Genomic DNA, 57,671 nt, shown 5'->3' with positions numbered 1-57,671 from the left:
CGATTGCCTTCTGGAACCAACGCCGCGCAATTAACACGGATATTTACCGATGGCGTGCCCGGGCGAGTCCGGCAGGATAAGCTTCTGAACCTAGAGACAAGACTGTGGATGCACACCGCTCCCGCGCTCATAGATGCTAGCAGTTTTTGCAGGTCTTTTGGCAAAAAAACTAAATTTATTCAAGACTTTTTGACAGATAATAATTAAAGTATATTGTTGATTCCAGCTAACTACCTCACTAATATGTTACGCAAAATTTCTTTAGCAAACCTAGCCTTAGTTGTTGGCGGTATTATAGCAGCAGTCGGGTTTGGAGCCTACTTCACAGACAGACCTACCCTGAACCTAGCCGGTTTTTTTTATGGAATTCCGCTGTTGCTGGGAGGTTTGGCCCTGAAAGCGGCTGAACTCGAACCGGTGGAGTTCACCGAACCGACTTCTCCCGAAGTTCTTCTCCTGCGAGAAAGTCAAGCCACAGATACTCAAAACCAAGTCCGCAAAGATGTCACCCGATTTCGCTACGGCCAACCGGCGCACTTAGATGATGCTTTGGAGCGCTTGGGCCTGGCCCCGACAGACGAGGAACGGCCCCTCCTGCAAGGGTTGCGGGAAGTTGATGTTGATGGTGCTTATGGGTTAATTCTAGAGTTTTATTCGCCGCTAATGCCGATCGACTTATGGGAAGAAAAGCAAGACAAAATAGCTACTTTTTTTGGGCCAGGTTTGCGCGCACAAGTGAGTGAAAAGGCTGGTGACAAAATTGAATTGGCTCTCATTAAAAATACTCAAGCTTAAAGTAGTCTTGAGTTTTGAGTGCGTGAATTTTGAACTCATCAATTAAACATTAATCCTGCATCAGCTTAGATACTGATTTTAGCGGCAGCTTGAAACCTGTCGCTATCAAAAAAAACTCAATCTGCAATTGGGCGATCGCGCCAATTAGATTTTCCTTAATTACAATAATAGTTGAGAACCGATCGGCAATCTTAAATCAGGAGAAGCACAAATGGTTTCGTCCCAGAGTAGGATAGGTATTATCGGCGCAGGAACATCAGGAGCTTATCTAGCAATTCTGCTGATTCAACAAGGGTTTCAAGTGGACTTGTTTGAAAAAGCACCCCATCCGCGCACCGATGGCTGTGGTATCCTGATCGTACAAGCAGGTATGCAAGCACTTCATCAAGGCAACCCTGAAATCACCGAAAAAATTATCAACTCAGGCGATCCGGTTAAATTATTCGAGTTTCGCAATCTCCGCGGCGGTGTCATCAATTCCGAACCCGTCACCTACGAAGAAAATGAACTCCCAGGAATGCTGGTACACCGCAAAGCTATTCTAGAAGCACTCTTCGACAAGTTACCCCCTGAGTGTATTCATTTTAATGCAGAATTAGCATCGATCGCCCAAACCGAGCACAGTGCGATCGCCCACTTTAAAGATGGCCGTAAATGGGAAGGCGATCTTTTAATTGGTGCTGATGGAATCGTCTCAAAAGTTCGTCAATATATAGTTCCAGGCGTTGAACTATTCTATTTAGGCGATATCGTCTGGCGAGGAATTTTCGAAGATCGCAGCTTCTGTCCCGAAGGAAACTTTTTTGTTTATGTACGCGGTAGGGGAATTTATGCCAACTTCTTTCACATTGGTGGAGGTCGCACTCATTGGGGTTTCTTTATTGAAAAAGAGCGCACTGAATCCGAAATAGGGAAACTACAACCTAATAATATTACCATTCCTCCCCAAGAACTCGCCAAACTTCCAGATGATGCGCGAAATGTGATTGAGTCAACCCCTGTGGAAAATATTGTCTGTCGTTTTTCCTATGACATTGACCCTCTACCAAAAATCTATGATGGTCGTGTTATCTTAATTGGAGATGCGGCCCACGCGAAAAGTTCCACACGCGCTAGAGGTATGACTTCCGGTTGGGAAGATGGTCTGTGTTTAGCACAACATCTCAGAGATAGTGCTAACATTGCCGAAGCACTGGAAAATTTTCAATCCGAAAGATTACCTATTGTCCATGAATATCAACGCACTAGCCGCGAAATGAGTCTAAAAATAGGTCGTCGTTAGCCCAATTAAAAATCATCAATATACCCAGATACCCGACTTTTTGAAGAAATCGGGTATTTCAGAAAAAAGCATTTTACTCGATCGCATTTTGTAAAGAAACTGGAGGCAAATCAATGAGTAACGATCTGGTGATTCATCAAGATAATCTCACCCCTCTAAACCCTCCTGATTTAGAGAAAGTTCCTTAAATTTTCACGCGTCATCTTGGCACTTGGCAAGGTGAGTATATTAAGACCGATACTCGCGGACATTTTTCTCGCAGCTTCTTCGGTAATTTTACCATCTCGATTGAGGGCAAGTCCCTACAGACAAGTTAACAATTATGAATATTCAGATGGTTCTAGCCTCCAGTTAAATTTTGAAGGTGAATTTGAAAATCGGATTCTGAAATTGTATTCTACCAGTTACTCCGATTTTTCGGCGCTCGTGTGGGATGCAGGACAGGAAGTTATTTGCTTTCGGGCCAATAAAACTCAAGATAACGCACTGATTACTTTTGTAGAAACAATGACATTACTAAGCGAAAATCAGCGAGTTCGTAGCACTCAAGTCTTTAACAATGGGATTTTTGATGGTATCTCCTTTATTGAGGAAATACGTTTGTAGTCGAAGCAACAACTGCATCTTCTTCTTTCTTTTCCTTCGCGGTTCATTTAATCTTACTCGATAAGCGATTGGAATAAAAAAAACAGGTTAATTAATATTGACAAACAAACGGGAACGAGTAATAAAACGCTCTCCCTCCGGCCCTTCCAGGGAAAAATCGCTGCCTCCGGGCCCGGATGCTACGTCTATAATTAACTGCGTGTGCTGCCAATATTTGTATTGCTGCGCTGCAATATAAAAGGGACAACCCCCTATTTCGCCCAGCAATACATCACCCTCACCGATTATCAATTCGCCGTTGGGAAAGCACATCGGGGAACTACCGTCGCAGCAGCCGCCGGATTGGTGAAACATCAATTCTCCGTGTTGAGTTTTGAGATAGTTGATTAATTTTAAAGCGGATTCTGTTGCGGTAACTTTTGCAGTTTCCATTGCAGTCTGTTTGTGTAGCAATTTTATTGGGTTTATGAATGAGGTTTTTTTTATGAACCGCAGAGGGCGCAGAGGACGCAGAGAAAGAGAGGAAAGAGAGAAAGAATAAGTTGACGAATCCTTGAAGTTTGTCTTTCTTCTTTCTTCCTTCCCAATGACTAAAACCTTAGAAAAAACCTAAAGCTTTGGGGCTGTAGCTGATTAACAAATTCTTAGTTTGCTGGTAGTGATCTAACATCATTTTGTGATTTTCACGGCCGATACCGGATGATTTGTAGCCGCCGAATGCTGCGTGAGCCGGATAGAGGTGATAGCAGTTTGTCCACACGCGGCCGGCTTGAACGGCGCGACCCATGCGGTAGGCGGTGTTGATGTCGCGAGTCCAAACTCCTGCACCTAAACCGTAGAGAGTATCGTTGGCAATTTCTAATGCTTCGGCTTCGTCTTTGAAGGTGGTGACTGCTAATACTGGGCCGAAGATTTCTTCTTGGAAAATTCGCATTTTGTTGTTTCCTTTGAAGACTGTCGGCTGGAAGTAATAGCCGTCTTGCAAGTCGCCGGATAAGATGTTTCTTTCGCCACCAATTAGACATTCTGCGCCTTCGGCGTGACCGATTTTGACGTATTCGGCGATTTTTTCCATCTGGTTGACGGAGACTTGGGCGCCGAGGGCGGTTGTCGGATCTAAGGGGTTGTCTTGTTTGATTTGACGGATGCGCTCGATCGCCCTTTCCATAAATCGATCGTAGATTGACTCCTGAATTAAGGCGCGGGAGGGACAGGTGCACACTTCGCCTTGATTGAATGCAAACATGACTAATCCTTCGACTGCTTTGTCGAGGAATTCATCATCTTGGGCGCAGATATCTTCAAAGAAAATGTTGGGGGATTTACCGCCTAATTCTAAGGTGACGGGGATGACATTTTGGGAGGCGTATTGCATGATTAGCCTGCCCGTGGTGGTTTCGCCGGTGAAGGCGACTTTGGCAATCCGAGGACTGGTGGCTAGGGTTTTGCCGATTTCGGCGCCGGGCCCGTTAATGACGTTGATAACGCCGTCTGGTACTAAGTCGGCGATGATTTCCATCAGTACCAAGATTGAGGCGGGGGTGGGGCCTGCTGGTTTGAGGACGACGCAGTTTCCGGCGGCGAGGGCTGGGGCGAGTTTCCAGGCCGCCATTAATATCGGGAAGTTCCAGGGTATGATTTGTCCGATGACGCCTAGGGGTTCGTGGAAGTGGTAGGCGACTGTTGTTCCGTCGAGTTCGCCGATCGACCCTTCTTGAGCTCGGATGCAGCTTGCGAAGTAGCGGAAATGGTCGATCGCCAGCGGTATGTCTGCGAATGTGGTTTCGCGAATTGGTTTGCCATTGTCCCAGGTTTCGGCGATGGCGAGGCGATCGAGGTTTTCTTCTATGCGATCGGCTATTTTGTGTAAAACCCGCGCCCTATCGGCTGGGGAAGTCTTACCCCACTTGTCTTTCGCGGCGTGGGCGGCATCCAGTGCCAATTCTACATCCTCCGCGCTCGATCGGGGAACTTGACAAATTGATTTTCCTGTAATTGGAGAAAGGTTTTCCGAGTATTTCCCTTTCACCGGTGGCACCCACTGGCCGCCGATAAAGTTGTCGTAGCGAGTTTGAAAAATCGACTGACTGCCGGATTGAACAGGTGCTGCTACTACCATTTTATTACCTGATTAAAATTTGTTTTTACGGACTATCGAAAGCAATCTGTTGAATATTAATTCTCGTCTATTATCTGGCACTTTTGTCCTTTAATATACAAAATTTTACATTTTTCAAATATTTGAAATCAAAGTTGTTTCTAGGTTTCGGAGTCTGCCGGGTAGTTAATAAGATTTTTTTATAAACCGCCGAGTACGCCGAGTACGCAGAGGAAGAGAATAACGAGAGGATAAAAAGATAGTTTTACAAATTATTTAAATCTGCTAACATATAGATATAAACTTAGCAATTTATCAAAAGTACCAATCAAATGCCTGCCTTAAATACCGTTGTTTTTTCTTCCGATATTGAGCCTGGGTCAAAGCATTTAGACTCTGCTAAAATCCGGTGGTTTCAACGCCGCCTGAAAGCTTGGGGCCGGCAGAATTTCCGTGATTTTCCTTGGCGGCGCACCTGCGACCCCTACGCGATTTTGGTGGCGGAGTTGTTGCTGCAAAAGACTACTGCCGCTACAGTGGCTCCGATTTATCAAGAATTTGTCGATCGATATCCGACTCTCTCGGATTTAGCGGCCGCGCCTGCTGCGGAAGTTGCTAGTTTGTTGCAGCCTTTGGGTCTTTTTTTTCGGGCGCAAAAGCTGCGGGAATCGGTGCTGGTTATCTTAGAAAATTATCAGGGAAATGTTCCCCGCACGGAAGCTCAGTTGCTGGAACTTCCCGGAGTTGGCAAGTACATTGCGCGATCGGTTTGCGCTAATGCTTTCGGACAGCCAAAAGCGGTGCTCGATACGAATGTTGCTCGGATTTTGCAGCGTTTTTTTGGGATTGACGGCGGTAAGGTAAAATCGCGATCGCCCGAACTTTGGGAAGCAGCAGAACGAGTCGCTCCCAAACAGCAAGTCGGGCCCTGGAATTTAGGACTGCTGGACTTTGGGGCGGCAGTTTGCACTGCAAAAAAACCCCGCTGCGGCGAGTGTCCGCTGCAACAGCAGTGCGAGTACAAAATTAGCAGCGAACTCAATTCTAGGCTCATTGCCGAACTAAATTGACAAATTTTGTGCAGTCATTATAGGGGCGGTTCCAAATAATTTATGACTCAAACCAACAATCTAACCCCCCCCCCCACCACTGTAAATACTATTAATTAACTGTGCCACAGCGGAAGTTATATCCGAAATTTAGTACCTTTACCAGGTTGCTACAAACACTTTAATTCTCCTTTTGGTGGTTCTACAATTATCTGATATTTGAGAGTAATTCTTGACGAGATGGCTGGTTCTGCTAACCAACAAGGAAGCAGAAAGTGGCGCTGTGACATATTTGCTAATTGCCATGTCGTTATCACCCACCTCAATATAAATCCCCTGAGCATCGACCACCTCAGTGCCAATCCAAATCACCAGCTTAACTTTGATTGATTGCAACTTTTACAACTGTTGACCAGACTTTTCTAAAACATCGATCGCGTGAGTGATGATATTCAGAAAAGCTTGATTTATCCGATCGGCATACCGCTTAATCTGTGGCAAATTGCCGAATTGTTTCATCAGCTTGATGCCTAGCCGTCCCTCGCAAATGGTCACCTTTTTTAAATTTGCACCCAGAAAGTCAAACCTTCGCAGCGTTTTATTGCTAAAATTGAAAAAATAGTAAATAAGTGCATTCATCATTATCAAGGTGACGATTTTGCATAATATTTATTAGCACCATAAGCAATCAGGGTTAAAACACTCAATGTCTGCTCAAGGGTTTTATCGTCGTTCACTCCCCGATTCTGCTATTGCCTTTTCCTCCGTAGAGGGAAGGCAAATTTTTCGAGAAGCCTTGGCATTGGGAGGTATGGAAGGATATTTTGCTCTAGCGGAACAGTTTCATACTCAAGCAGAACCCGCTTTTTGTGGATTGGGTAGTTTAGTTGTTGTTCTTAATGCCTTATCCATCGATCCGGGTCGCATTTGGAAAGGGGTGTGGAGATGGTATGAAGAGGAATTTTTAGACTGTTGCTTACCTCTTTCAGTCATTAAAGAAAACGGTATCACCTTTGATGAGTTTGTCTGTATCGCACGTTGCAACGGTGGTGTTGTAAAACCTAACCGTTACCACCAAAGCAGCTTGGAAAACTTTCGGCAAGCAGTTGAGGAGGTGACTGCGGCGTCAGGTGATATTCATCTAGTTGTTTCCTACAGCCGAAAGGTATTGGGACAAACGGGTGATGGTCACTTCTCACCAATTGGTGGCTATCATCCACAGCGGGATCTAGTTCTTCTGCTGGATGTTGCCCGTTTCAAATATCCACCTCACTGGGTTTCTCTGCCTTTGTTATGGCAAGCATTTGAACCTGTCGATCCTGTCACTAATCAATGTCGAGGTTATATTTCATTGCAGAAGAGTGAAAGGTTGCCAGAAACCTTCTTTCATGTTGCTTGTGATTTACATCAGTGGCGTAGTGTTGCTACTTACTTTACAGAAATACTCCCAGACATTCTGAGAAAAGAGCAACCTGATTCAATTGCTTCATTTGTCAGTATCATTCTGCACTATTTGCCTGTTGAGTTCACAACTATGGTGAATACCTCCTCAGAGACGGCAGAGACACTTGAGAAATTACGGGCAGCTATTCAGTTAAATTCACTGTTTGATATTGTTCACCAATGCTTGTCAAGCGATGACTCGGATGCAATGTCTGTTGTACGCAAGTGGCGATCGCACCAGCCATTCGTAGCAGAGATAATAACAGCAATATTACTCTCCTGTCCCGAAACGCTCTATGCAACTCTCAAATCCGAGTTACGACTCTGGTTTAGTGAGGTTCGCAACCTTGAGAAACTACTCCCTCCCTTGGATGTAGAGATATCTAGATTGAGAGAACAAATGTCAGCACTCCAGGAGTTTTACACTTTATATTCAAAGGGACATCAGTGCAATATCCCTCTGAGTTAGCACCTACCTCCTTTTGAACTCCCCAAACCTCGCCTAACTACAAAAGTGAAAATTAAATAGCAAGATTTAATAATCTGATGCTGGTGGCGGTTGTGGATGAAGATTCGCCGCAGCGAAATATTAGGGTTGTGACTGATGCGAGTGAGGAATGGACGACGGAAAAGGTGGAAGTAGTGGTAAAAAAAATGTAGGGCGAACATCTGGTTGGCTGCCGGTTTTTGCCTAAATTCTATTTGATTGACTGTTGACTGAGGTAATCAGCACACATCTGTTTATCCTCTTCTGTCACTTTCGGGTTTGTTCTGAGATAATCGTCGATCCAATTGCAACCTAATGCCATTAGTTTATCGAAATCCCAAACCCACAGTTTGATGGTGTTGTCACTGCTTGCAGAAGCCAAAGTTTTGCCATCGGGACTAAAGGCGACGCTCCAGACCAAACCTTGATGCCCGGTGAGGGTAGCGAGGGGTTTTTGGCTTTGCAGGTGCCACAGTTTGATGGTGTTGTCACTGCTTGCAGAAGCCAATGTCTTACCATCTGGACTAAAGGCGACGCTCAAGACCTCATTGCTATGCCCGGTGAGGGTAGCGATGGGTTTTTGGCTTTCCAGATTCCACAGTTTGATCGTCTTGTCGTCACTTGTAGAAGCCAAATTCAAGCCATCTGGACTAAAGGCGATGCTATAGACCGGATTGCTATGCCCGGTGAGGGTAGCGATGGGTTTTTGGCTTTCCAGATTCCACAGTTTGATGGTGTTGTCGTCACTTGTAGAAGCCAATGTCTTGCCATCTGGACTAAAGGCGACGCTATAGACCGGATTGCTATGCCCGGTGAGGGTAGCGATGGGTTTTTGGCTTTCCAGATGCCACAGTTTGATGGTTTTGTCAAAGCTTGCAGAAGCCAATGTCTTGCCATCTGGACTCAAAGCGACGCTATAGACCGAATTGCTATGCCCGGTGAGGGTAGCGATGGGTTTTTGGGTTTGCAGGTGCCACAGTTTGATGGTTTTGTCACTACTTGCAGAAGCCAATGTCTTGCCATCTCGACTAAAGGCGACGCTATAGACCGGATTGCTATGCCCGGTGAGGGTAGCGGTGGGTTTTTGGCTTTCCAGATGCCACAGTTTGATGGTGTTGTCACGGCTTGCAGAAGCCAATGTCTTGCCATCTGGACTCAAGGCGACGCTATTTACCTCATTGATATGCCCGGTGAGGGTAGCGATGGGTTTTTGGGTTTGCAGGTGCCACAGTTTGATGGTGTTGTCACTGCTTGCAGAAGCCAATGTCTTGCCATCTCGACTAAAGGCGACGCTCAAGACCTCATTGCTATGCCCGGTGAGGGTAGCGATGGATTTTTGGCTTTCCAGGTGCCACAGTTTGATGGTGTTGTCACGGCTTGCAGAAGCCAATGTCTTGCCATCTAGACTAAAGGCGACGCTCCACACCGGATTGCTATGCCCGGTGTGGGTAGCGATGGGTTTTTGGCTTTCCAGGTGCCACAGTTTAATCGTCTTATCGCTGCTTGCAGAAGCCAATGTCTTGCCATCTGGACTAAAGGCGACGCTATTAACAGAATTGCTATGCCCGGCGAGGGTAGCGATGGGTTTTTGGCTTTCCAGGTGCCACAGTTTGATGGTGTTGTCACTGCTTGCAGAAGCCAATGTCTTGCCATCTGGACTCAAGGCGATACTCCAGACAGAATTGCTATGCCCGGTGAGGGTAGCGATGGGTTTTTGGCTTTCTAGGTGCCACAGTTTGATGGTGTTGTCACTGCTTGCAGAAGCCAATGTCTTGCCATCTGGACTAAAGGCGACGCTATTAACAGAATTGCTATGCCCGGTGAGGGTAGCGATGGGTTTTTGGCTTTCCAGGTGCCACAGTTTGATGGTGTTATCACTGCTTGCAGAAGCCAATGTCTTGCCATCTGGACTCAAGGCGACGCTATTTACAGAATTGCTATGCCCTTCCAAATGATTGCGCTCTTTTACTGCGGACACTGCTTGTTGCAGCACAGCTATCACTCGTCCTCTAATATGTTTTGTCGTCTCGGATGAAGAATCTAGCTGTTTGAATGCTTGCCCTGCCTTTAATGCTTCCAACAGTGCTTGGAATGTCTGTCCTGAACGAAATGATTCATTAGAAAAAGCAGTTTCCTGGATGACATTTGCTAAATTCTGAGCTTGAGTGACTTTATAGGTGGCCAATTGCTCTGCTTTAATTAGCGTCTGATTCGCTTGAGTCAAAATTTTATTCGCTTGTCTCTGTGCTTCTAACTCTCGTTCAACTTCCCGTTGTTGGACTTCCCGACTGGCATTTAAAAACTGATAATCCAAATCGCTCAAACTTTTATCTGCTGCCCAAGTTTGAGCATCGTGCAAGGCTTGACCCCGCAACAGTCGCGATTCATCTTGGCAATCAGACTCTATCCAAGCTTTAAAACTTTCGCTGTAAGGGCGGAGTTCGGCTAATTGTTTTTCCACCCAATCCAGGTTAAAAACCGATTGATAAATTGGGTTATAAACTTTAAGTTTGCCAGACTGCTTAACCACCAACCCAGTTAATCGCAGTTCCATTTGTTCTGGAGTATCATCAGTCGCTATTTCATTGTGCTGCAAAATTTGCTGATAGAGTCCCAATAACCTACTGGCACGCTGTTCGCTGCGTAAAATGCGTCCTCTAATCGTTTTTAAATGTTCTGGTTCATCCTGTGCTTCCCAATTATCAATCACCTTTTCTTGGACTAAACTTTCTACCCACTCAGTGGGATTTGGAATGGGTGTATAATTTGCACTACCGAGCATTAGTTTACAAACCTTTTGTGTTAAAAATGGCTGTCCGCCCGTCCAATATAATACTGCTTCTAACACAGATTGAGAATTTTCGGCTTGAGTTTCTAACCCCACTGCCAAAGGTTTGGCTTCTGCTAATTGAAACCCCGTTAACTCTATCCCTCGACCAATATTAAACGGAGTGCGTCGCTTGTCTTGAATTAAATCTGAGGGAGTAGCTACCCCTAACATCGTAAATGTTAATCGACGATAGTCTGGTTTATCAGCTCGATTATTATAGCAATCACGAATTACAGCAAAAAAGTCTTCTATTTTAAAATTTAAGCTGAGTAAACTGTCCGATTCATCGACAAAAATTACTATATTTTTTGAAATTATTTTGAGTAATACTTCTTCAAAAAATTTACTGAATCGTTTAACATTCGATAGTAAGCTGTTCTGCTCCCACCATTCATCTAAATCAAAAACGTCATACAAATCTAATCGGCTGACGATGCTATCAATCACGCCTGCATACCACTCTTCTGGCGTAATGTCTGAGGTGCCAATTTCTGTGATATCAATGCTACTACAGGCAATTCCCTCTGCTTGTAACCGCTGCATTGTCCGCACTCGCAGGGATGATTTTCCCATTTGTCGGGAATTAAGAACATAGCAAAATTCTCCAGCTTTTAAAGCTTGATAAAGTTCTTCATCCGCCTTTCTAGTGACATAAGTTGGGGCGTTTGCAGGCAGGCTACCCCCAACTTGATATTGATAATCCTTCATAGGTCATTGTTAATTTATAGGTGGAAAATCAGAGAATCAAGGAATCAATTTGTACAGCCGTACAGGTTCAGTAATTCCCTTTAACTGTTGCATACCTAAGTCAATCACATTTAAAGGAGAGTGGGTTTTAACGACTTGATAAACTGTTTCAGAAATACAGATTCCTCCTGGCTCTGCTTTCCCTTCTAAACGAGCCGCTAAATTTACACCAGCCCCCCTGATATCATTATTAAGAAAGAAGATTTCCCCCAAGTGAATACCAATCCGGTGTTGCAGGACATGACTCGCAGGTAAGGTTGTAGCAGCTTCGGCGAGACTTCGCTGTATTTCTAGCGCACAGGCTACTGCTTTTACGGCACTTTCTGGAAAGAAAATTAATAAACCATCGCCCATTTCTTTAAGGACTTTGCCTTGATGTTTAGCGCAGATATCTCGGATGATGTTGAAATCTCGATTCACTAATTCTAGTGTCAGCTTTTGGTTGGCAACTGATAAAGCGGTGGAATTAACTACATCGGAAAAAATAATAGCTGCTAAATTACTCTCTACGTGCAAGCTTGATTGGTTATTAGTTTGTTGGACAGCATTCATATTGGGTTGCGGAGAGGCTAGGCGATGGCTAAAATATTCACGATACAAACCGCACAATGGCAGGACAGCGTTTCCCTGAAATTTGATCAACCCCATGCTTCGCAATTTAAAAGCCTCTCCGGTATTAATTTCTACAGGTTGTTCGCTGTTAATTACTTGTCTAATTGTTGCTGCTAGTTCTGCATCTTGTTCCAAGTTAACTAAATGCCGTCGTAAATGATCGTAGTAAGGGCCTTCTTCAGTAGGAGCGACTTTTAGCAAGCTATCTAAGCTAATTCTCCCTCTGGCAATTTGGTAGAGAGCAACTCGAACTAAATAAGGATGACCGCCCACCATTTCCATCAGGTCACAAATCTCTTGATTTGACCAATTTAATCGGTGTCGATTCACTAAATCTGTTACCTGTCTCTGATTGAGTTCAGGTAATTCTATGGGCAATCCCACGTTAAATGGCGACTGATTAATATTGAGAGGAATATAAACTTCTTGAGAGTGAGAAATGACCAACCTCAGCTTTTTCCAAATTTCCTCATTTTTTCCCCGTTCGTGCCAAGCTCGTAATAATCCAAAGAAGTCGGTGGCTATTTCGGAATGCTCAAAAATGCGATCGACTTCATCTAACCCTAAAACAACAGGCCGATCGCTGTTAGATAGTAGATAGCGTTGGAAATACTTCGTGCTTTTATTTTTACTGCCGAGAACGCCTTTCCAATATTCTCCTAACCTATCTTCTAAATTTAATTCATTGGTAATCTCACCACAAAACCACTGCAACAACTCATCAAGATTGGTGAGAAAACTGCCATCAGCCCATTGAAAGTTTAAATAAGCCGTTTGATAACCCTGTTCCTTGGCGTTGTATAAAATTCGCTGCAATAAGGAAGTTTTTCCCATTTGTCGGGGGGCTTTGATTCGGATTAAAGCTCCGGCCTTAACAATAGTTTGGTAGCAGTCAGATTCAATGGGATGCCGATCGATATATAGGGGTGAATCTAAACTAACAGAACCTTCTGGGTTGTCTAAGTTGGAACTCGAAACGGGAGATACGGCGCTAGATCGCGGATTTTCCACCACAGGCGACGACTCCTCAACGATATCGCTAACAGAAGCATCGCCCGATCGCCCTGCTGCATCCAACTCAGAAAAATCCGACTTTTTCTTTAATACCGGAGTCAGCTCTTCTGGAATACCAGCCATGCTGATGCTAACGCAACCCAATTTATAGGCAAATTCGATCGACTCCCCCGCCGCCAACGTATCGTAAAAACCTACTGCAAATTCTCGTGCGGCGCTATCTCCCACCGCTTGCTTCATCCCGATCACATAGGGAATGTGACGTGCGATCGCAGCCGCTTGCACTTCTGAATAGCAAGCGTTGAGTATTACGCACTCCACGTACTCATTAAACGCCTCAAATAAAGCTGCCAAAGCTTTGGTATTTACCAGCTTAATTTGTCCCGCCTCATCTTCCAAGGCTAAACCGCCTTCTCCTGCACCATGCCCAGAGAAATGCACAATCTCTGGTTTATAATCTAATATGGCTCGCTGCATTTCTCTGGGTGTCACCGCCCACTGTTGCTCAAGTTGGAACTTGTCGGCTTTTTTAGAGCGTTGCAACCCCTCTGCAACTTCCTTCGCCTCTTTCTGTAAGTCCACAGGGGTGGTATTTTTGGGGTTGGCTGCCAAAAACAGGATAATTTTTTTATTTCTAGGCGAAATACTCATTAATGGAACCTTTAGGAGAGGAGATACAGGAGCTTAACGACACTACCTCAGTCAGGGCGAGATATTTCTTGCCTTTATACGATATTTAACCACAAACATCTTTATTTTTGTTGAGCAGTAAACTGGCAGAAACGATCGCCCTGAGTCAAGCATAACCAATCGAAAAGGCGATCGCTACCTGACGGGGTGACAACCCCGCCGAAAGCATTATCTGTAGAGCTTTTGGAGCTTTTTTGGTAAAAAAAGATGGGGTCGTAATTGTGAAAAATCCCCATCTATTAAATATGCTTCCTTCATTTTACCAAATCTACCTACAACAACAGCTAAAAGTCACCGAATATCTGACTTTAAAGATTTTGGTATATCTACTTGCTTGCCATAAACAAGTAAGCCTGGAATTGCTAGCTTCTTTGATGCCTTATCCGATTCAATTTGAAAGCCGCAGGCGCAGCCTACAACGATTTCTCAAATTGGATTGCCTCCAAATAGAACGCCTGTGGTTCCCTATCGTTCAAGAAATATTGAAGCAGAAATTTAAAAATCATAAATGGTTAAAACTCGCTATCGATCGCACACAATGGCGCGACAAAAACCTTTTTGTAATTAGTCTGATTTGGGACAAGCGAGCTATCCCCTTATACTGGCAACTCTTGGATAAGAGAGGAAGCAGTAATATTGCCGAGCAGCAAACTCTAATCACACCGATTTTAGAGCTTTTAAAGGATTACAAAATTATCATTTTAGGATACCGAGAATTTGGCAGCGTCAAACTAGGGAGCTGGCTGTGTGAGCAAGACGTGAAGTTCGTTTTTAGGGTGAAACAGGAACGGTATATTCAGCAAGAATTTGCCGAATATACTCATTTGTCCGAGCTGGGATTGTTACCCGGAAGTCGCTTTTTTTTCACGGGTGTTAAAGTCACTAAACAAACAGGATTTGGCTTGTTTAATGTAGCTGGTTATTGGCGTCGTAAATATCAGGGCAAGGTGGAGGATGAAGGTTGGTATCTTCTCACTAACTTAGAAACCCATAATACAGCAATTTCTGCTTTCAAAAGTCGTATGGGTATAGAAGCCATGTTCAAAGATTGTAAGAGAGGTGGTTACAACGAGCGAGAAGAGTTATGCTAATAATGAACGGTTACAAAAATTAATTCTCCTCATTGCTCTCGCTTACAGTTCTGCTATCCTGCAAGGTCAAAAAATCAAGCACCAGGAAATTCAAAAGTATGTTAGTCGCCTCACAGAACCTCAACGTTCCCAGCGCCGACACAGTAGCTTTTGGATTGGGCTATATGGTCAATCTTGGGTAGTTGGAATGGAGTTTTGTCAAGATATTATTGCAGAATTAATGAGGATGAGGCGAAATAAGCTACCCTTTTTTCAGAGGGGTCTGAGGGCTAGGTCCTTGATTTTATCAAGCTTTTGACTCTTGTTGTCACCCCGTCAGGATCGCTACTCTCAACTAATCTTTTTAGCTACGTATTCAACAAGTGCGATCGCCTTCCCCTTTTGCAGTCCTATTTCATAAATATCGAGATTCTTTATAGTTTTATTCTCATTCCAGATCCAGGATGTTTTGATGATTATTATTGCCTAAATTAGTACATAAAATCTTCTATACTTCCGCATTTATCTAATCCACGCACTCCGAAAAAAAAGGTTTTTTTATCAACTCTGTGGATAACAACAATGATTTATTTTAGTTTACTTAAACAATTATTCAATTCTCCTACCAACCATTCTTTCTCAGCTTGCGGCAAAAATAAGCCAAAACAATAGTTACGCGACTTGGCGCGAATCCGGCAAAAAGTAATCGATTTTTTGAGCAATGGCAGATGAATTCCGCTCAACTTTACCCGCTGGATATCTTGAGGAGTGATTTGAATTGGTCTAGTGAATCGACGAAAATCAGTCCTCCACAAGCACCTACACAACCACATCAAAGCATAAAATAGGGTAAATGTTGTTATAGCCAGGAATGATATAACTAAAAATCGCCCATATAATGTAAGTAGCCAATCGGTTGTAGTGTATTCACAAGACAAGCTAGATAGAACAAATCCCAGAATCAAAGAGAATGGAAGTAAAAATTTATAACTCAGATGAATGAACGGGAAAAACCATTTGAGCTTGCTAGGTGAACGCTCGGGGTGTATCTTGATTAATAACCACCGTTTAGTGTCAATTAAAGTAATTCGGGATTGGGGCGATCGCTTAAACATTTTGTCGGGATTATTCCCGCTTGGCTGTTCCCCTCGCAGCGCTGACAAAGCATCTTTTGCTGAGTTAAATCGATCTTCAATTGCAGGTTCAATTACCTTCTCTAACCAGTCGGCAAACTCTGAAGAAATAGAGACGATCTCGCGGAATTTTACCTTCAGCTTTTCTCTGGGCAAATCCGATGGAAATTTCTGGGTTAACAAGAAAAGCAGCGTGGTTCCCAATCCATACAAATCTGTTGACAATACAGCTTTTCCTCTGAATTGTTCTGGTGCCATGTAACCGTAGGTTCCGACAACGGTACTGCCTCCAGTAACGGTATGATGGTAAGTATTTTGAACTGCGCCAAAATCCACTAGGAAGACTCGCCCATTTTTTTGCAGAATAATATTTTGAGGTTTAATATCTCGGTGGATAGTAGCAGGTAACAGCGATTGCAGGTAAGTTAGAATTTCTAGCAATTGATAGGCGATATGACGCACTTGCGCTTCATTTGGTTTCCAGCCATTTTCTATCCACTGTGCGAGAGACTTTCCCGGTGCGAATTGTTGGGCGATATAAAAACAACGATCTTGAGAAGTATCAACTTGAAAGTAGTCAATGTAGTGAGGAATTCCCGGATGATTCAATCCCGATAAAGTTTTTGCTTCTCGTTCAAATAACTCGATTTTCTTCCATTCAGTTGTCAGACGCAGGGATAAAGCTTTGAGTGCAACTTTTTGATTGCTGTTTAAATCTACAGCAGCATAGGTGATTCCAACTCCACCCTGTCCTAATTTGCCGATAATGCGATATCTTTCAGCAATGATTTTTTCCGATTGTTGTAGTGTTTTCATATTTTTGTGCGTGAGTTGATTGTGGATGATTAGTAGGTTGCACCGCGAGATATGAGTATTTTGGCTGCTGCTTCTCCGTCGGGGTTCCAGTTGGTTTCTGCTATCTTTAGGGGCGTGTCGCCATAGCAGTTTGTAGCGTTGATTGTTGCACCTTTAACAATCATTAATTTTAAGATTTCTACAGTGCCATAATGTGCGGCTTTGTGCAGGGGAGTTGTGTCACACTTATCTCTATTATTAACATCTGCACCGTTTTTAATTAGCAGTGCAGCAATATCATTGTGTCCGATCGCGATCGCTTGATACAACGGAGTTTGACCGTTCTCATTTCTAACGTTAACCCTTGCGCCATTAGCAATTAGCAGTTCAGCGATATCTTGAGAGCCTTGAGCAACAGCAAGATGCAGGGGAGTTTGAAGCAAGTTATTTTTGGTATTAACGAATGCACCTTTGGCAATGAGTTGTTTGGCTACATCCTCAAGTTTGAAATCGACAGCGATATGCAGTAAAGTTCTGCCTTCTTTGTCTTCACTATTAACATCTGGGTTTTTACTAATTAGCAGCGCCACTGCATCCTGAAGTTTCAGGTCTACGGCGATATCCAGTGGAGTTTTTCTTTGATTATCCTGGATATTAATTTCTGCACCTTTAGCAATCAGCAATTTTAAGATTTCTACAGTGCCATAATGTGCGGTTTTGTGCAGTGGAGTTGTGCCAGATCCATCTATATTATTGACATCTGTACCGTTGTTAATTAGCAGTGCAGCAATCTCATTGTGTCCGATCGCGATCGCTCGATACAATGGAGTTTGACCGTTCGCATTTCTAGCGTTAACCCTTGCGCCATTAGCAATTAGCAGTTCAGCGATATCTTGATAGCCTCGATCGACAGCAAGATGCAGGGGAGTTCTTTTTTCACTATCCAGAATCGCCACATTTGCACCGTCTTTAATTAGCTGTTGTACCAACTCCTTAAAACCTATTTTGGCTGCATTATGTAATAAAGCTGTACTCTTGCCATTTCGGGCATTGTCTTCTTTAATGTTAATTTTTGCGCCTGCGGCGAGTAGTATCTTTGCTATTGCCTTCGATCGCGCCGTATGTAGAGGAGTCAAGCCATTTTTGTTTTTGGCATTGACATCCGCACCTTTAGCAATCAGCAACTTGGCCATTTCAGGCGATCGGGCAAAGAACAGAGGAGTTCTATTAAAATATTGACTTCCTGTCCGGGCGTTAATATCTGCACCTTTAGCAATTAGCGTCTGTGCCACTTTTATGCGATCGAAGATAGCAGCGATGTGTAATGGGGTACCGCCATGTGTACCCTTAGCGTTGACATCTGCACCTTTGGCAATTAACAATTCTGCCACCTCTTTTGAGCCAGCAAAGTGTAGTAAATTCTCACTGCCTATCCTGCTATTGGCACTAATACCAAGATCCAGATAATGCCTAATAGTGTTAGTATCTCCCTGGCTGGCAGCCTCGACAACTGCATCGGGGGTAAATCCAATCCGGTTGAGGAGCGGATATTTAAAGTGATTTAAAACAGCAACAGTAGCAATAGCAGCAATTCCTATTTTGAGGCGTTTTTCCCATTGCATCGAGCGATCGGATTTAACGCTACATATTCGAGGATTGCGAAGCAATTCAAGCGCTTCTTTTGCAGAGTTAAAGCGGTTTTCTAAATCGGACGCGAGCGTTTTTCCTAACCAATCGGCAAATGCTGAAGAAATCTGAATTTGAGAGCGAAAATCTTTCTCTAGTATATTTGTTGGTAATTCGGCGGGGGAACGGTGGGTTAGTAAATACAACAAGGTCGCTCCTAAACCATATAAATCTGTTGCAGGTACGGCTTGTCCGAGAAATTGTTCTGGAGCCATATAACCATAGGTTCCAACTACGGTACTTCCTCGCATTAAAGTATTGTAATAAGTGTTTTGCACTGCTCCAAAATCTACTAAGCAGACTGCCCAGTCTTTTTCTTTGTGGGAATCGCTCGGCGATTTGAAAACAATATTTTCTGGTTTAATATCCCGGTGGGTCACAGGTGGTGTCTGTGAATGGAGATAAACTAAAATCTCCAAAATTTGTGTGGCAATGCGTTGAATTTCTGGTTCACTAGCGTGCCAGCCATTTTCGACTAAACTGGCTAGAGATTGCCCTTGGGCCAGTTCTTGTACTATATAAAAACAACGGTTATCGGGAGTATCGACATAAAAATAATCCAAATAACGCGGAATTCCCGGATGATTCAATTTTGATAAAACATTGGCTTCTCGTTCAAATAGTTCCAGGACTTTCCAGTCATTCATCTTCTGTAAAGACAAAGCTTTGAGTGCGACTCGCTGGTGTGTTTGGAGGTCAACGGCTTCATAAGTTGTGCTACTACCGCCTTCTCCGAGTAGCTTTTTAATTTGATAGTGTTTGACTAAGTTATGGGGAATTTGTTCAAGAATATCCATAGCATTATCCTGGGTTGATGAGTATCAACAAACATTTTGTATTTTGGTTTTTAAAACCCAAACTTTGAAAAATTTATGCAATGTAAATTGAGTGTTTGAGTATATTTCAAACAAGTCAATAGAAAAGTCAATGACGGACTCTGTATATTTGCTTAAATTTCAATTACCGTATTTCTATGGAGAGCTTACCCAGAATTTTGGAGTGTCATATCACCTTTGGCGAAAATTTACGTACGGGATATTGATCGTAATCGAGCCGATAATCATAGCCGACGCGATCGTAAATGCCTGCAAGCAATTCCGGCAAATTAACAATAGGTTCTACATCTTCTTCGCGCAAAGGAAGTTGTCGGTCTTTTTGAGATGCTAGCCAACGTTCGTAGGCTTCTCTATCGCCACTTTCTCTCTCAGCGCCCTCTGCGTCCTCTGCGGTTAATCAAAAAAAGTAGTGATTTTGGATACAATTCCCGACTCAACAGTCGATCGAACTCCTCAATTTTCGATGCGGATCTAAAATTCACCTAAAGTTCGACGCCCTTTGGCAAAACCCTTCCTAAGATAGAAGTTGGGGGACGATCGGTCTCGTAGCCGGTTCAGGAGCAAGTGTCAAGGACTCCATCTAACCCAAATCTAGAGCCGCAAGACAGGGAGGACATCAAAATCATGGTAAACGCGCCGACAGGGGAAACCCGACTGGGCCCGATGGATCAGGTGCAAGCCTTAGACCGCGATTGCACAACCCTATCTCGTCACGTACTCCAGCAACTTCACAGCTTTTCAGCAGATGCTCAAGATCTCAGCGCCCTGATGAATCGCATCGGACTAGCTGCCAAGCTGATCGCGAGGCGGCTCAGCAGAGCCGGATTAATGGCAGATGCCTTGGGGTTTACAGGGGCTACGAACGTGCAGGGAGAATCCGTCAAAAAGATGGATATCTATGCCAATGAAGTGTTTATCTCGGTATTCCAGCAAAGCGGACTTGTCTGCCGCTTGGCTTCGGAGGAAATGGAAAAACCCTACTACATTCCCGAAAATTGTCCGATCGGGCGTTACAGTCTGCTCTACGACCCCATAGACGGTTCTTCCAATCTTGACATCAATCTCAATGTCGGCTCAATATTCAGCATCCGCAAGCAAGAAGGGGACGATGAAGACGGTTCTGCTTCCGACTTGCTGCAACACGGACACAAACAAATCGCGGCCGGCTACGTGCTCTACGGCCCGAGTACCATGCTGGTTTATTCGATCGGTCAGGGTGTTCATTCCTTTACCCTCGATCCCAGTTTGGGCGAGTTCATTCTAGCTAACGAAAACATTAAGGTTCCCGATCGCGGCCCGATTTACAGCGTTAATGAAGGCAACTTCTGGCAGTGGGAGGAATCTTTGAGAGATTACATTCGCTACGTACACCGCAGCGAAGGCTACAGCGCCCGGTACGGCGGGGCTTTGGTGGGAGATTTCCACCGCATTTTATTCCAGGGAGGCGTGTTTTTGTACCCCGGAACGGTGAAAAAGCCGGAAGGCAAATTGCGTTTGCTCTACGAATCGGCTCCCTTGGCGTTTTTGATGGAGCAAGCCGGCGGGCGCGCCAGTACCGGTATTCAAGACATCATGGATGTAGTGCCGACCAAGCTGCACGAGCGATCGCCCTTGATTATCGGCAGTAAAGAGAATGTAGCGATGGTCGAGTCTTTTATTCAAGATCGATCGCGCAATCCTAGAACAGTCCAAGGGTGAAGGAAAAGGGAAGTTCGGCAACTAGCAATGTACGGGATGTAACGGATGTAACGGATGTTAGGAAGAAGGAAGAGGGAAGAAGGAAGAGGGTTTTAACTTATAGCTTTCGACTCCCAATTACCAATTCCCCATTGCCAATTTTCAATTACCAATTTTCAATTTTCCATTTCCAATTTCCAAGTCCCAATTAACAGCTATCAAATTGTAGGAGTTACAGTAATGACAGCAACGTCAACGAATCACCTGTTAGAAATCAAAGAAATTGGCCAAAGTATCTGGATGGACAATTTGACTCGCGATCTGATCGAGTCCGGCGAACTCAAACAGATGATTGAAAGTAGGGGACTGCGAGGGATTACATCTAATCCGGCTATTTTTGAGAAAGCGATCGCGGGTAATGTGATTTACGACGCGGATATCGAAGCGGGCATCCGGGCGGGTAAATCTGTCATGGAGATTTACGAATCTCTGGTATTTGAAGATATCCGCAACGCTTGCGACATCTTCGCCCCAGTTTACGCCGAGTCAAAGGGTTTGGACGGTTACATTAGCATTGAAGTGCCACCGACGATCGCCAACGACACAGAAAGCACGATTAGCGAAGCCATGCGCTATTACCAAGCCCTCGGCAAAGAAAACGTGATGATTAAGATTCCGGGAACCGCTGAAGGTTTGCCCGCAGTCGAGCGAGTCATCAGCGAAGGCATTAACGTTAACGTGACTTTGCTGTTCTCGGTTGACAGCTACGTCGAAACCTTCTGGGCTTACATTCGCGGTTTGGAAGCGCGGGCGGCTAAAGGTTTGGATGTGAGCAATATTGCTTCTGTTGCCAGTTTCTTCTTGAGCCGGATCGACATCAATGTCGATGGCAAGATTGACGAGAAACTCAAAAATGTCACAGATATTTCCACAAAAGCTAGACTGGAAGCGGTGAAGGGGAAAGTGGCGATCGCCAATGCGAAGATAGCTTACCAGAAGTATAAAGAGATCGTAGCGAGCGATCGCTGGCAAGCATTAGCGGCTAAAGGAGCGAAAGTGCAGCGCTTGCTGTGGGCTTCCACTAGCACCAAAAACCCCAACTATAGCGATGTGATGTACGTCGATGAATTAATCGGCCCCGACACCGTTAACACTTTGCCACCGAACACCGTTGAAGCTTGTTTCGATCACTGCGATGTCGCACCCCGGATTGAGAACAACGTTGAAGAAGCTTACACCCTGATCGAAAGTCTCAAAGATCCCGACATAGACATCAACTTGGACCAAGTGATGGCAGACTTGCTCATCGACGGGATTGAGAAATTCGTCAATCCGTTCCAATCCCTGATGGATTCCTTGCAAGAGAAAGTCCAGAAGTTGTCACCCGTCGCTTAGGCAGATATCTGTATCCTGAAAGGCAGAAGCATTTAGGAATCGGAGTAGATAATTATTTGGGTTCTTAAAGGCTGAGTTTTAAATCCTCTCTAGGAATTTTGAGATTAATTGGTGTCAGAGTTCCTAGAGAGCAAAATCATCTGCCTCCTCTAGCAGTATTAAGAATCGATTAACTCTCTCACCCAGCAACTAGCAGAAATGACCGCAAACTATCATGATGTCTTAGCACGGTTAACAGCACTAGAAAAAGGAAAGTAAATGGTAACGCTACTTGAAAATCCACTGCGGGTCGGTTTGCGAAAAGAACGAGTGCCGGAACCACAAATTCTGGTAATCTTCGGAGCTTCTGGGGATCTCACCCAGCGCAAACTGGTACCTGCCATTTATCAGATGAAGCGCGATCGGCGCTTGCCACCGGAAACTACCGTGGTGGGAGTAGCCCGCCGCCCTTGGAGTCACGATTACTTCCGAGAGCAAATGCGCGAGGGCATTGAAGAATTTGGCGGCGGCATTGGCAAAGAAGAATTTTGGCAAGATTTCGCTCAAGGTTTGTACTACTGTCCCGGCGACATTGACAACCCGGAAAGCTATCAAAAACTCAAAGCTTTCTTAGCGGAACTCGACGAAGAAAGGAGAACTCGCGGCAATCACATATTTTATCTCTCAGTTTCTCCGAACTTTTTCCCAGAAGCAATTAGGCAACTGGGCGCGGCTCAAATGTTGGTTGACCCAGCAAAACACCGCTTGGTAATTGAAAAACCCTTCGGCCGCGACTTGAGTTCGGCAAAAGCTCTCAACCGAGTCGTGCAGCAGGTTTGCCAAGAACAGCAAGTTTACCGGATCGACCACTATTTGGGTAAAGAAACTGTTCAGAATTTAATGGTGTTCCGGTTTGCTAACGCGATTTTTGAACCGCTGTGGAATCGGCAATTTGTCGATCACGTACAAATTACAGTTGCAGAAACAGTAGGCGTAGAAGACCGGGCCGGTTACTACGAATCCTCTGGGGCGTTGCGGGATATGCTGCAAAACCACTTGATGCAGATTTTCTGTCTGACGGCGATGGAACCGCCGAACTCGCTCGACGCTGACAGCATCCGCACCGAAAAGATGAAAGTTCTGCAAGCAACTCGCTTGGCAGATTTGAATAACTTGGAGTTCTCAGCGATTCGGGGTCAATATTCCGCAGGTTGGATGAAGGGGAAACCGGTGCCGGGGTATCACGATGAACCGGGGGTTGCTCCGAATTCGACAACGCCGACTTTTGTGGCGATGAAGTTTATGATTGACAACTGGCGCTGGCAGGGAGTGCCTTTCTACCTGCGAACCGGCAAACGGTTGCCGAAAAAAGTTAGCGAAATTGCGATTCAGTTCCGCGAAGTTCCGCTGCTAATCTTTCAGTCCGCGGCTCAACAAACTACTCCTAACGTTTTGACTATGCGCGTGCATCCGAACGAGGGGATTTCGCTGAGGTTTGAGGCGAAAATGCCGGGGCCGGATTTGCGGACGCGGACGGTGGATATGGATTTCAGTTACGGTTCTTCCTTTGGGGTGACATCTTCGGATGCTTACGATCGCCTGTTAATTGATTGTATGCTGGGCGACCAAACTTTGTTTACCCGTTCTGATGAAGTGGAAGAAGCTTGGCGGGTGGTAACGCCGGCGCTGATGGATTGGGAATCGTCCAACGAACAGGAGTTGGTTCCTAAATACGAAGCGGGTACTTGGGAACCGGCGGAAGCAGAACTGCTAATTAACAGAGACGGCCGCAAGTGGCGCAGACTTTAAGAGTCATTAATCAGCAGTCTTTAGTTTATTGGTCAGGATTAGCCATTATTGATTAGCTAAAAACCAATGACTAAGAACCAATGACTAATGACTAATAACAAATAACAAAGGAGAAAAGATTTATGACGATGACACCGATGAAAGCTCCGCCTCTGGTTTCGCTGCAAAATCCTAAAGATGTGTCGATCGACCAAATAGAAGCCGAATTGAGTCAAATTTGGGAAAGTTACAGAGAATCTGGTTCAAAGGGCGATTCTCCGATCGCTAGTAGGGCAACAACTTTTACTTTTGTAGTCTACGAACCCGAAGAAACTCAGCGGTTATTAGCGGATCTGGGGTTTTACGAGGGGCCGGTGGACGGTATTACCGGGCCGATGACGGCATCTAGCATCAGGGCGGCTCAAAAAGCTTACGGGCTGCCGAGAACTGGCAAACCTAACGCTGAATTGCTGGCGACTTTGCGGGAAGAAGTGGCTCGCAAAAATTCAAAAGGCGAGGAGATGGGATCGAGTGGTTTGGGTTCCGGGGGATCGGGCGTGGCTGACGCGATCGTGGCTGCCAATCCCTGCCGGATTATTGCTCTGTGCCCGACGGCGGGGGAAGATACGGGCGTGCAGGCTCAAGTCGCTGCTTATTGTCCTGTCCACAAGCGCACCACCGGCAATCTGATCTGCTGCGAGTATATTACGCTCCGGGGTACGGAAGCTGCGCTGGAACGGGTGAGCGCCATCGTGACGGCGCTGACGATCCCGGATTTGCCGACGCTGCTGTGGTGGAAGGCGAACCCGGATGCCGATCGAGGTTTGTTCCAGCGGCTGGCGACAATTAGCAGTTCTGTGATTGTTGACTCTAGCAGCTTTGCCGAGTGTGAAGCGGAATTGCTGTTGATGCAAAGTCTGATCGAGGAGGGAATTCCGATCGCGGATCTGAATTGGCGCCGGCTGGCTGCGTGGCAGGAGTTGGCTGCTGAGGCTTTTGACGCCCCGGAACGTCGCGCTGCGATTCGGGAAATCGATCGGGTGACGATCGATTACGAACAGGACAATTCTACTCAAGCGCTGATGTATTTGGGTTGGTTGGCGAGCCGGCTTCAGTGGCGTCCTGTTGCTTTCAAACAGGAAGAGGGCGATTACCAAATCAAGCGAATTAAATTCGCGGGGCCGGACGAACGGGTTGTAGAAGCGGAGTTGGCTGCTATTCCTACTGCTGATACGGGCGATGTCCCGGGCGATTTGATTGCTCTGCGTTTGAGTTCTACGAACGAGAAGGCTGACTGCGGTACGGTTCTGTGTTCGGAAGTGGGCGGCTGTATGCGGATGGAAACGAAGGGTGGCGCTCAAACCGATCGGTTTAACCAGGTGAGTCCTCTGTTCGATCAGGTAACGGAACAGTTGCTGGGCCAACACTTGCTGAGTTGGGGCCGGGACGTGCTTTACGAAGAAAGTTTGGCAGTAACGGCTCAAATGCTGAAGTTAGCTAAGCGGTAAAAAGAAGTTCGGCAACGGATTGTGTACCGGATGTAACGGATGTAACGGATGGATGGAATCAGGAGAAAGGAGAAAAAAATAAGCAAGACGGATTGAGTTAATATTCAGTGGGGCAGGCAATGTCTGCCCTACTTTTATTCTTCTCTTTTCTTCCTTAGCGCTCTTGGCGTCTTCGCGGTTCGTTAAATAGTTATTATTTGAGCGGTTGGAGAGCAATACTCATAACTTTATCAACTGTCTATTTTTATGAGGAAAGATTGCCTAAATCTTTGATTGATACAGAAACCGCAGATGCAAGGCAGATTAACACAGATAAACGCAGATAATTTCCTGATTGGAAAGCGACTTGGGCAATCTTATCTATTATTTATTTTAACTAACTAGAACTATGGCTTTAGTAATTGCTGGCGAACGCAGCGGTGCGGGAAAGACGACTGTGACGATCGCTCTTTTAGCTTATTTAATCCGTCGCGGCTTGAATGTTCAATCTTTTAAGGTAGGCCCGGATTACATCGATCCGATGTTTCATGCTTTTGTCACGGGTCGCCCCTGTCGGAATTTAGACGCAATATTAACCTCTGAATCTTATGTAAAAAAGTGTTTTTCTCGTCATATTCAAGATGTCGATTATGCCTTAGTTGAAGGGGTAATGGGCTTATTTGATGGAGTGAGTCGAAAAACTCAGGAATCACGAAGCCACGACACGGATTTTGACACGGATACACGAATTAACTATCGAAAAGAAGAAGGCAATTATGATTTTTCTTTTGCTTCTACGGCTCATGTTGCTTATTTGCTAAATGTGCCGGTATTGTTTGTGATAGATTGCAGCAGGCTCTCTGGTTCTGTGGCTGCGATCGCCCACGGTTTTCGTTCTTTTAACCCTGACCTTAAATTCGCTGGTTTGGTGCTGAATCGGGTGGCGAGCGATCGACATTTGGAGTTGCTTCAAGATGCTCTCAAACCGCTCAATTTACCTATTTTGGGCGTTTTGCGTAGGGATGAGGCTGTTACTATTCCCGATCGACATTTGGGGCTGATTCCTGCTGAGGAGTTGCCAAATCTTCATGCTGCGATCGATAAATTAGCTGATTTGGCTGCTGTTAGTTTTGACTGGGAGCAACTTTTGCCTTTGTTGGCTGCAACTCGAAATGGGGGGCGTGAGGGGTCTGAGCAACTTTTGGGTAGACACAATCTCCCTTCCAAAATTGTAACTAAAAAAGATGATGTTGTCAACAGTTTGGGAAAACAATTTGGAGTGAGGATTGCAGTTGCGCGCGATCGGGCTTTTAATTTTTACTATCAGGACAATCTTGATTTGTTGGAAGAGTTGGGTGCGGAGTTGGTATTTTGGAGTCCCCTTGATGATTCGGTTTTTCCTGACAATGTGCAAGGGTTATATTTTGGCGGCGGTTTTCCCGAAGTGTTTGCTCAAAAATTGAGCGGTAATGTTTTAATTCGGGATGCGGTAAAAAGTGCGATTTTTTCGGGAATGCCGACTTATGCGGAGTGCGGCGGTTTGATGTATTTGTGCGATTCTATTGTAGACTTCGATGGCAATTCTTGGCCAGGGGTGGGAGTGTTGGAAACTGCTGCTGCGATGGGAAAGCGTTTGACGCTGGGATACAGAGAAGCTGTGGCGGTGAGGGACAGTTCGGTGTTAACTGCTCTTGATCAGGTTTGGGGACATGAGTTTCATCGATCGCATTTAACTGTGGAACCGAGTAATCCAGTTTATCACAGTTGGAGGTATGGGAAGCGGGGGGAAGTTGAGGCGGTTGCTGAAGGTTGGGCAGTTTGTCAGGTACACGCTTCTTATTTGCATTTGCATTGGGGTGCTCGGCCTGATATTCCGGCTCGTTTTTTGCAGCAGTGTGCTGATTTTGATTGTAAGGGTGTTTTGGGCGATCGATCTCAATTAATATCTTTTTAACGAACGGCGAAGACGCAAAGGACACGTTCGGCGAAGCCGTTCCCGAAGGGTAGGAGGAGAAAGAAGAGGAAGCCGAAGATAGGTAATGTCTGTAGCGCTTTGGCAATAAATCAATTCAGTTTTTTGGGAAGTCGAAAAGCCTGTTCCTGGCTGCGCCCAGAGTCTAAATAAAGCGGTCTTACTATTTATATTAGAATATTGATAACGGATCGAGCTAGGGATGTTGGGATTTATGAGCGAATCAATTTCGACTAAGCAGTTGTTTGCACAATGGGTGACACCGGAAAATTTTCGGCGTTACGGTCAAGTTATCTTTGCGGCAATTGATGGCAAGTATTTCGATGCTGAGGATGCTCAGTTAAATTTGCAAAATGGTATTCCTAGATTTTACATTATGCGGCTGCACGAGAAAGGTCGCAAGTTTGGCAAAATAACGCGGCACCTTCAATGTACTCAGTGTTTGGGTTCTTTGGAAGGGAAGGATTGGTTGATGGCGGTTGCGCCTCCTGGAGATAGCTATAAACCGAGTTTAGAGGATATGGCTGCTTTTCGGATTCCGGGCAATTGTTTTATTAAGTTAGATGTCGGGACTTGGCACGCTGGGCCGTATTTTGATGCGGATTTTGTTGATTTTTACAATCTGGAATTGAGCAATACTAATGTGGTTGACCATTTTACCTTTGATTTTGTAAAAAATCACAATCTGGAGTTTGAGATTGTCTGAGTTAGGCGATTTGTAGTTGCGCTTTCTTCTTGGTAATTATTGTGAGAGGTTTGTTGTTTGAGTAAGATTTTTTAACCGCAGAGGGCGCAGAGGACGCAGAGGAGGAGAAGGAGGGGGTTCGCAAGTGATTGGGGAATGCTTTTGGTCTTACTAGGCTGAATCGAAACTACGAAGGATCAAGTTTAAAACTTTTAAATTTAGGTGCAATCTTTATGTCTGAGCAAAAGTATAGCATTGTTCTGCGCCAATGTCGTTTGTTAGGTGCGGGCAACAGCCAAACAGTGGATATTGCTATTGATGGGGACAAAATAGCAGCCGTATCGACGCAGATTTCCGAATTGGGAGAATCCGAAATTGATGTTGGAGGCAAATTAGTTACTCCTCCTTTTGTGGAGTCGCACATTCATCTCGATTCGGCTTTGACTGCGGGGGAACCGCGATGGAATCAAAGCGGCACTTTGTTCGAGGGAATTCAAATCTGGGGGGAACGAAAGCAAAGTTTAACTCTGGATGATGTCAAAAAACGGGCTGTTGAAACTTTAAGGCTGCAAGCGTCTCAAGGGATTTTGTTTGTCAGGAGTCACGCTGATGTTAGCGAACCGACGCTGACTGCTTTGCAAGGACTTTTGGAAGTTCGAGAACAAGTCAAAGATTGGATGACTCTGCAAGTTGTGGCTTTTCCCCAAGACGGGATTTATGGAAGTCCAGAAAATGACAAACTCTTAGAGAAATCTCTGGATATGGGTGCGGATGCTGTGGGCGGAATTCCGCATTATGAGTTGACGCGGGAAGATGGGGTGAAGTCTGTTGAACGAATTTTTGAACTTGCGGAAAAATACAATAGATTAATAGATGTTCACTGCGATGAAATCGATGATGAACAGTCGAGATTTTTGGAAGTTGTAGCAGCTTGTGCGATTAGAAGCGGGGCTGGTTCGCGGGTGACGGCTAGCCACACGACGGCTTTCGGTTCTTATAACAATGCTTATGCTTTTAAGCTGATGGGAAGTTTGGTAAAATCGGGAATGAATTTCATCGCCAATCCTTTAATTAATATCACTCTGCAAGGCCGCGCTGATACTTATCCCAAACGCCGTGGAGTTACGCGAGTTAAGGAGTTATGGCAACAGGGATTGAATGTGAGTTTTGGTCACGACTGCGTGCAAGATCCTTGGTATAGTTTAGGTACGGGAAATATGTTCGATGTCTCTCATATGGCGGTTCATGTTTGTCAGATGACGGGAATGGCTGAGATTGCAGCTTGTTTTAATATGGTGACTGTCAACGGTGCTAAAACTCTCAATCTGGGAGATGATAATTATGGGATAGATGCGGGTAAACCTGCCAATTTGATTGTGTTGGATGCTGAGGATTGTTTGGATGCAATTAGGAGGCGCGCTGCGGTTAGGTATGTGATTTCGCGGGGAAAGTTGCTGGCGGAAACGGCACCTCCTAAAATTATTTTTTATCCTATTTGACAAACAATATTTAAAGCTGTTAAATTGTGAATCAAGGTGCTATTCCCGATGAGAGTCCGAGAAATTTGCAGGAGCAACTTCTGTTGCAAGATGCTAAGGCTGGTAATTGCATAGTAATTCATTGCGGTACAGATAGATTGTTGGGGGATGCACCGAGACTTATTGCTGTTTATGGCGGTAATTCTGAAGATTGGGATAAAATGACAAGTATTGAGGCTTTTGAAATTAATGGAGCTTCCGTACAAGTCCATTGGTTTCGGAACAGTCAGACTCTTCAAGATGTGGAGTTTAAGTTCAAGCGACAGTATCCCAAAACAGCCCCTAAAAATCTGTAGGTAATCAAGTTATGAAAATTCGTTGTATTGCTAATACGGGTGAATCTCTGCCTGAAACATATATAGATCCGCCACGCGGTTATACTAGAAAAGTTGAGTTGCCACTAACTATAGGCAAGGAATATGTTGTTTATGCTATCCGAGAATGGAAAGGCACTATTTGGTACTACATCTGCAATGATAATTACAGCTATTATCCTATCCATAATCCGGCACCGCTGTTTGAAGTGGTTGACAGTAGGGTTTCTAAGTATTGGCGGTTTGAACTTTCGCCCAATGGTTTGTTAATGATAGCGTTTGAGCAGTGGTTTACTGACCCTTATTTTTATGATAAGCTGACGGATCAGGAAGAGGCGGAGGTTGAGATTTTTGAGAAGGTTAAGGAATTGATGGATGCTGAGGATTTTACTTTGCCTGCGCTGGATGTTGCCGTTGATAAGTTGCGGGAAACTGTCAGTGTTTGAGTTAAAGACAAACATCGAAGCGGAGTGAGTTCATAAAATCTGCTAAGCAAGCAGACAGAAAAAAGGTAAAAATAGTTGTATTCGTAGGTGGAGACGACCACGAGAACATTTGTAACTCCTGCTTCTACACGCCTGATATTTAAAGCTCCATGACAGCATCAAATTTTATGAATGATAAATTTAAACCACTAGACCGCGATGATGATGTTTTGTTGTTCGATAACAATAATACATTTACAGTAGCGAAATTCAAGGATGTAGTTAGTAAAGAATTTACGGAAAAATTTTTAAATATTTATCCCTGGAAAGTTAGGGGTGGTACTTCGGAAGAACGTGCTGATATAAAACCCGAGTTAAATAAAATTCCCTTCGATTCCGAACGTTATATGTGGAACAGTGAAATACACTGGGAAGGTAAAGGAGTAAGCTGTAAACTTCTCAAAGTTGGTTTTGGAGGGTGGCAGGAAGGAACAGTAAGAGTGCAGGCAAGAATAGTAAATTCATATTATGAAAATTACGATCCTCAAAAGTATAAGAAAGCTGTTATTGATATATGTATAGAGTTCTGTCCCGATCAACCAACTGAACCTATATCGCCTCTAGATGATATCAGACAATCCGAGGAATACAAAAAACAGCTCGAAAATAACTAACAGCCCGATCGCGATTACAATACAATAATCGATCGCACTCCGACGCACTTCTAAGGGAAAATAGAAAAATGACAAATATAGAAGAATATGTCGATCGCACCGCTGAACTGATAAACTTACCGTTAGACCCGGAACATCGTCCAGGCGTTGTGGTAAACTTCGAGAGGATAGTTGCGATCGCCCGACTCGTTACTGAGTTTCCTTTACCCCCAGAAGTAGAAGTCGCGCCGGTGTTTGAACCTTAGATTTTTAACCGCAGATGAGGGCAGATGAACGCAGATGAACGCAGATGTTTTTTAGATAAGGCTGATGCGGTTGCTACGGCAGCGGCGGTTAAATGTGGTAAGGTTACGGCTACAGTGGCGGTAAATGCTGCTTTGGAACGGATTGCTGTTAAGGATAAAGCTTTTAATTGCTTTACTGCAATCACTGCATCAAGCGCACTCGCAGCAGCCGAAAAAATAGATAATTCCATCGCAAATAACGAAAACCCAGGCCCTTTAGCAGGCGTTCCCTTCGCAGTCAAAAACCTGTTCGACATCGGCGGAATTACCACCCTAGCAGGGTCAAAAATCAACGCTGACAATCCTCCGGCTACCCAGGACGCAACGGTGGTCGCCCGACTAAAACAAGCCGGGGCTGTGCTCGTAGGTACTCTCAACATGGACGAGTACGCCTACGGTTTCGTCACGGAAAACAGCCACTACGGCCCGACTCGCAATCCCCACGATACTACGCGCATCGCCGGCGGTTCCAGCGGCGGTTCCGCAGCAGCAGTCGCCGCCGGTTTTGTACCCTTCACTCTCGGTTCTGATACTAACGGTTCCATCCGCGTACCGGCTGCTTTGTGCGGTGTCTTTGGGTTTAAGCCTACTTACGGCCGCTTGTCGAGGGCTGGCGCTTATTTATTTTCGGGTAGTTTGGATTGTGTGGGACCGTTTGGGCGATCGATCAGAGATATGGCGCTGCTGTACGATATCCTGCAAGGCCCTGATTCTCGCGACCCAGTTTGCACTCCACGCCCGCCTGAACTTTGTTCGCCGCAGTTAAATCAAGGTATCGAAGGATTGCGAATTGCTGTTGCTGACGGCTATTTCGCCACAGGGGCCGAACCAGAAGCAATGCATGCTGTAGAAATAGTTGCTAAAGCCTTGACAAATATATTGGATTGTGGTATCTACACAAAAAAAACAACAAACCCCCCAAAAATAGGGGGGCTTGCAACTGTCAGCATACCGGAATCCGATCGCGCCAGGGCTGCGGCATTTATCATTACCGCTTGCGAGGGGGGAAACTTGCATTTAGACAATTTACGATCGCGGCCTCAAGACTTCGATCCTGCCACGCGCGATCGCTTTTTAGCGGGAACCCTGATCCCTGCGACTTGGTACTTGCAAGCCCAGAGATTCAGACAGTGGTACCGCGATCGAATTCGCGAAATATTCCAACACACAGACATCATCCTCGCACCCGCAACCCCGATAGCTGCCCCTGAAATTGGCGTCGAGAAAATGGTAATAGCCGGACAAGAAATCTTAGTGCGTCCCAATCTCGGACTGTTCACCCAACCCCTATCATTTATTGGCTTGCCCGTTCTTTGCGTGCCCGTACAGCGGCCCGGCGCTTTGCCCTTGGGGGTACAAATTATTGGTGCTCCCTACAGCGAAGCGGTGATTCTCCGAGTCGCTGCGGTACTAGAATCGCAAGGCATTATATCTGCCGAATCAATTTAGTGCTAATAATTCTAGGGCTTGTTATTGCGGTGAAAGCGTCTCTTAGTCCTTCTGGCAATAGCTTTGCGCTTCTGCTTTTCCAACGGGGTTTCAAAGTGGCGGTGCTTTCTCATGTCGGGGAAAATACCCGCTTTGGAAACTTGTCGCTTAAACCGTCGTAGGGCTGACTCAATCCCTTCATTTTCGCCTATTACAACTTGGGTCATTATTTCTCCTTTTGTTCGTTAGATCAAGTTTTATCATATCAAGGTTTTTGGCCGCGCGACTTGTTGAAGGTCGGGCGATCGACCAAAACCCCAAAATTATAGCAAATCCGCTGCCATCACCGCTCTTGATTCTTTAGTTTGCACAGCCAGACTTTGTATGTCAAGGCGCGAATTAGATTCGCGCGGTTGAATCAGTTTGGGCTATCAACTGATTTTCCTGCCGCAGGTAAGCTTGAATAAACGGGTCTAATTCGCCGTTCATCACATCTGCGATGGCGGTTGTTTCCACTCCTGTACGCAAATCCTTGACCATTTGGTATGGGTGAAAAACATAATTGCGAATTTGGTTGCCCCAAGCCGCCTCCACCATATCGCCGCGAATCTCGGCAATTTCCGAAGCCCGCTGTTCCTTAGCAATCACCAACAGCCTAGCCTTGAGTAATGCCAAAGCTTTTTCCTTATTTTGCAACTGACTGCGTTCTTCAGTACAGCGGACGGCCAAACCGGTAGGAAGGTGAACGATGCGGACTGCGGTTTCTACCTTGTTAACGTTTTGCCCGCCCTTGCCGCCCGCGCGGGAAGTCGTGATTTCCAAATCCTTTTCGGGAATGTCCAACTTGACGGATCGATCGAGAATTGGCATCACTTCGACGCCTGCAAAACTGGTTTGGCGCTTGTCATTAGCATTAAAAGGCGAAATTCTGACCAAGCGGTGAGTGCCTTTTTCCGATCGCATATAACCGTAAGCGTAGCGGCCGACAATTTCCAAAGAAGCAGATTTAATACCTGCTTCCTCTCCCTCGGAAATTTCCATTAAATGTACTTTGTAACCTTGACTTTCCCCCCAGCGGGTGTACATCCGCAGCAGCATTTCGGCCCAATCTTGAGCATCTGTACCGCCGGCCCCGGCGTTAATTGTCAAAACGGCGCCGCCTTCATCGTAGGGCCCAGATAGTAATTGTTGCAGTTCCCACTGGTCGAGTTCGCGGGTTAACTGAGAAAGACTCGATGAGGCTTCTTGGAACAGGGACTCGTCGGCTTCTAACTCCAGCAGTTCTAAAATAGCTTTAGCATCTTCCAAGCTACTTTGCCAGCCGCGATATTGTTCTAAATGAGATTTGAAGTCATTGAGTTCTTGGAGGGTTTCTTGAGCTCGATCTTGGTCGTCCCAAAATGCTGGTTGGGCGCAGATTTGCTCTAAGTCTTGAATTTTGGCTGTAAGTGCGGGGATGTCAAAGATAGTCCTGGGTTGTACCCAGTCGATCGGACAATGTTTCGATATTGTGTTTGATGTCTAGAACTTCCACTGTGAGTTCTCCTAGTTGTGGGGTGTATTTTTAAGTTTAGCTGAAATTGGGATATTTCAACAAACAAAATGTTATTGATTCTTCCTGATTAGATATAGTGCGAACCCGTTGAATTAAAAACTTTACCCCATTAAAAATTCAAAATTCAAAAAAAGTTGCTATAATCTAAAATCAGGTTAACGAGTTCGATGGAAGTTAACTGCCATGATTTCCCCAGAATTAAAATTAAGCTTGCCGTCCACCGAAGACCTGCCCTGTTCGGACGATACTCCTGTGGATAACGAAGACCAGAATCTGCTGCCGAACCTATTGTTGTTTGTCCTGACCAGCATTTGGTCCGATCGCATGGATTGGTACTTTGGGGTGGATATGGCGGTGTATCACACGACGGGAATCAGTCCCAAAGTGCCTGTCGTCCCCGACGGGTTTCTCAGTTTGGGGGTGGAGCGCCGAAAAGGAGGCAAATCTCGCCGCAGCTATGCTGTCTGGGAAGAAAACGAGGTTGTGCCGATCTTAGCATTGGAAATGGTGTCTCACAAACCCGGTGGAGAGTACGACGAGAAAATGTCGATTTATGCCGGGTTAGGGGTTTTGTACTACATTATTTACAACCCCGAATTTTGGCGGCGCGATCGGCATCAACCGTTTGAAGTGTACAAGCTGATTGACGGGCAGTATCGGCAGCAGATTGGCGAACCCTATTGGATGCCAGAAGTGGGACTGGGCCTAGGGCGATCCCAGCAAGTTATTGGGGGCATCAAGCAAGAAATTTTGGTGTGGTCTGACGAGTCTGGAAATGTCTATCCCCTGCCGGATGCAGGAATGCAGCAGATGCGGGAGGAGTTGAGGGTAGAACGACAGCGAGCCGAACGCCTAGCTGAGTATTTGCGATCGCAAGGGATCGATCCTGATAACCTACCTGAAATCTAACTTGAAATGCGATCGCTTCACCACATTAAAACCAGGGTCCCGATAGAATTAACAGCGTTATCCGTGTAGTGCCTTCATTCTTATATATACTGCGAACCTGTTGAATTGAAAGTTTTACCGCATTCGTGAGCGCATACGTCCAACCTTTTAGAACAGGAAAAACTTTTTGTGAGGTCTTCGCGAAACCAATCTCTAGCGATCGCATCTTTCACCGATTGAGTTCTGAGAGAATTAAAGCCATTTCCGTACTTTTCAATTAAAGCCAGCATTTGCGGTCTGTAAGTGTGGTTATAAATAGCGTATTTAGTATGGCTTACCCAACAGCAAGGCCAGAGTTCCGCTTCAAAACTGATGAAAATCTCTTTGCTGGCTTGAGTTTGGCAGCTAATTTCTACATTTCGGTAGTAATTGTTTAGGCTACCAAATTTTTCTACAGCTTGGATAAATTGGTCTCCCTGGGGATTTTTATATTGCTCCAACGATGGAGGTTGCAGTTCTTCGCTGGCTGGCTTTGATGGGACAGAAGGAGTTGCTTCTGGTGCTTGAGAGGTTTCGATAGCTATAGCTTGATACCAAGCATAATTGGCTTTTTCTGGTTGCCCCAACTTCGTCAAAACTTGAGCTAAATTGCGATAAGCTCCGGCAAAATTGGGTTTAAGCTCGATCGCCTTTTGGTAATAAGCACTAGCTGGCTGCCACTGTTGCTGTTGAGCATAAAGACTGCCGACATTAGCATAAACTTCTGGAAAATTAGGCTGAATTTTGAGGGCCTTGGCGTAACAGTCTGCTGCTGCTTGCATCTTCCCCAAACCTTGAACAGCATTGCCTAAAGTTTTCCATGCTGCTGCAAAATTAGGCTGAATTTTTAGGGCTTGTTGGCTGGCTGCGATCGCCTCTGAGAGCTGTCCTTGTTTCAAACAGCGTTCAGCTTGTTGGTGCAGCCCAACAGCCGTCTGTGTTTGATTTTGAGGGGCTGACGCATTAGTTGTTGCTGGTTGGTTGGGGCGATCGATCTTAGCCTCTACCTGAGAGTTTTCTGTCTTCTGAGGCTGTTGATTGGCGGACTCTTTGTCATAAATTTCTTTCGCCACAAAACGAGAGGTAGCTTTCGGTACAAACTCGACAAATCCTAGTTGTTGGGCTAAATCCCGCGCTGCTTCTACTTGGTGCTGGTTGTGTTCAAATATCAAGTAGTGCCATACAGCTTTTCCGCCAGCTTGGATAAAGGCATTAACCGACTGCATTATCCTGTCCCAGTTGGTATTTTGGCGGTAGATGCTGTTAGTATCGGCCAACCCGTCGATACTAAAAATTACGCGATCGTCTTCTCCTGTCATCGCCTTTGCCAGGGCTTGCCACCAGTCGGGATTGCGTCCGCTACCGTTGGTGTACAAGCTGATATGAGGAACTCCCATGCGGTGCAAATATTCGATCGCCGGAATTGTGGTATTGCTAGTCATAGCATCGCCGTAGTTGCCGCACATATACACCAAATCCAACTGAGAGCAAAACTCTTGTGGGAAAATTCTCTCAATATCCTCCATCTTTAATTCTGCCCCCGGCAAAATCGGGTTGCCGGTGCGGGGGCACTGGGGACAAGCTGCATTGCACCTGGAGGTAATTTCTACGCTGACTCTCCTAATATCTTCATATTTTAAGTACATGAGTTTTCCCCGATTAATTTGTGATTAATATTGAAATCGCGATCGACACAATTAGATAGCAAGAGTTTTGATTGAGTGATTAAAAAGTAAAATTATACCTTATATCTGTCCGCTGTGAACATGATATAAGTTTTTTGTATGAGGGACAGAGGAGGCGAGGACTACTATCTTGATTCCAAATCTTAATTAAAAAACCGCGGCCGGATGTCGATCGAGCCGCGGTTTTTTTTAAGCTAAAGTTTCAATTAATCGCGGCTGTTGATAGCAATCAGCAGGCGCAGAATGAAAATGAACAAGTTGATGTAGGTCAAGTACATCGACAGAGCGGCGGGTAAATACTGGTCGTCGCGGTAGCTGCGGGGTAATATGTAAAAATCGACGATCGCAGCGCCGGCAAATATAAACACGCCGATGCCAGAAATGCCAATTTCCAACCAGGTTGGGGTGTAGACGCCAAAGAGAGAGAGCAGAAACTGACCGCCAACGACCACTAACAAAGCAATCACACCTAAACTGATAGTTTTGGTGAGGGCCATGCCGTCTTGTTCAGAAAGGTTGGAGCCAATTTGGCGGGCGGCGATAAAGGTAATGCCGCATCCGAGGGCTGCAAAAGCGATGCCGGAGATGCCGACGCCTTGGGTTCTGAGGGCTGTAAATACCAATCCGCTGAGGGTGTAGCCGGAAAGCAGGCTGTAGGTTGCCAACAGGGGCAAAGCGGTGTTTTTGTTGCCTTGTTCGGCGGCACCGCGAGCGATGAAGAAGAGAATTAATTCTACGACGATCGCGGCAATGAATGTGGGAAAGAAGATGCTGGGATAGTTACGAATCACTCCGAGGCCGCCGTAGGTGCCGACAGCAGTTAAGACAAGTCCGCCACCCACGAAGGGGAGAGCGTTGGAGATGACGTTGGGGCCTACCAGCGCGTGGTTTTTGGCCTCGCGCACGGCTTCGCGGAAATTGCTAGTGTTACTCACGAGGATTTACCTAATTTTGGCTGAGAATTGCTATCTATCATTTTGACAGCTTTACACTTTGTTTGCAAAACCTGAAAGAGTTTAAAGATTTGATAAAGAAGGGGGTGAAATCACTCTAAACCAGGGATCGATTGTTTATAATAGACTGCGTACAAGTCGGTGCCGTTTCGCTCTCTCGCGGCAAAGCTATAGTTGAGTTTAAAGGATCGGCGCTATCTGTGGCCAAGGGCTAGCTTAAAGTCGCACCAATCACAGATAGCTGAAGTCAATCAATTTGGGAGGGGGAATTTACGATTGGGGATTATGGAGTATATGCTAGAGGCAGGGGCCCAAGTTGATTTTAGGTTTTTGATTTGCGGCTTAGTTGAAACTAGGGACAAGAAACTTCAATAATCTAATATATAAAATATAAATAAAATCTAAAATCTAAAATCGGTTCCGTTAATTGCTAAGGTAGCCCAGACAAAGGATACCGAGAAAATCAATGAAAAGATCGAGTTCTATCGACAAACTGCTAAATAGGTAATGTCCAATGCCCACCTTTTTTGAGCGCAAATTATTGCCCCCTACAGCGGGGATTTTATTGGCTGCCGCCGCCATTATTTGCAGCGGTCAAGCTGCACTTGCAGCTAATGTCCGAGCCGTTTATACGGCTACTTCAGGCCAGGGCTCAGAAAATTTGCTGCTGGCTCAGACCGGTCAACTCCCCCAAAGTACAATTTCTTCAAACCCGAACCGGGGGACCACAAACCGCGTACCTCTGCCCGTAAGAATTCCTGAGCCTTCGACGGTGGTAGGGTTGGGTTTAGTTGCGGGTTCGCTGGCGCTGACTCGCCGGAGAGTGAGAGTTAAAAATTAGACTTTTGGCAAAAAGTCTAATTTTTGGATTTTTAACCGCAGATAAACGGAGATAAATCCGGGTATCAGGATTTTAGCCGATCGCGTCGCGCAGAGCATTTTTAGTCATAGCTGCGATCGACTGTTCGGTAGCTTTCGGCAAGTGATAGTATTTCCCTCCAGAAGTCTTGGCCAATTCCTTCGCAAAGCCAGTCGAAATAAACTTGCTCTCCGTATCAATCACCAGCAACTGCATTCCCAACCCGCGAATTTTGGCAGCAATTTCTAACAATTCCTGCTTAATATCAGGCTTTTCTCCCTCTACAATCGGTTCGCCCAAAGAACGAGCCAAAGGAATATTACCGCGTCCGTCAGTAATGGCCACAATCGCAACTTGACCGATATCTCCAGACTGCCGCGCGTTGACTCCCACCCGTACTGCTTGAGTCAAACCGTGGGCCAAGGGGGAACCGCCTCCGCAGGGCAACCGTTCCAAACGCTTGCGGGCCAAGGCTATCGAGCGAGTCGGCGGTAGCAGCACTTCTGCTTGTTCTCCGCGAAACGGAATGAGAGCAACTTGGTCGCGGCTTTGATAAGCTTCTGTGAGTAGCTGCATGACTGCACCTTTGGCCGACTGCATTCGGTTGAGGGCCATCGAACCCGAAGCATCGACGACAAATACGACTAAAGCTCCAGCTTTTCTGGCCAAGCGCTTCGCCCGAATGTCTCCCTGTTCCACAAATACACGGCGCTGAACCCCCTCTTGCCCCCCCTTGCTAAGGGGGGGTTGGGGGGCGTTAGAATTCCTGTCGCGGCGGGCTTTTTGGTAGGGTGCGGCGGCTCTGAGGGTGGCGTCAACGGCGATGCGGCGGACGGGGCCTTTGGGCAATACCGGCTTGACGTAACGGCCTCTATCTTCCGAGAAAATGGTGCTGCGGCTGCCCGATTTGCCTTGGCGGCTGGCGGCTTGGGCGAAGAAAAGCACGCTGGGGTCGAGAATTACCCCTTCGGGGTCGAAAAGAAATTCTTCGGGAATGGTATCTTTTTCTGGTTTTTGTTCAGGTTCCGGGTTGTCTTCATCCTCTTGGTCTTCTTCGTCTTCTTGCTCGTTTTCTGGTTCGTCTTGTTCTTGTTCTGACTGCTTTTGGGGAGGCGGCGGGGGGGGAGGAGGGGGAGAGTTTTCGTCTGGGGGAGTTTGGATGATGGTGGCGCGGGGTACGATGACTAATTCTACGGCGCGGCGCAAATCTTCGGCGTTAACTTCTGTGCGTCCCTCCATCGCGGCGCAGGCTTTGGCGACGCGGACTGCGAATATTTCGGCGCGGTGTCCTTGAACGCCACCCCGGATGGCTTCTTCTACTAGGTAGGCAATTTGTTCGCGTTTAATGCTGACATCTTTGAGCCATTCTCTGGCTAGGATGATTTGGGTTTTGAGGTTGTCGGTGTCTTCGCTGTATTGATTGAGAAAGTCTTGGGGGGAGCTGGAGTAGGATAAAGCTTGTTCTACTGCATAGACTCTTTCTTCTATTTCGAGTGCTGCGTCGGCTGAAAGTACGATCGCGATTCGATCGAGCAAATGTTCTCTCAGCGGCCCTTCTTCGGGGTTGTATGTGGCGATAAATAGAGGTTTGCAGGGGTGTTGGAAGCTAATGCCTTCGCGCTCTATTTGGTTGCGCCCTTCGGTTAATACTGTTAGCAATTGGTTGGAAATGTTGTCATCGAGGAGGTTAATTTCGTCTACATAAAGTACCCCTCGATTTGCTTGGGCTAAGAGTCCGGGTTGAAATACGGTTTGGCCGAATTTTACTGATTGTTCGACATCGACTGAACCTAAGAGTCTGTCTTCGGTGACACCCAAAGGAATTTGAATGAATGGTGTGGGAATTATTTCAGTAGTTAAGGAATTAGTATCGGTGGTGTGGGCATCTTGCCCGCCATTTTCTGCTAACAAGCCTGATGCCTGTTCTGCCAGAATTTCATTAGGTTCGGCGTTGCAAAAAGAATCTTTAACAATTTCAATGGGTGGCAGTAAGGAGTGCAAGGCACGGGCCATTACTGATTTTGCTGTACCGCGGCGCCCTGCGATCGCAACTCCTCCCAATCCGGGATCGACTGCTGCTAACAGCAGGGCTAATTTGATTGCTTCTTGCCCGACTACGGCGGTGAGGGGAAAGGCTGTGGTGGAAGGGCTAAGGTTGGCTGCGGGCATAGGATTTTCGGATGTAAAAATTTGAACTTAATCTTTAACTTACTTCTTGGAGTATTTTAACTTCTTGGGGTAGAATCACGGTAAAAGTTGAGCCTACTCCTATTTCTGATACTAACTCGATTTTGCCTTGCAGCAGCGTGACGAGCCGCGATACTATTGCTAATCCCAGGCCAGTGCTTTCGGTGGGAAAGAGCTGTTTGCCTGCTTCTCCTGCTTGAAAGAAGGGATCAAAGATGCGCTTTGTATCTTCGGGGGCAATGCCAATGCCGGTATCTGTAATTGCGATCGCCCACTTTCCTTCTCCAGCAGAGTGGCAACTTAATTCGATGCTACCAGATTCTGTATAGCGAATGGCATTGCTCAGCAGGTTGATCAGAATTTGTTGCAGTCGCTGTGCGTCGGCGATTACTTGTCTTGGGGCGCAGTCGCTGGTAACAGCGAGCTTTAGTCCTTTAGCATCAGCAATTGGCTGCATCATTTCTACTACGGTGTTAATTACTGATTGTACATTAGTTCGCTGCAGGTTAAGTTTAATTTTGCCGGCATCGGCGCGAGAAAGTTCTAGTGTGTCATTAATCATGCGAAGCAAGTGTCTGCCGTTACGCAATACTCGCTCGATGTGTTCGATGCCGGGGAGGGTATCTTTGACTTCTGATTGCCATTTCTCTTTTCGCAGAAATAGTTCGGAATAACCAATAATTGAGTTGAGAGGAGTTTTAAGTTCGTGAGCCAAATGGTAGACGTTTTCTTGATGGACGCTGACAAGGCGAGAGAGTTCTTGATTGGTGAGTTGTAACTGAGTTTGGATTTGTTGAAGTTCCTGCAGTCTCTGAGCGACGTAGCTGTTGAAACACTGGGCAATTGCTTCGTCTAGTACGGCATCTATCAGCCGAAAAGCTCTGAATACGTCGGCGGTGGTTCCTACTAGCAATTCTGATTCTAATTGCGAGAATATTACTTGACGCAATAAGTGGTATTCCTGGGCTACTTCTGCAGCATCGTAGCCTTGTTCTGCTCTGAGAAATCCGTGATCTAAACTGGCTTCAATTATTAGTTTTATTTCGCTGTTTTGATATTGGGAAAGCACTGTGGTCATCGCCTGCAGCAGATGAGGTATGTGATTTTCGATTGCTGAGTGCGGTAAGGCGTCAGCGGTTTCAATTTTCCGATCCTGACGAACTGCTTCAATCCAGTTTTGAACGATAGTATCGGTTTTGTCGGCGAGCACTTGGCTGTAGTCCATGATGTCTGCGTGGGGGTTGAGTTTGGCAGAGATTGCCCATGCTTCATTGTAGTTGAGCGATCGCCCGATCGCCATACCAAACTTCTGCCGATCGCGACCCTCCCAAAAGAAGTAGTTTTGAGGTGATTTTTTCCGCGTACCGGAGAACTCTTGATGAGTCGCTCCCAGCTTGTTGCTGCCAAAATCAGCACTTAAATTTATTGACAGAAGAGCCAGAAAGTAGTATATTCACTCGAACCGAGACTTTTTAAGTTTTATTATTTTCAGGGGACTAAATGGAAAACGTGCAAGCTGTGATTGCTGCAACAACATTTATATGTGTAATTTTCTTAATAATTACAGAATGGATACACCTCACAGTTGCGGCATTTCTGGGAGCGGTGATTCTGGTTTTTACCCACGTGATGACATTAAATAACGCGATCGAATATATCGGTCGAAGTCACGCCACGCTGGGCTTATTTTTCGGAGTCATGGTAATGGTGAGAGCCTTTGAGCCTACCAAAGTATTCGAGTATTTGGCAACTCAAATTGTGCTTTTGGCTAAAGGCAAAGGCAAAAATCTCTTGCTGGGTATTGTCGCAATTACTACGCCAATTTGTTCAGTTTTGCCGAATGCTACGACAGTCATGCTGCTAGCACCATTAATTCCGCCAATGGCAGAAGAAGTCGGTGTAGATTTTGTGCCGTTACTGATTTTAATGGTATTTGTGGCTAACAGTTCTGGACTGCTAACAATCGTGGGCGATCCGGCGACATTCATTGTCGGTGATGCTATTAACATGAGCTTTACAGATTACCTGGTAAAGTTAAGTTTGGGCGGGGCGATCGCATTAGCAGTTATATTAGTTATGTTGCCTTGGCTGTGGAGCGAAATTTGGCACAAGAACTTAGACGATTTGGAACATTTGCCGCACCCAAAAATCAATCACCCCCGCATTTTAGCAGTAGGCGGCTTAATTATAGCTTTTGTGCTGACGTTTTTTGTAATAGGAGAGTCTCTGCCCGTCCCTATTTCACCTGCGGCAGTTGCTTTGTTGGGGGCTGCTTTGGCAATGCTCTTAGCTCACCATTCCCAAATTGATTCTGTTAATAATATTTTGCGGGATTTAGATTGGAGCACGCTGCTATTTTTTATGTCTATCTTTGTGCTGATTGGCGGTTTGGAAAAAACCGGAGTTATCGGCAGTATATCTGGAATATTAGCAGTTATTTTAGGTAAGAATATTTTTCTGGGTTCTCTAGTTTTGTTATTTTTTGTGGGTTTGATGTCGAGTGTGGTGCCAAATATTCCGCTGGTAGTGGCGATGGTGCCGCTGCTAAAACAGTATGTTGTCACTATCGGGCTCGCACCGGCAGAGGTGCTGGCTCCCGATTTTGCAGGGCAGTTTCCACCTGCTGTGCTGCCGCTGTTTTATGCGATGATGTACGGAGCAACTTTAGGTGGAAATGGCACTTTGGTAGGAGCTTCTTCTAATATAGTGGCGGCGGGAATTTCTGAACTGCACGGGCGCCGGATTTCTTTTCAAACTTTTCTGCGTTACGGGCTGCCTGTGATGGCGGTGCAATTGGTGGCTGCGGCTATTTATGTAACTCTTCGGTTTCTGATTTAAAGAAGTCATTAGTCATTAGTCAACAGTCAACAGTCAACAGTAATCTAAAATCCCTCCAATTCTAAGGGAAAAATTACAGTGAAGGAGGAGCCAACTCCTACTTGAGAAACTAATTCGATTTTACCTTGCAAGAGCTTGACTAATCGAGCGACAATTGCTAGCCCTAAGCCGGTACTGTCAGGAATGCCAGAGCTCAGGGAGTTGTCGGCTCGAAAATAGGGTTGAAAAATCCGCTCGCAGTCTTCGGGAGCAATGCCAATTCCTGTATCGGTGATGCAGATACTCCAATGTTTGTCTGACAATAATTCGGTTTTTATGGTAATAGTACCCGCTTGGGTGTAGCGAATGGCGTTGCTCGCCAAGTTGGTGATAATTTGCTGCAAGCGCAAGCAATCTGTCACCACTAGATCGTCTGAGAGATGGCACTCAACAGCTATCTCTAAACCTTTGGCTTTCGCTAAAGGCTCGATTATTTCAACAACCGTGGCGATTACATCTGGCAGTCTGGTTGGAGCTAGCTGTAACTTTATTTGTCCGGCTTCGTACCGCGAAATTTCCAGAGTATCGTTGATCAATCTCAGCAACAGTCGGCCACTGTTGAGGACTTTATCAATATGTCCTATATTGGGAACAGAACCTTTAATTTCGGAATAGTTTTGTTGCTGGCGCAAAAACAAATCTGAGTAGCCGATAATAGAGGTGAGGGGAGTTTTTAATTCGTGAGCTAAGTGAGATAAGTTCTCTTGATTGGCGCGAACTAAGCGAGTCAGTTCTTGATTTGTAAGTTGCAATTGGTTTTGCAAATCCTTTAGTTCTTGGAATCTTTCCTGGGTAAAGGTTTGAAAACATTTAGCAATTACTTCGTCGAGCGCCGTGTCAATTAACCGATAAGCTCGGCTGACTTCGGGGGCAGAGGCTTTGAATAATTCTGGCTCTAAAGCCTCGAAAATTACCCAGCGCAGCAAGCGGTATTCCCGCGCAATTTCTTCGGCGTCGTAGCCTTGCTTTGCCCTGAGAGTTCCGTGTTCTAAACTTTTTTCTACGAGTGTGCGAATGTCGCTCTCTTGGGATTGAGAAAGCATGGTTACGATCGCTTGCAGTACCATTGGAACGCTGTCGCGCACGCCATTGTAGGTGAGTTCTTTAGCGCTTTCGAGTTGGTCGTCGGAGCGTACAGCTTCGATCCAGTTTTGTATAATTATGTCGATTCGATCTTGCAGCGCGAGGCTAAAGTCTCTCATGGCTTAAGTAGAGAAATAAGTGGGCGATCGCATTTTATCTCTCTAAGCTAGTTTAATAATTAATTTTTTGAATTGTTTGTCAACTTTTGGGCTTCGCCGATCGCCAATAGCTACTTCTAAAGACCTATTGACAAACTTAGATGCTCGTGATATTTGATGTTAAATTGGCTTAAAAAGTCAAACCTAATCCAGCAAGGCGCGCTCAGACCAAGCGTGTGGCTGGAGCGCAGGAACCAATTTTCGGGGCTAATTTCTACAGAATTAAAAAGCAAAGTTAAAAATTGCCAAATTTGAGTGTAATTTTTGATTTTGAAATCTAAGGAGAAGGACATCTCTGAGTCCTAGCCCGTCAGCTAACTTCGCAGGCATTGAGAAGAGACAGAAAAGCCAAATTTCTGAAAAAGATTGTTTGCCTTCGTCAGTGTCTCAGGTTGGTATTGTTCAAGATTTTTGTACCTGCCCTGACTTTGAAGGAGATTGAAATGTTGATACAGCTTAATTTATCTGCGATCGCACTTGCAGGAGTTGCAACGTGGAAGCGGGTAAAACCCGTTGTCATCCGAGATGCAGTTTTGTTGCCTGCTGCGGGTTTTGACTGCACGGGCGTCGGATTTCTTTTCAAACTTTTCTGCGTTACGGGCGGCCTGTGATGGTGCTGCAATTAATAAGTGCGGCTGTTTATGTAACTATTCGGTTTCTGATTTGAAGAAGTCATTAGTCATTAGTTGGCAGTTGGCAGTCAACAGTCAACAGTCATTATTCAACAGTCAACAGTTAACAGTTAACAGTAATCTAAAATCCATCCAATTCTAAGGGAAAAATTACAGTGAAGGAGGAGCCAACTCCTACTTCAGAAACTAATTCGATTTTACCTTGCAAGAGGTTTACTAATCGAGCGACAATTGCTAGCCCTAAGCCGGTACTGTCAGGAATCCCAGAACCCAGGGAGTTGTTGGCTCGAAAATAGGGCGTAAAAATCCGATCGCAGTCTTCTGAAGCAATGCCAATTCCTGTATCTGTGATGCAGATACTCCAATGTGTGTCTGACAATAATTCGGTTTTTATGAAAATAGTACCAACTTGGGTGTAGCGAATGGCGTTGCTCGCCAAGTTGGTGATAATTTGCTGCAAGCGCAAGTAATCTGTCATTACTCGATCGAGAACCGGATCGCAGTCAACGGCGATATCTAAATTTTTTGCTTTAGCCAAAGGTTCCAGTATTTCGACAACAGTGCCGATCGCCAATCGCACATTTGTGGCAGTTAGCTGCAATTTTATGCGTCCCGCGTCGTACCGCGAGATTTCGAGAGTATCGTTAATTAATCTAAGTAACCGTCTGCCGTTGTTGAGGACTTTATCAATATGTGCCAAATTGGGAGCAGAATCTTTAAGTTCAGAATTGTTTCTTTGGCGCAAAAACAATTCTGAGTAACCAATAATAGAGGTGAGAGGAGTTTTCAATTCGTGAGCTAAGTGAGATAGATTCTCTTGACTGGCGCGAAGTAAGCGAGTCAGCTCTTGATTTGTAAGTTCCAATTGGTTTTGCAACTCCTGTAGTTCTTGCAATCTTGCCTGGGTATAGGTTTTGAAACATTGAGCAATTGCTTCGTCGAGGGCAGTGTCAATTAAGCGGTAAGCTCGGTGCACTTCAGCCGCTGAGCCTTTTAGCAATTCTGGCTCTAAAGCCTCGAAAATTACCCTCCGCAGCAAGCGGTATTCCCGCGCAATTTCTTCGGCATCGTAACCTTGTGTTGCCCTGACAGTCCCGTGGTCTAAACTTTCTTCTATGACTTTCCCCATGTCATCACTGTCTTCTGATTCGGACAGCATAGTTACCATCGCTTGCAGTACAATGGGAAGGCTGTCGCGCACGGAAGTGTAGGGAATTTGCTTGGCGGTTTCGATTTTCTCGTCGGCGCGAACAGCTTCGATCCAGTTTTCGGTAATTCTGTCAATTTGATCTTGTAGAGCTTGGCTAAAATCTATCATGGCTCTTAGATATAAATCAAGTGAGCGATCGTATTTTATCTCTACGTTAGTTTAATAATTAATTTTTTGAATTTTATCTCAACTTTTTAGCTTTGCCGATCGCCAATAGCTACTTCTAAAGACATATTGACAAAATCAAATGGTCGTGCTAGCTTAAGTTAAATTGGCTTAAAACGTCAAGCCTAATCCACCAATGCGCGATCGAACCAAGCGTGTGGCTGGAGCGGAGGAACCAATTTTCGGGGCGAATTTCTAAAGAATTAAAAACCAAAGTTAAAAATTGCCAAATTTGAGTGTAATTTTTGATTTTGAAATCTTTAGAGAAGGACATCTCTCAGTCCTAGCCCGTCAGCTAACTTCGCAGGCATTGAGAAGAGACTGAAAAGCCAACTTTCTGAACAAGATTGTTTGGCTTCGTCAGTGTCTCAGGTTGGTATTGTTCAAGATTCTTGTACCTGCCCTGACTCTGAAGGAGATTGAAATGTTCATACAGCTTAATTTATCTGCGATCGCACTTGCAGGAGTTGCAGCGTGGAAGCGTGTAAAACCCGTTGTCATCCGAGATGCAGTTTTGTTGCCGGCGGCTGGTTTTTTGGGAATTCTTGGCTTGTGGTGGATTGTTGCCAGCTTCAACAGCGATTTGATTCCCACTCCGTATCAGGCGTTAATAGCTAATTTAGATTACATATTGCATCCATTTTACCAGCGCGGGCCGGGAGATTTAGGCATTGGCTGGCTGCTACTAGCGAGTTTGCGGCGGGTGTTAGTGGGATTTTTCCTGGGTGCAGCAGTTGCAATTCCCGTGGGATTTCTCATCGGGATGTCGAAACCGGCAATGATGGCGCTCAATCCGCTGATTCAAATCTTCAAACCGGTGTCGCCGCTAGCTTGGCTGCCGATAGCTTTATCGATTTTTAATTTAGCAGAGCCGTCGGCAATTTTTGTCATATTTATCACGTCTTTGTGGCCGACAATTATCAACACAGCTTTGGGAGTTTCTAGCGTTTCCCAGGATTATCTGGATGTGGCGCGAGTTTTGGAAATGCCGCGCTGGAGGCGGATTACCAAAATAATTTGGCCGGCGAGTTTGCCCTACATTTTTACAGGTTTGCGGATTAGTTTGGGGATTGCTTGGCTGGTGATTGTGGCGGTGGAAATGCTGACAGGCGGTGTGGGAATTGGCTTTTTTGTGTGGGATGAGTGGAGCCGCTTGAACCTGAGTTCGGTGTTTTTAGCGGTGTTTGTAATTGGCATAACTGGATTGTTGCTCGACGCTGCAGTTGACAAAGTTCAGGAATTGGTAACGCATCGCTCGGTCATTAATCATTAGTAATTAGTCATTAGCTCAGGGTTATTGATGACAGACATTTAGTTATTAGCGATCGAGAATTAAATATGAGTGACAAGTTTTCCAATGAATGGAACCGCCGAGAGTTTTTGCAAGGAATCGGATCGGCAGCAGCGGGAATGGCTTTATCTGGTTGTGGAATTAGCGCGGATCGATCGGCAAAAGGACTCACTGAAGAAGCCTTAGCCGTAAAGCCGGTAGTCGATTCCCGAACCTTAGAAAAACCAAATTTAACCGTAGGATACGTGCCCGTTAACGATTGTGCGCCATTTGCGATCGCCTGGAAAAAAGGCTTTTTCCGCAAATACGGTTTAAACGTCCAACTCAACCGCGAAGCAAGCTGGGCAACCTCCCGCGACGGCGTAATCTTCGGCCGCCTCGACGCCTCCCCAGTGGTATCCGGCGCCGTCACAAACGCCCGAATTGGCGCCGAAGGAGCGCGCCACGCACCCCTGTGCGCGGCAATGACAATTCACCGCCACGGCAACGCCATGACGATGAACAAAGCTATGTGGGATTCCGGTTTGCGCCCGTGGCACGAATACAACGGCAATTTGGAAGAATTTGGCAAACAATTTCGGGCCTTTTTTGACAGTCAGCCGTCGGAAAACAGAGTTTGGGCAGTGGTTCTAAGTTCTGCTATTTACGAATACTTTGTCCGCTACATATCGGCGGCTGCCGGTGTCGATCCGTTCAAAGAATTTCGGGTAATTATTGTGCCGCCGCCGCAGATGGTAACGAACATCAGGATTGGCGCCATGCAGGCTTACATGGTAGCCGAACCTTGGAATACGCGGGCAATTCAAGGCAATTTGGGAGTGGGTTTTACCTTCGTGCAAGGGAAGGAAGTTTGGCTGGGACATCCCGATCGCCTTTTGGGAGTAATGCAATCATTCATCGAGGAAAATCCCAAGACTTATTACTCGTTGGTTAAGGCAATGGTGGAAGCTTGTCAGTATTGCAGCAAGCCGGAAAATCGCAGTGAAATATCGGCGCTGCTGACTGAGCGATCGTTTACGGGGGCGAGACCGAAAAAAGGGGCGATCGACAAATTTACGCGACCGGCAATAGTTGGCGACTACAACTATGGAGGGTTTGACGAAAAAGAGCGCACCATACAATCGGAAGATGCAACTATTTTCTACAACATCCCTAAGAATTTGCCTCAAATACCCGGAAATCATTCAACATTTATGTGGCAGTCTCAGAGTATTTGGTTGATGACTCAAGCCGCTCGCTGGGGACAGATTAAGGAGGTGCCAAAAAATGCTGAGGAATTAGCTAAAAAAGCTTGGAGAACCGACCTTTACCGCAAGATTGTTGCCGAAATGGGGATCAATTGTCCCCAGGAGGATTACCAAGTGGAACCTGCGGAACTTTTCATTGATAAAAAGGCATTTGATCCTAGCGATCCGGTGGGTTATTTGAATAGTTTTGAAATTCGAGCAAACCGCCCTCAGTCTTTTTTTCTGTCTTAATTCCTACATTCCTGAACGCAGAACCTCTGCGAGGGCGTGCAGCTTACCGTTTACGCAACCGTTCGGAAATCAAATTAACACTTTACTACTTTTTAGGAGAAGACCGTGACTCAATACTTTTCTACTTCTATTGAAGCCAGCAGCCAAGTTAAAACCAAATCTGAATTTCTCGAAATAGACAAGTTGTTCAAATCGTATAAAAGTGCGGATGGTAGCGATTTTAGCGTTTTGGAAAATATCAATTTAAGTATTGGAGAAAACGAATTTATTTCGGTAATCGGTCACTCTGGCTGTGGCAAATCAACGCTGTTAAAAATAGTGGCGGGTTTGGAAAGACAGAGCGGGGGAATTGTGACACTGGAAGGAAAAGAAATTCGCAAACCTGGAGCCGATCGCATGATGGTATTCCAGCACTACGGATTGCTGCCGTGGCTGACGGTGCGGGAAAATATTCGGCTGGCAGTTGATGAAGTTTTGCAAAGTCTTAGCCGTCCCGAGAAGATTAGTCTTGTCAACGAACACCTAGCAATGGTAAACTTAACGGCAGCAGCCGATAAATATCCAGACGAAATTTCAGGAGGCATGAAACAGCGGGTTGGAATTGCGCGAGCTTTGGCGATCCGACCGAAAATGTTATTAATGGACGAACCGTTTGGAGCGCTGGATGCTCTGACTCGCGGCAAGTTGCAGAAACAGGTGCTGGATATCTGGGAAAATCACAGACAAGCTGCAATGATGATTACTCACGATGTGGATGAAGCTATCTATATGTCCGATCGCATTGTGCTGATGACAAACGGTCCGGCGGCGACAATAGGAGAGATTTTGTCAGTGCCGTTTTCGCACCCGCGCGATCGCCAGGAGTTGCGGGAATCGAAGGATTATTACGAACTCCGCAACTATGCTTTGAATTTTCTCGATCGCTACTTTACTCAAGACGAATAACACCCGACGGATCGACATAATAATTCACTTAAGAGAGGTTAAGCCTGTGAATCTCAAAACAATGTTAGCGCGTTTTGAAAGTGCATTGGGATACCAAAATTTAGCAGAAGAAATGGTATTGCTGCCAGAGCAAACATTACCAGTTTCTAAGAAATCAAAATCCCCAAAACAGGCAAAAACTATCAATTTTATTGTCGGTTACAACAGTTCTCCCCAAAGTCAAATAGCTCTGGATATTACCCTTTGGATGGCGCATCAAACTCGTTTAGTAACAACTAAAGAAGTCACTGTTCAAGTCGTCTACGTGATCGACGAATCGCCAAAAAATTACGGTGAAGATAATTGCAAATTTGCTGTAGCAAATGCCTTGGTCGCACAGCAGAAAGTGTCTAATTTAGAGGAAGCATTCGCCCTTAATTGTGCAGCGCCTGCGCTGGCTTTACAAACCGAAATCCCATCGGTATCCCAGCAAAAAAGTTGGATCGATCCGCATTATTTTCGAGAAATTTTTGGTCAAAAAAATGAGTACGAGGTAGCAGATAAGTTGCTGTGGCAAGCGCGCTGTTTAGCTGAGGAGTGGCGCGGTTTATTCAAAGCTCATTTACGCATCGGGCGGGTTGCTACAGAGCTGAGAAATGTGGTTGAATTAGAATCAGCCAACTTACTTTTCTTGGGCTGCGATTCGGGAAACCACTCGCTGGTTAGGGAACTAGGCAAGAATTTTCCCTGCTGCGTACTCGGGATTCCTTCGGCACTCAGCTATCAGATGGATGTTCAGCCTGAAGAAAGTTTGAGCAAGTTACAGTTGGCTACAACTATACCTGCACATTAAACTTGTTCAGCACTTACGCAAAACTATATGTAAGGTTCGCAGTGCGAACGCTACCGCTATAAATTCGCGCGCTAAACATTTTTTTGCGTAAGTTCTATGTCGATAAAAAATTAACAATAGTTTTCTCGCTCGAAGTCCCAACTAACAGACAAGTGGGACTTTTTTTGATTATTGAGATGTTTAAAATTTCTCTTAAGGAAAAATGTCGTCACTTACCTGAGCATAGACAATTCGTTAACTAATTTTATCCTTCCCCGGCACACAGAGCGCAGCAGCCGATCGATCGAGCGCTTGTCTTCCTCAGTCAAATTTTCGTCAAAAATAGCAGCCATCAAACCATACCTATCGGCTAGAGTAATGTAGCCATTTTGATTCACTTCGGCAAACAGCTCGGCCAAAGCAGATGGAATCAGGTGGACAGGAGTTTGCATAGCGATTGAGTCTAAATTCGACGATCGCGCGATCGGGCGTTTCTGCATTAACAAAAGGCGATCGCACTATAAAAATTTATAGCTCTATTGCCTTTAAACGTGTGACAATAAACAGCAAAATTTGTGAAGTAAATCACCTTAAAAATTGGCAAATTATGATAAAGCTTGCAGGTGCGAGGGAAGACCGAGCAACTGCAAACTGAATGTTTTCTAAAGATTGTAAATCACCACTTCCTCCACAGGTTCAGCTAACTCAAACTTAAACACCCGCGAATAGAAATAGAATTCGCCGTCAAGAGTTCTTTTGATATTTTCAGCGCGGCGAAAGCCGTGGTGTTCCCCTTCATAAGCAACATAAGCCACCGGCAAACCTTTAGCTTTCAATATCTCTACCATCATTTCCGCTTGATTGGGCGGAACCACTTTATCTTCTAATCCTTGAAAAAAGATAACGGGACAAGATAAACGTTCGGCGGAATGAATAGGCGAACGAGCCACATACAAATCTTTTCTTTCAGGATAAGGGCCGATCAATCCATCCAGATAGCGCGCTTCAAACTTGTGAGTATCCGTTGCCAAAGCTTCCAAATCGCTGACTCCATAATAGCTCGCACCGGCCTTAAACACATCGCGGAAAGTAAGAGCGCACAGAGTAGTGTACCCCCCTGCGCTGCCTCCGGCGATCGCCATTCTTTCGCCATCAACTAAACCCTTTTCAGCTAAATATTTAGCACCATTAGCGCAGTCGTCAACATCGACAATTCCCCAACTATCTTGCAGTCTTTTTCTATATTCTCTGCCGTAACCAGTGCTGCCGCCGTAATTAACATCGAGCACGGCAAAACCGCGACTCGTCCAATATTGAATTTTCAAATTCATGCTGCTAGAAGTAGCAGCAGTGGGGCCGCCGTGACTTTTCACAACTAACGGCGGTTTTTCACCCGCAGGTGCTGCAAAATCTTGATTTTTCGGAGGATAGAAGAAACCGAAAGCAGTCAAATTGTTTTCCGTGGGAAATTCGATAGGTTCTGGTACAGAAAGATAACCCGGATTGATGCTTAAATTGCTCGATTGTCGCAATATTTCTAGTTGATTTGTTGCTAGATTTAGTTGTACAATAGCTGTAGATTCAGTCGGCGAACCTGCCAGAAAAACAACAGCTTCTCCCCGCCCTCTGACAGACGAAATATCAGTGTAAGGCGTCTCAATAGTTGTCAAATGCTTTGTCGTTAAGTCAAGACTCGCTAAATACCACTGGCCTTGCTGAGTGTAGGTGCAAATAATTTGGCTTTCCGAGACAATGGCATAAGTAGACATTCCAAAAACCCACTGAGGCAGTCCGAATTCAGCCGCCATTTCGCACAAGCTGGTTTCTATCTCTGCTTCCCCCTTTACCAAGGAGGGATTGAGGGGGGTTCTAGATTGCCAGCGGTAGAAATTCCACCAGTTAGACTTGTCAGAAACAAAATACAAAACTCCATCGGGCGACCATTCCGGTTGAAAAATCGACTCCTCAACCCCGCCAGCAACTAAGTATTTTTCACCTAAAGAACCATCAGCATTAATTTCTGCTACCCACAATTCTGTGCCATCCCACGGCATATTTGGATGGTTCCAACAAATCCAGGAAAGTAGAGAACCGTCAGGACTTAAACGAGGGGAAGCATAAAAATCATTGCCCTGAGTTAAGATTTGAATATCTTCGCCGTTCTCTAAATTAATGCTAACAATAGTATTGACAGGTTCGCCCTCACCTGCATGGTCTTCGCGCACGCAAATCAGGCGATTTCTTTGCTTGTCAACTATCGCATCTGCATAGCGAGAATTAGCAGTAGGTGTCAGAGGTTCTGGTTGAGAATTTAATGTTTGAGTATAAATACGTTGGTCGGCAAAATGAGAAAAATAGACAACACCGCCAGCAACTGCAAAAGCAGCGCCGCCGTATTCGTTAACGCGAGTGCGAACATTAAAAGGATGCGGTGTCACGTCGCTAATTTTACCGTCAGGAGTGCGCCGCACGAGGACGCTTCTTCCCGCTTCCGAAGGCCTTCCCTCAACCCAGTAAATATCATCGCCGTCAATAGCAATTTGTCCGAGTCCGACCGTTCCAGAAACAATTAAATCGGAAGAAATAGGCGATTTCCAAGAGCCGTAAGGTGATACTTTATTCATATAGTTGAGGCAGTTGTGTTTATCGCAGAAAAAAATTAATATTTGTACTTTACACTACTTCAGTCACCGGGGAAGCAAAATGTCAAAAAAACTCGTACTCATGGATCACGACGGTGCAGTTGACGACTATCTCTCAGTCGTGTTGCTAATGACAATGGAGGAAGTCGAAACTCTGGGAGTAATTGTAACTCCGGCGGACTGCTACATTCAACCGGCTGTGAGTGCAACGCGCAAAATCCTCGATTTGATGGGGCGTTCAGAAGTTCCAGTGGCGGCGAGTACGGTGCGGGGACTCAACCCATTTCCGGTGTTATTTCGGCGAGATTCCTTTGCAGTCGATCGACTTCCCATTCTAAATGAAAAAGGAACCATTGACACGCCGTTAATATCAGAACCCGGACAAAACTTTATGGTGCGAGTTTTGCGGGATGCCGCCGCACCAGTCACATTAATGGTAACGGGGCCGTTAACAACAGTAGCGCAAGCTTTAGATATCGCGCCAGAAATTGAAAGCAAAATTCAAGAAATTGTCTGGATGGGAGGCGCCCTCAATGTTATCGGCAATGTTAGCAAAGATATGGAACCCGGACAAGATATGTCGGCGGAATGGAATGCTTACTGGGACCCGATAGCAATCGAGAGAATTTGGCAAACCCAAATTCCCGTTGTCATGTGTCCTTTAGATATCACGAATAATGTACCGCTGACTGTAGAATTTTCCAATCTCTTAGCAAGACAGCGCCAATATCCAATTTCCGACTTAGCAGGACAGTGTTATGCCCTCGCAATATCTCAAGATTACTATTTTTGGGACATTTTGGCAACCGCTTATTTAGCGCATCCCGAATTTTACCAACTGCGAGAATGGGAAACTGAAATTATTACCGAAGGCATCAGCCAAGGACGCACAAAAGTTAAAAGTGGAGGGCGAAAAATTCAAGCAATGGATCAAGTAGACACCGCCACTTTTTACAATTACATATTACAACAGTGGGAAAGGTAAAAATCACCATATCTGCTAGGGACAAGCGAGCAAAAACTCCGTACCAAACCCGCCATGACACGAAGATTTACTTTCTCTTCTCTTCCCTCTCTTCCTCTGCGTCCTCTGCGCCCTCTGCGGTAAAAAAAAATCTCAACTCCCAAATGCAAAACATCAAAAAATGCTGCCACCTCTATCAATCATCCCCTTAGCCCAAACCCCTCCCGCCCCTCAAGAAATAGTCCAAATCCAAGAAGTGCGACCTCTCCCCGGACAGTTAGACAACATACCAGTATTTAACAGCAATAGTCCAGAAGTAGTGCTGCAAGAAGGAATTTTGCTTTCGACATTTCCCCCAGATGGTAAAAGATTTCCGGCGGCCCATTTAAACTTTCCGTTTCAAGGACGTTTCGACATATTTGCCCACCACATAGCCCGCGCACCTTCGCCGGAAGATTTGCGAACCTTGTATCAAGGAGTAATTGTTTACAATCCGGGCAATAAACCAGTAAAATTAGATATATTGCAAGCTGCGAGTTATCTCAGTCAACCCGATGCACCTTTTATTGAATTGCCACCGCAAGTCGATAATTCAAACAGCAATATTTACGCGGGGCCGGGAAGCCGCGCTGTGAATGATATTCTCAGAGGAAGGAGACAGTCAGACTTTGGGCCTGGGTTAATTATTCCACCGGGAAAAAGCCAAATGTTGATGAATCATCCGATACCAGTGCGGGGATTGGTACCGCCGCTAAACGGTCGATCGACCTTGATGCGGTTGCGGAGCGATGGTATAGTCTATGTTGCCAGTCTGGCGATGTTTGCCCTAGTTGACCCAGAGGAAAACGGACAGGGAAACGAGCGATCGCCCAACTTAGCAGAATGGCAAAACTTATTAGACAATGGTAATATAGCCGGGCCGCGCGATCGAACTCCCACACCGCCCGAAATCACCGAAGGTCAAATAATTTACGGCCGAGTTGCTGGTGTAGCATTAGGTTCACAATGGCGAGCACTTCTCTCAGACAACCCCGCCACCTCAAACCTAGCAATTCCCCAACCCGGAACTGCATTTTCCTATCCATTAAGCAGCCTCCCGCGCGGAATGCTGGGCACAAATCAAGTGCAAAGTGCGAGGATGCTAGTCCGCTACCCAGATACAGCATACCGCGCCCACGGCAATTACGGAATTCAATACAGTCTCAGCTTGCCGCTGTACAATTTTACCAGCAAAAATCAAACTGTAACTGTCGCCATTCAAACTCCAATTAAGACAGACAAATTAGCTTCAGGAGGACTTAATTTTTTAGAACCTCCGGCACCTCAAACTTTTTTTAGGGGAACGGTTCGAGTGCGGTATACTGATGACAGTAAAGTGCCTCAAACTCGCTACGTGCATTTAGTCCAGCGGCGGGGACAGCAGGGGGAACCTTTAGTAAAACTAGAGATGAAATCGGGAGAAAAACGACTGGTAGAAGTAGATTTTATTTATCCGCCAGATGCGTCGCCGCCGCAAGTTTTGATAGTGAAAACAAATTAAATTTTAGCGGCTGCTACGGGTAGGCAGACGGCTACAAAGACAATGCGTAATTAACCAGATTTGATATTAGTTTCGCGGGGCGCGAACTTGGTTGGTGTCTAGTCGGTATTGGCAAAAAACAAGATGAACTTCTCAAAAAGATTCTGGGTAATTGCTTGCTTTGTGTACGTTTTAATTCTTCTCAGTATCATGCTTTTAGCAGGTACGGGGAAATTAGTCAACTTTCCTCTCGCTCATCCGCCTTATGACAAACTCGGTCACTTTATTTTGTACGGAATAGCATCTTTTTTGTGCCATAGAGCAACTGGCAAAAAAAAGATCAATTTGTTTAATTATTCAATTCCTTTCGGACCCGCAATTTTTACTATGTTCACTGCGGCAGAAGAAATGCTGCAAGCCATTTTACCAAATCGTACTGCTAGTATTGAAGATTTTTTATATAGTTTTTGCGGGATTGCAGTTTTTTATTGGATTGGAGAAGTTTGGGATAGAACAAAAGGACATTGATGATATATAGTCATTTCAAATAAATGTGAGACAAATGCAAGATGATGTAAAATCAAGAAAAATTGTTAACTCGGAGCCGAAAAATGGCAGACAGTCTAGATTTGAGAAAAAGAGTAGTGGATTATGTGGAAAATGGAGGGGGTATAACCAAAGCCGCCGCCCTGTTTAAAGTAGGAAGAGCAACAATATACAGATGGCTAAGGAGAGAAGACCTCCGAGCAACTTTCGGTAGAACACCGTGAGCGAAAGATAGACTGGGAAGCACTTAGAAAAGATGTAGAAGAAAATCCCGAAGCAAGATTAATAGGCGTTGGTGAATTAGGGTATGATGATTTGAGAGTGCGAGCGCCAAAAAATAACACTTCAAAAAACGCAGAGCTTAT

General features: G+C 45.4%; 49 protein-coding genes, 1 pseudogene and 2 riboswitches (1 of these 52 running past the window's edge). Of the genes and pseudogenes, 30 read left to right on the top strand and 20 right to left on the bottom strand.

From position 1 onward, the window contains the following. Window positions 1-164: the start of a hypothetical protein gene (locus QUA23_RS04270; protein ID WP_333093762.1), read on the bottom strand. Its footprint begins 337 nt before the window's first position; only the first 164 of its 501 coding nucleotides appear in the window; the start codon lies at window positions 162-164; its stop codon lies beyond the left edge, outside the window. 79 nt (window positions 165-243) lie between these two features. On the opposite strand from QUA23_RS04270, the gene QUA23_RS04265 reads away from it, so the two are divergent. From QUA23_RS04265 to QUA23_RS04255, 3 genes are all read left to right on the top strand, one after another. After that, on the top strand, window positions 244-795 hold the full coding sequence (locus QUA23_RS04265) for a DUF2854 domain-containing protein (protein ID WP_333074153.1): 552 nt from the start codon (window positions 244-246) through the stop codon (window positions 793-795). 211 nt (window positions 796-1,006) lie between these two features. Beyond that, window positions 1,007-2,077, top strand: coding sequence for an FAD-dependent monooxygenase (locus QUA23_RS04260; protein ID WP_333074155.1), 1,071 nt, complete (start codon window positions 1,007-1,009; stop codon window positions 2,075-2,077). A gap of 219 nt (window positions 2,078-2,296) precedes the next feature. Further along, complete coding sequence (locus tag QUA23_RS04255) at window positions 2,297-2,683, top strand: hypothetical protein (protein ID WP_333074156.1); 387 nt, start codon at window positions 2,297-2,299, stop codon at window positions 2,681-2,683. An 87-nt stretch (window positions 2,684-2,770) separates the two neighbouring features. Here the strand turns inward: QUA23_RS04255 and QUA23_RS04250 are convergent, their stop codons facing one another. Continuing rightward, complete coding sequence (locus QUA23_RS04250) at window positions 2,771-3,115, bottom strand: DUF779 domain-containing protein (RefSeq protein WP_333074159.1); 345 nt, start codon at window positions 3,113-3,115, stop codon at window positions 2,771-2,773. Between the two features lie 166 nt (window positions 3,116-3,281). Then, the gene (gene exaC, locus QUA23_RS04245; protein ID WP_333074161.1) at window positions 3,282-4,802 is read right to left on the bottom strand and encodes an acetaldehyde dehydrogenase ExaC; all 1,521 of its coding nucleotides are present in this window, start codon (window positions 4,800-4,802) and stop codon (window positions 3,282-3,284) included. Between the two features lie 311 nt (window positions 4,803-5,113). Here exaC and QUA23_RS04240 point away from each other — a divergent pair, with 311 nt between their 5' ends. Continuing rightward, window positions 5,114-5,851, top strand: coding sequence for an A/G-specific adenine glycosylase (locus QUA23_RS04240; protein WP_333074162.1), 738 nt, complete (start codon window positions 5,114-5,116; stop codon window positions 5,849-5,851). A gap of 138 nt (window positions 5,852-5,989) precedes the next feature. Here the strand turns inward: QUA23_RS04240 and QUA23_RS04235 are convergent, their stop codons facing one another. Both QUA23_RS04235 and QUA23_RS04230 read right to left on the bottom strand, forming a co-directional pair. Beyond that, a complete protein-coding gene (locus QUA23_RS04235; RefSeq protein ID WP_333074164.1) occupies window positions 5,990-6,226 on the bottom strand; it encodes a hypothetical protein in 237 nt (78 codons plus the stop codon). A gap of 3 nt (window positions 6,227-6,229) precedes the next feature. Continuing rightward, window positions 6,230-6,472, bottom strand: coding sequence for a hypothetical protein (locus QUA23_RS04230; RefSeq protein WP_333074167.1), 243 nt, complete (start codon window positions 6,470-6,472; stop codon window positions 6,230-6,232). A 64-nt stretch (window positions 6,473-6,536) separates the two neighbouring features. Between QUA23_RS04230 and QUA23_RS04225 the strand changes: the two genes are divergently transcribed. After that, window positions 6,537-7,742 carry a phytochelatin synthase family protein gene (locus tag QUA23_RS04225; protein WP_333074168.1) on the top strand — a complete coding sequence of 402 codons (1,206 nt, stop codon included), beginning with the start codon at window positions 6,537-6,539 and terminating at the stop codon, window positions 7,740-7,742. A gap of 229 nt (window positions 7,743-7,971) precedes the next feature. On the opposite strand, the gene QUA23_RS04220 is transcribed toward QUA23_RS04225, so the two are convergent. Together QUA23_RS04220 and QUA23_RS04215 are read right to left on the bottom strand one after the other, a co-directional pair. Then, window positions 7,972-11,298 carry a WD40 domain-containing protein gene (locus tag QUA23_RS04220; RefSeq protein ID WP_333110299.1) on the bottom strand — a complete coding sequence of 1,109 codons (3,327 nt, stop codon included), beginning with the start codon at window positions 11,296-11,298 and terminating at the stop codon, window positions 7,972-7,974. Between the two features lie 36 nt (window positions 11,299-11,334). Then, window positions 11,335-13,614 carry an AAA-like domain-containing protein gene (locus QUA23_RS04215; RefSeq protein ID WP_333074171.1) on the bottom strand — a complete coding sequence of 760 codons (2,280 nt, stop codon included), beginning with the start codon at window positions 13,612-13,614 and terminating at the stop codon, window positions 11,335-11,337. 233 nt (window positions 13,615-13,847) lie between these two features. Between QUA23_RS04215 and QUA23_RS04210 the strand changes: the two genes are divergently transcribed. Beyond that, window positions 13,848-14,744 carry an IS4 family transposase gene (locus QUA23_RS04210; protein ID WP_333074173.1) on the top strand — a complete coding sequence of 299 codons (897 nt, stop codon included), beginning with the start codon at window positions 13,848-13,850 and terminating at the stop codon, window positions 14,742-14,744. Between the two features lie 566 nt (window positions 14,745-15,310). Here the strand turns inward: QUA23_RS04210 and QUA23_RS04205 are convergent. From QUA23_RS04205 to QUA23_RS04195, 3 genes are all read right to left on the bottom strand, one after another. Beyond that, the gene (locus QUA23_RS04205) at window positions 15,311-16,672 is read right to left on the bottom strand and encodes a serine/threonine-protein kinase (protein ID WP_333074177.1); all 1,362 of its coding nucleotides are present in this window, start codon (window positions 16,670-16,672) and stop codon (window positions 15,311-15,313) included. A gap of 29 nt (window positions 16,673-16,701) precedes the next feature. Next, on the bottom strand, window positions 16,702-19,134 hold the full coding sequence (locus tag QUA23_RS04200) for an ankyrin repeat domain-containing protein (RefSeq protein ID WP_333074178.1): 2,433 nt from the start codon (window positions 19,132-19,134) through the stop codon (window positions 16,702-16,704). Between the two features lie 205 nt (window positions 19,135-19,339). Then, window positions 19,340-19,474, bottom strand: coding sequence for a DUF4058 family protein (locus QUA23_RS04195; protein WP_333038323.1), 135 nt, complete (start codon window positions 19,472-19,474; stop codon window positions 19,340-19,342). A gap of 323 nt (window positions 19,475-19,797) precedes the next feature. Between QUA23_RS04195 and fbp the strand changes: the two genes are divergently transcribed. The 12 genes from fbp to QUA23_RS04135 all read left to right on the top strand — a co-directional run bounded on the left by fbp (window position 19,798) and on the right by QUA23_RS04135 (window position 32,840). Beyond that, window positions 19,798-20,871, top strand: a complete 1,074-nt coding sequence (gene fbp, locus QUA23_RS04190) for a class 1 fructose-bisphosphatase (RefSeq protein ID WP_333074228.1) — start codon at window positions 19,798-19,800, stop codon at window positions 20,869-20,871. A 219-nt stretch (window positions 20,872-21,090) separates the two neighbouring features. Continuing rightward, complete coding sequence (gene tal / locus QUA23_RS04185) at window positions 21,091-22,245, top strand: transaldolase (protein WP_333074179.1); 1,155 nt, start codon at window positions 21,091-21,093, stop codon at window positions 22,243-22,245. 258 nt (window positions 22,246-22,503) lie between these two features. Continuing rightward, window positions 22,504-24,033, top strand: a complete 1,530-nt coding sequence (gene zwf, locus QUA23_RS04180) for a glucose-6-phosphate dehydrogenase (RefSeq protein ID WP_333074181.1) — start codon at window positions 22,504-22,506, stop codon at window positions 24,031-24,033. A 122-nt stretch (window positions 24,034-24,155) separates the two neighbouring features. Then, window positions 24,156-25,520: a glucose-6-phosphate dehydrogenase assembly protein OpcA gene (gene opcA, locus QUA23_RS04175; protein ID WP_333074183.1), complete on the top strand. Its 1,365-nt coding sequence runs from the start codon at window positions 24,156-24,158 to the stop codon at window positions 25,518-25,520. Between the two features lie 388 nt (window positions 25,521-25,908). Beyond that, window positions 25,909-27,453, top strand: a complete 1,545-nt coding sequence (locus QUA23_RS04170) for a cobyrinate a,c-diamide synthase (RefSeq protein ID WP_333074184.1) — start codon at window positions 25,909-25,911, stop codon at window positions 27,451-27,453. A 232-nt stretch (window positions 27,454-27,685) separates the two neighbouring features. After that, complete coding sequence (locus QUA23_RS04165; protein WP_333074186.1) at window positions 27,686-28,177, top strand: ureidoglycolate lyase; 492 nt, start codon at window positions 27,686-27,688, stop codon at window positions 28,175-28,177. Window positions 28,178-28,389: 212 nt separating this feature from the next. Then, complete coding sequence (codA, locus tag QUA23_RS04160; protein WP_333074188.1) at window positions 28,390-29,655, top strand: cytosine deaminase; 1,266 nt, start codon at window positions 28,390-28,392, stop codon at window positions 29,653-29,655. 26 nt (window positions 29,656-29,681) lie between these two features. Next, window positions 29,682-29,990: a hypothetical protein gene (locus QUA23_RS04155; RefSeq protein ID WP_333074189.1), complete on the top strand. Its 309-nt coding sequence runs from the start codon at window positions 29,682-29,684 to the stop codon at window positions 29,988-29,990. Window positions 29,991-30,001: 11 nt separating this feature from the next. Further along, the gene (locus QUA23_RS04150; protein ID WP_333074191.1) at window positions 30,002-30,454 is read left to right on the top strand and encodes a hypothetical protein; all 453 of its coding nucleotides are present in this window, start codon (window positions 30,002-30,004) and stop codon (window positions 30,452-30,454) included. 167 nt (window positions 30,455-30,621) lie between these two features. Further along, the gene (locus tag QUA23_RS04145) at window positions 30,622-31,107 is read left to right on the top strand and encodes a KGK domain-containing protein (RefSeq protein WP_333093760.1); all 486 of its coding nucleotides are present in this window, start codon (window positions 30,622-30,624) and stop codon (window positions 31,105-31,107) included. A gap of 68 nt (window positions 31,108-31,175) precedes the next feature. Then, window positions 31,176-31,352: a DUF4089 domain-containing protein gene (locus QUA23_RS04140; RefSeq protein ID WP_333074193.1), complete on the top strand. Its 177-nt coding sequence runs from the start codon at window positions 31,176-31,178 to the stop codon at window positions 31,350-31,352. A gap of 24 nt (window positions 31,353-31,376) precedes the next feature. Continuing rightward, window positions 31,377-32,840 carry an AtzE family amidohydrolase gene (locus tag QUA23_RS04135; protein ID WP_333074195.1) on the top strand — a complete coding sequence of 488 codons (1,464 nt, stop codon included), beginning with the start codon at window positions 31,377-31,379 and terminating at the stop codon, window positions 32,838-32,840. An 11-nt stretch (window positions 32,841-32,851) separates the two neighbouring features. Here the strand turns inward: QUA23_RS04135 and rpsU are convergent, their stop codons facing one another. Further along, complete coding sequence (rpsU, locus tag QUA23_RS04130) at window positions 32,852-33,046, bottom strand: 30S ribosomal protein S21 (protein ID WP_006632476.1); 195 nt, start codon at window positions 33,044-33,046, stop codon at window positions 32,852-32,854. Window positions 33,047-33,218: 172 nt separating this feature from the next. After that, window positions 33,219-34,353, bottom strand: a protein-coding gene (prfB, locus tag QUA23_RS04125) for a peptide chain release factor 2 (RefSeq protein WP_333074197.1) whose coding sequence is annotated in 2 segments (ribosomal slippage) — window positions 33,219-34,280 and window positions 34,282-34,353 — 1,134 coding nt in all. Because the reading frame shifts where the segments join, the coding sequence is not laid out codon by codon here. Window positions 34,354-34,557: 204 nt separating this feature from the next. Here prfB and QUA23_RS04120 point away from each other — a divergent pair. Then, a complete protein-coding gene (locus QUA23_RS04120) occupies window positions 34,558-35,283 on the top strand; it encodes a Uma2 family endonuclease (protein WP_333074199.1) in 726 nt (241 codons plus the stop codon). Between the two features lie 80 nt (window positions 35,284-35,363). Here the strand turns inward: QUA23_RS04120 and QUA23_RS04115 are convergent, their stop codons facing one another. Together QUA23_RS04115 and QUA23_RS04110 are read right to left on the bottom strand one after the other, a co-directional pair. Then, entirely contained in the window at window positions 35,364-36,947 is a 1,584-nt protein-coding gene (locus tag QUA23_RS04115; protein ID WP_333074201.1) for a tetratricopeptide repeat protein, read from the bottom strand. A 245-nt stretch (window positions 36,948-37,192) separates the two neighbouring features. Next, window positions 37,193-37,921: a Bax inhibitor-1 family protein gene (locus QUA23_RS04110; protein ID WP_333074202.1), complete on the bottom strand. Its 729-nt coding sequence runs from the start codon at window positions 37,919-37,921 to the stop codon at window positions 37,193-37,195. Between the two features lie 532 nt (window positions 37,922-38,453). Here QUA23_RS04110 and QUA23_RS04105 point away from each other — a divergent pair. Then, the gene (locus tag QUA23_RS04105; protein ID WP_333074204.1) at window positions 38,454-38,780 is read left to right on the top strand and encodes a PEP-CTERM sorting domain-containing protein; all 327 of its coding nucleotides are present in this window, start codon (window positions 38,454-38,456) and stop codon (window positions 38,778-38,780) included. Between the two features lie 72 nt (window positions 38,781-38,852). Here QUA23_RS04105 and bchD read toward each other — a convergent pair whose 3' ends face one another. Further along, window positions 38,853-40,967 carry a magnesium chelatase ATPase subunit D gene (bchD, locus tag QUA23_RS04100; RefSeq protein ID WP_333074205.1) on the bottom strand — a complete coding sequence of 705 codons (2,115 nt, stop codon included), beginning with the start codon at window positions 40,965-40,967 and terminating at the stop codon, window positions 38,853-38,855. A gap of 34 nt (window positions 40,968-41,001) precedes the next feature. Beyond that, on the bottom strand, window positions 41,002-42,285 hold the full coding sequence (locus QUA23_RS04095) for a HAMP domain-containing sensor histidine kinase (RefSeq protein WP_333074206.1): 1,284 nt from the start codon (window positions 42,283-42,285) through the stop codon (window positions 41,002-41,004). A 200-nt stretch (window positions 42,286-42,485) separates the two neighbouring features. Here QUA23_RS04095 and QUA23_RS04090 point away from each other — a divergent pair, with 200 nt between their 5' ends. Further along, the gene (locus tag QUA23_RS04090; RefSeq protein WP_333074207.1) at window positions 42,486-43,823 is read left to right on the top strand and encodes an ArsB/NhaD family transporter; all 1,338 of its coding nucleotides are present in this window, start codon (window positions 42,486-42,488) and stop codon (window positions 43,821-43,823) included. A 44-nt stretch (window positions 43,824-43,867) separates the two neighbouring features. Here QUA23_RS04090 and QUA23_RS04085 read toward each other — a convergent pair whose 3' ends face one another. Continuing rightward, window positions 43,868-45,064, bottom strand: a complete 1,197-nt coding sequence (locus QUA23_RS04085) for a sensor histidine kinase (protein WP_333074209.1) — start codon at window positions 45,062-45,064, stop codon at window positions 43,868-43,870. A 170-nt stretch (window positions 45,065-45,234) separates the two neighbouring features. Beyond that, a riboswitch (cyclic di-AMP (ydaO/yuaA leader) is annotated at window positions 45,235-45,447 on the top strand. A gap of 99 nt (window positions 45,448-45,546) precedes the next feature. Here QUA23_RS04085 and QUA23_RS04080 point away from each other — a divergent pair. Further along, window positions 45,547-45,714 (top strand): hypothetical protein, encoded by a 168-nt coding sequence (locus QUA23_RS04080; RefSeq protein ID WP_333074211.1) that lies wholly within the window; start codon window positions 45,547-45,549, stop codon window positions 45,712-45,714. A 142-nt stretch (window positions 45,715-45,856) separates the two neighbouring features. On the opposite strand, the gene QUA23_RS04075 is transcribed toward QUA23_RS04080, so the two are convergent. Then, entirely contained in the window at window positions 45,857-47,053 is a 1,197-nt protein-coding gene (locus tag QUA23_RS04075; protein WP_333074212.1) for a sensor histidine kinase, read from the bottom strand. Window positions 47,054-47,222: 169 nt separating this feature from the next. Further along, window positions 47,223-47,435: riboswitch (cyclic di-AMP (ydaO/yuaA leader) on the top strand. A 99-nt stretch (window positions 47,436-47,534) separates the two neighbouring features. On the opposite strand from QUA23_RS04075, the gene ntrB reads away from it, so the two are divergent. The 4 genes from ntrB to QUA23_RS04055 all read left to right on the top strand — a co-directional run bounded on the left by ntrB (window position 47,535) and on the right by QUA23_RS04055 (window position 51,656). Continuing rightward, window positions 47,535-48,383, top strand: a complete 849-nt coding sequence (gene ntrB / locus QUA23_RS04070; RefSeq protein ID WP_333074213.1) for a nitrate ABC transporter permease — start codon at window positions 47,535-47,537, stop codon at window positions 48,381-48,383. A 65-nt stretch (window positions 48,384-48,448) separates the two neighbouring features. Next, a complete protein-coding gene (locus QUA23_RS04065) occupies window positions 48,449-49,879 on the top strand; it encodes an ABC transporter substrate-binding protein (protein WP_333074214.1) in 1,431 nt (476 codons plus the stop codon). 105 nt (window positions 49,880-49,984) lie between these two features. Next, window positions 49,985-50,824 carry a nitrate ABC transporter ATP-binding protein gene (locus tag QUA23_RS04060; protein ID WP_333074215.1) on the top strand — a complete coding sequence of 280 codons (840 nt, stop codon included), beginning with the start codon at window positions 49,985-49,987 and terminating at the stop codon, window positions 50,822-50,824. 46 nt (window positions 50,825-50,870) lie between these two features. After that, on the top strand, window positions 50,871-51,656 hold the full coding sequence (locus QUA23_RS04055) for a universal stress protein (RefSeq protein ID WP_333074217.1): 786 nt from the start codon (window positions 50,871-50,873) through the stop codon (window positions 51,654-51,656). A 212-nt stretch (window positions 51,657-51,868) separates the two neighbouring features. On the opposite strand, the gene QUA23_RS04050 is transcribed toward QUA23_RS04055, so the two are convergent. Beyond that, window positions 51,869-52,087 carry a hypothetical protein gene (locus QUA23_RS04050; RefSeq protein ID WP_333066921.1) on the bottom strand — a complete coding sequence of 73 codons (219 nt, stop codon included), beginning with the start codon at window positions 52,085-52,087 and terminating at the stop codon, window positions 51,869-51,871. A gap of 210 nt (window positions 52,088-52,297) precedes the next feature. Then, window positions 52,298-54,259, bottom strand: a complete 1,962-nt coding sequence (locus QUA23_RS04045) for a S9 family peptidase (protein ID WP_333074218.1) — start codon at window positions 54,257-54,259, stop codon at window positions 52,298-52,300. 79 nt (window positions 54,260-54,338) lie between these two features. Here QUA23_RS04045 and QUA23_RS04040 point away from each other — a divergent pair, with 79 nt between their 5' ends. The 4 genes and pseudogenes from QUA23_RS04040 to QUA23_RS04025 form a co-directional block, all read left to right on the top strand. Further along, on the top strand, window positions 54,339-55,262 hold the full coding sequence (locus QUA23_RS04040) for a nucleoside hydrolase (protein WP_333074220.1): 924 nt from the start codon (window positions 54,339-54,341) through the stop codon (window positions 55,260-55,262). A gap of 160 nt (window positions 55,263-55,422) precedes the next feature. Further along, complete coding sequence (locus QUA23_RS04035; RefSeq protein ID WP_333074221.1) at window positions 55,423-56,781, top strand: DUF3370 domain-containing protein; 1,359 nt, start codon at window positions 55,423-55,425, stop codon at window positions 56,779-56,781. A gap of 123 nt (window positions 56,782-56,904) precedes the next feature. Next, window positions 56,905-57,288 (top strand): VanZ family protein, encoded by a 384-nt coding sequence (locus tag QUA23_RS04030; RefSeq protein WP_333074222.1) that lies wholly within the window; start codon window positions 56,905-56,907, stop codon window positions 57,286-57,288. Window positions 57,289-57,371: 83 nt separating this feature from the next. After that, window positions 57,372-57,591: pseudogene (locus QUA23_RS04025) on the top strand (IS630 transposase-related protein); the annotation flags it as partial. Between the last annotated feature and the right edge of the window lie 80 nt (window positions 57,592-57,671).

Origin of the sequence: Microcoleus sp. Pol1C5 (genome assembly GCF_036701115.1) — a bacterium.
Lineage (GTDB): Bacteria > Cyanobacteriota > Cyanobacteriia > Cyanobacteriales > Microcoleaceae > Microcoleus.
Note: the sequence above shows the minus strand (reverse complement) of the source record. Positions and strands in the feature narration are given on the sequence as shown.

Bases quoted from the DNA above. Each gene is read 5' to 3' on its own strand.
- rpsU (WP_006632476.1), bottom strand. From the start codon at position 33,046: ATGACCCAAGTTGTAATAGGCGAAAATGAAGGGATTGAGTCAGCCCTA.
- QUA23_RS04140 (WP_333074193.1), top strand. From the start codon at position 31,176: ATGACAAATATAGAAGAATATGTCGATCGCACCGCTGAACTGATAAAC.
- QUA23_RS04035 (WP_333074221.1), top strand. From the start codon at position 55,423: ATGCTGCCACCTCTATCAATCATCCCCTTAGCCCAAACCCCTCCCGCC.
- QUA23_RS04265 (WP_333074153.1), top strand. From the start codon at position 244: ATGTTACGCAAAATTTCTTTAGCAAACCTAGCCTTAGTTGTTGGCGGT.
- QUA23_RS04170 (WP_333074184.1), top strand. From the start codon at position 25,909: ATGGCTTTAGTAATTGCTGGCGAACGCAGCGGTGCGGGAAAGACGACT.
- QUA23_RS04080 (WP_333074211.1), top strand. From the start codon at position 45,547: ATGTTGATACAGCTTAATTTATCTGCGATCGCACTTGCAGGAGTTGCA.
- QUA23_RS04115 (WP_333074201.1), bottom strand. From the start codon at position 36,947: ATGTACTTAAAATATGAAGATATTAGGAGAGTCAGCGTAGAAATTACC.
- codA (WP_333074188.1), top strand. From the start codon at position 28,390: ATGTCTGAGCAAAAGTATAGCATTGTTCTGCGCCAATGTCGTTTGTTA.
- zwf (WP_333074181.1), top strand. From the start codon at position 22,504: ATGGTAACGCTACTTGAAAATCCACTGCGGGTCGGTTTGCGAAAAGAA.
- bchD (WP_333074205.1), bottom strand. From the start codon at position 40,967: ATGCCCGCAGCCAACCTTAGCCCTTCCACCACAGCCTTTCCCCTCACC.
- QUA23_RS04240 (WP_333074162.1), top strand. From the start codon at position 5,114: ATGCCTGCCTTAAATACCGTTGTTTTTTCTTCCGATATTGAGCCTGGG.
- QUA23_RS04065 (WP_333074214.1), top strand. From the start codon at position 48,449: ATGAGTGACAAGTTTTCCAATGAATGGAACCGCCGAGAGTTTTTGCAA.
- tal (WP_333074179.1), top strand. From the start codon at position 21,091: ATGACAGCAACGTCAACGAATCACCTGTTAGAAATCAAAGAAATTGGC.
- QUA23_RS04200 (WP_333074178.1), bottom strand. From the start codon at position 19,134: ATGGATATTCTTGAACAAATTCCCCATAACTTAGTCAAACACTATCAA.
- QUA23_RS04075 (WP_333074212.1), bottom strand. From the start codon at position 47,053: ATGATAGATTTTAGCCAAGCTCTACAAGATCAAATTGACAGAATTACC.
- QUA23_RS04225 (WP_333074168.1), top strand. From the start codon at position 6,537: ATGTCTGCTCAAGGGTTTTATCGTCGTTCACTCCCCGATTCTGCTATT.
- QUA23_RS04150 (WP_333074191.1), top strand. From the start codon at position 30,002: ATGAAAATTCGTTGTATTGCTAATACGGGTGAATCTCTGCCTGAAACA.
- QUA23_RS04215 (WP_333074171.1), bottom strand. From the start codon at position 13,614: ATGAGTATTTCGCCTAGAAATAAAAAAATTATCCTGTTTTTGGCAGCC.
- QUA23_RS04205 (WP_333074177.1), bottom strand. From the start codon at position 16,672: ATGAAAACACTACAACAATCGGAAAAAATCATTGCTGAAAGATATCGC.
- QUA23_RS04135 (WP_333074195.1), top strand. From the start codon at position 31,377: ATGAACGCAGATGAACGCAGATGTTTTTTAGATAAGGCTGATGCGGTT.
- QUA23_RS04145 (WP_333093760.1), top strand. From the start codon at position 30,622: ATGAATGATAAATTTAAACCACTAGACCGCGATGATGATGTTTTGTTG.
- QUA23_RS04090 (WP_333074207.1), top strand. From the start codon at position 42,486: ATGGAAAACGTGCAAGCTGTGATTGCTGCAACAACATTTATATGTGTA.
- QUA23_RS04095 (WP_333074206.1), bottom strand. From the start codon at position 42,285: ATGGCGATCGGGCGATCGCTCAACTACAATGAAGCATGGGCAATCTCT.
- opcA (WP_333074183.1), top strand. From the start codon at position 24,156: ATGACGATGACACCGATGAAAGCTCCGCCTCTGGTTTCGCTGCAAAAT.
- QUA23_RS04165 (WP_333074186.1), top strand. From the start codon at position 27,686: ATGAGCGAATCAATTTCGACTAAGCAGTTGTTTGCACAATGGGTGACA.
- QUA23_RS04250 (WP_333074159.1), bottom strand. From the start codon at position 3,115: ATGGAAACTGCAAAAGTTACCGCAACAGAATCCGCTTTAAAATTAATC.
- QUA23_RS04030 (WP_333074222.1), top strand. From the start codon at position 56,905: ATGAACTTCTCAAAAAGATTCTGGGTAATTGCTTGCTTTGTGTACGTT.
- QUA23_RS04050 (WP_333066921.1), bottom strand. From the start codon at position 52,087: ATGCAAACTCCTGTCCACCTGATTCCATCTGCTTTGGCCGAGCTGTTT.
- ntrB (WP_333074213.1), top strand. From the start codon at position 47,535: ATGTTCATACAGCTTAATTTATCTGCGATCGCACTTGCAGGAGTTGCA.
- QUA23_RS04105 (WP_333074204.1), top strand. From the start codon at position 38,454: ATGCCCACCTTTTTTGAGCGCAAATTATTGCCCCCTACAGCGGGGATT.
- QUA23_RS04230 (WP_333074167.1), bottom strand. From the start codon at position 6,472: ATGATGAATGCACTTATTTACTATTTTTTCAATTTTAGCAATAAAACG.
- exaC (WP_333074161.1), bottom strand. From the start codon at position 4,802: ATGGTAGTAGCAGCACCTGTTCAATCCGGCAGTCAGTCGATTTTTCAA.
- fbp (WP_333074228.1), top strand. From the start codon at position 19,798: ATGGTAAACGCGCCGACAGGGGAAACCCGACTGGGCCCGATGGATCAG.
- QUA23_RS04045 (WP_333074218.1), bottom strand. From the start codon at position 54,259: ATGAATAAAGTATCACCTTACGGCTCTTGGAAATCGCCTATTTCTTCC.
- QUA23_RS04040 (WP_333074220.1), top strand. From the start codon at position 54,339: ATGTCAAAAAAACTCGTACTCATGGATCACGACGGTGCAGTTGACGAC.
- QUA23_RS04260 (WP_333074155.1), top strand. From the start codon at position 1,007: ATGGTTTCGTCCCAGAGTAGGATAGGTATTATCGGCGCAGGAACATCA.
- QUA23_RS04120 (WP_333074199.1), top strand. From the start codon at position 34,558: ATGATTTCCCCAGAATTAAAATTAAGCTTGCCGTCCACCGAAGACCTG.
- QUA23_RS04085 (WP_333074209.1), bottom strand. From the start codon at position 45,064: ATGAGAGACTTTAGCCTCGCGCTGCAAGATCGAATCGACATAATTATA.
- QUA23_RS04220 (WP_333110299.1), bottom strand. From the start codon at position 11,298: ATGAAGGATTATCAATATCAAGTTGGGGGTAGCCTGCCTGCAAACGCC.